Consider the following 57,671-nt stretch of genomic DNA (forward strand, 5'->3'; position numbering starts at 1 on the left):
TTTTTAGAAAGGCCTTGGCCTCTCGCTTTTTCATCAACCGCGACCTGCCACACAAACAATACATCCGTGCGATCAGGAATAAGGTAGCCAGATACAAAGCCAACCAACTCGCCATTCATTTCAGCTGCAATGCCCGTTTCGGCAAAATGACTACACTGCAACAAATTACAGTAAGCCGAGTTTTGGTCCAGAGGTGAACATCGCTTAACCAAATCAAAAAGGGCTACGCCATCTTCAGTTACTGGCTTACGAAGCTTAATGTTACTTTCAACCATAAATTTTACATCTCTAATAACTAAGAATTAAAAAAAAGCAATAAAATCCGTTAGGTTGCTTAAATTCACTATAAAAATGATTACATGTCTAAATATTTATATCAACATATACTGACAACTCTTTCTCAATTAATGCCCATTCACAAAACTTATACCAATTGCTAAACCTATGTTTTATGGTCTGTTTTTGACCAAAGTGGCAGAATTAACTTGAAAAAGGTGAACAAAATTTGCAGAATCGCCCGCCAAATCAGAGAACTTTATGATGCACACAAGCATGTATTGTTGAGCGACCTTCTGTGGGAGGATCAATAATCTAGTTCCTGAGAAAAGCAGTTCTACCATTAACAAAAAGCAAGAGAGCCGAGATAGCAGTACGGACAGTCACCCACCCGTGACCTCTCAAACACTCCCCAAAAGGCGAGCGTTATTTGCTGAAAAGAAAGAGAGTTTTATGCAAGAAAAAAAGTCCATCCACGGCTCTTGGGCTAGCCGCTGGGTATTCATCCTCGCGGCAACCGGATCTGCTGTAGGTTTAGGGAATATCTGGAAGTTTCCATACATTACTGGAGAAAATGGCGGCGGAGCGTTCGTTTTAGTTTATCTGCTATGTATCGCCCTAGTGGGTATTCCAATTATGATCGCAGAGGTATTTGTTGGTCGTCGAGCTCGCCAAAGCCCTATTAATGCGCTCATGGATCTTGCCGAAGAATCTGGCAAAAGTAAGTCATGGGGTGCCATTGGCTTTATGGGAATGTTAGCCGGTGTGCTAATTTTTTCTTTTTACTCTGTGGTTGCAGGCTGGGTTTTACAATACATTTTCTCAAGCGCCAGCGGCGCTCTAAATGGTGTTTCCTCAGAACAAGCTGGCGAACTGTTTAACAATTTGCTAGCAGACCCAACAACACTGTTAATGTGGCATACGATTTTCACAATTATGGTTGTCATTGTCGTTATCGGTGGAGTTAATGCAGGGTTAGAGCGAGCAACTCGCATCATGATGCCAGCATTATTTGTTCTGTTATTTGTACTGTTCGGCTATGGCATGAGTACTGATGGCTTCGCCCAAGGGTGGAGCTTCATGTTTGACTTTGACTTTGATAAGTTAACATGGGATGCAGTTCTTGTTGCTGTAGGGCATTCATTTTTTACTCTGTCTTTAGGCATGGGCAGTATTATGGCTTACGGGTCATATATGCCTAAACGCGCTTCTATCGGCTCAACAGTACTGGCGATTGGCTTCCTAGACACCCTAGTTGCTTTGGTTGCAGGCCTTGCGATTTTCCCAATCATTTTTGCTAACGGAATGGATCCTGCGGCAGGCCCAGGATTGATGTTTATTTCATTACCTGTCGCGTTTGGTCAAATGGCTGGTGGTCAATTCTTTGGAACCTTATTCTTCGTATTGATCGGTGTTGCAGCATGGACTTCGGCAATTTCCCTGCTAGAGCCAACAGTTGCTTACCTTGTCGAACGAGTTGGCTTAAAGCGTTCTTCAGCGACTATTGCTCTCGGTGTTGTTGTCTGGGCGATCGGCATTCTTTGCCTAGGTTCCTTTAACTTTATGTCAGATGTCACCTTGTTCGGTAAAAATGTATTCGACTTCCTTGATTACATCACAGCTAACATCATGTTGCCTCTTGGCGGTATTTTGATCGCTCTATTTGCTGGCTGGGTAGTTAAGAAAAAGCATGCGTCAGATGAGATCAATCTAAAATCTGAAGGCTTGTTCAACCTTTGGTTGTTCGTAGTGAAATTTATCGCTCCGGCCGCAGTGGGTGTAGTATTTATCTTAAACCTTTAATTCAAAGAAGGTTTCTATGCTCAAAGCCCTGCATATATGCAGGGCTTTTTCGTTTATGACTTCATTGCATAACTTTCTATGGGGCTTTTCAAAACTTCTATTAGTGCTGAAAATCGATCTGAACTGGCTTTTTGCCAAAGTTTTTCATGGAAGTAGTAAGCAACAGTATTAATCGCAGGCTCTATTGTCGCCACCAGGCCACCTACTAAAAAACTGCCCGATATTAAGTATGCAACTGTAAATGCGACACTGAAGTGCATAACCGCAAATGTCATTGTTTTAACCATGATAAGCACCTCTAATTAATTCTGAAGACAAATCAAAGATTAAATCAAACTATCTATTTTTATAAATCAATAAATTATATCGCTCCAATAGCATCGCGCTAATCTAAAAATGCCTGTAAATCAGCAAAAAGATGCTTATCTTCTTCAACCATTTGAGTCGCTCGATTTGCCAGCCAAAAACTGGCTCCTACAAAATAGCTATCAACATTATAGGATGGCCAACTTTGTAACCACCTTGCCGCCTCTATCTGACCAATATCTTGAGCCATAACAACCACCAGTTTTGGTGACATATCTCGATATAGTGCGTCTACATCAGCAATTGTGCGAACACCATCAATACAAATATATCGTTCTTTAGAGTCCAATTTAGACCAACAATAAAGCCTTGATATCAAAGCACAGTTATCTAAATTAATAATAATCAAAGGCTGCTCAGAAGGTATGCCGCCTTTGAAATTAACAATCATCGAAGCGGCCAAATCCGTCAAATAACTTTGTAGCGCTAAACGTGCACATAATGCATTGGGTAATTCTCTTAGTTGCCCTAAAACTGGAAGCAATCCTTTTTTCAAGAGCACTTGAATCGGATATTGCTTGCTTGCCTCACGCAACTTTGACTCCCATTGTTGATATTTCATAGCCAACACTAATTCAATGAATTCATGTTGCCATATCAACCAACCATCATCAGCCTGCTTTAACTCTTCTACTTCAGAAACTGATTCTGATGATAAAACCGCCCTTACTTTTCCCACAGGTACACCTAGTTGCACCCAATATAAGACTTTCCTGACTCGCTCGATATCACTTGCTTGATAAAGTCTGTGCCCTTTTTCTGTCCGGTATGGTTTTAGTAGACCATAACGGCGCTCCCAAGCCCTGAGTGTCACAGAGTTCACCCCTGTTTTTTCAGATAAAATTCTTATAGGGAAGTAATCCATTTGTTTAAGGTCATTCGTAGTAGCCATTCGTATCTCTCAAACTTGTACAATTACAGTTTATGTACAAGAATGATCTTATACAAACTTTTTAAATGATTTATAAAACGACCTAATTATGGATACGCGTAATGAATGACATTCCACATACACGTTTTGCTGTCATTGGTGCTGGGCTAGCAGGTGCAACATTTGCCTACTATGCGAATAGACATCAACAACCTTGTCTTGTCATTGATAAATCACGGGGTACAGGCGGACGCGCAGGCAGTAAACGACTCGCACATGGCAGTGCTGACCTTGGTGCGAGCCTCATCAGCTTTAGCGATGAAGATCTAACAGACATTAGAGAAATTTTGCTCGAGCAACAAGTCATTGAACGTTGGCAAAGCGCGTATGTTGGTGTACCAAGAATGTCTTCCATCACACGATACCTAACCAAAGACATAGAATTAGTCACAGAAACGAAAGTTCATCATATCGAGCGCAGACAAGGTAATTGGCTATTAAGAAATGAAAAATATCAGCCAATTTGTACTGCAGAAAACCTTGTCATTGGAGCCCCAGCAGTTCAAGCCGCAATGTTACTTGCGACGATTCCAAACTCCGGAGCCTTATTACAATTCGCCAATCAAGCAGGCAGCCAGACTCAACCTCAATGGTCAATGTGGGTCACTACTGAGAAACTGGATACAGCTGGTCTTATGCCCTGCGACCACCCCGTCTTAGAAACATTAATCAAAGACTCAGATAAACCCGACCGTAATTCTGAAGAAGTTGATACATGGGTGATTCAGGCTTCACCAGAATGGAGTAAGACCCATTTAGATACCCCGAAATCGGAAGTGCTATCTCATTTGATACAAGCATTTGAGGGAGTCACAGATACTAAGGTGTTAGATGCAGGTGAACCCCATAGATGGCTACTTGGGCGACAAGCTATGGCATTATCACCCAAGCCATTTCTTTGGGATGACACCCTTAAAATTTGTTTAATTGGTGACTGGTTATGCCAAGGAGATGCTGAGGGCGCCATGCTCAGCGCTAAATACGCATTTGCAACAATTCGAAATACATACCAATTCAATGAGGTTTAGGAGGTTCTTACAATGACTGTAAATACATGCCACCCGAATCAGATCACTCAGAAAGTTCCTGTCGGAATAAGCTCTTGCTTGTTGGGTGAAAATGTTCGCTTTAACGGAGGACACAGCCGTTCACTCTACTGTTTAGGACCTTTAGCAGAATACTTCGACTACAAGCAGTTTTGCCCTGAAATGGCCGCCGGTTTTGGCACCCCAAGGCCTACAATGCGGCTAGAAGGTAATCCCGATGAGCCAAGGTTAGTTTTCTCAAATCAGCGTGATATGATAATCACCGATAAGTTAGTCAACTCAAACAATCGTTATTTAGACAAGCTGCCTGAACTAGACGGCTATATTGTGATGAAAAACTCGCCTTCATGTGGATTCGAACGTATTAAGGTATATCAAGAAAACGGTCATCCACACATGAAGCGAGTAAGAGGCTTGTTCACTCAATCGTTAATGGACCGTTTCCCACAATTACCAATTGAAGAAGATGGCCGCTTAAATGACCCAATTCTTCGTGAAAACTTTTTGCTTCGTGTGTTCGCGCATCATGAATTTCGCAATACGGTTTTAAATGATCTTTCGATGAAAAACCTTATCGACTTCCATAGTCGCTATAAATACATCGTTATGGCCCACTCACAACCCTATTACAAATCCCTTGGCCGCTTACTTTCAGGCCAAGAGAAACACTCAATTGAAGATCTTTCTGAAGAATACTTTAAGCAGTTCATGCAAGCTTTATCACGTCCGGCAAAACGCAAAAACCACTGTAATGTGTTAATGCATTTAGTCGGCTATTTAAAACGCGAAGTAGATTCAAAAGTACGCCAAGATATTCTTGATGTGGTCGAACAATATCGTCGTGGTGAAGTAAATCTCACGACACCGACCACCCTTCTTTACCACTATTTAAAATTGTACGGTAGCGAATATGTAAAAGAACAACGCTACTTTGCCCCGTACCCGCAAGCTCTTGGTATTAGGAATACTGTTTAATTATGGCTATTTCACAATTAGTTTGGCTACGTAATGACATTCGTCTCAACGATCATCCTGCTATCAACCTTGCACAGCAGGATGATGACATTGCTCTGGTCGTTTGCTTAACACCTGAGCAGTGGCAGGAGCATAATGAATCTCCCGCGAAAAATGCGCTTCGCTTTGAGCTCATCACAGAGCTGCAACAACAAGCTCATAAATTGGGCATTCCTTGTCATATACTTAAGCTAAAACGCTTTTCTGATTGTCCTAAAGCCATTGCTGACTTGTGTCTTGAGCACCACTACACGACTGTTTGGTGGCAAAATGAGCTACCGATACATGAAGCACAACGGGATGAGCGTACCGCGCAATATCTCGATAAGGTTGGTGTTACAACACGACGTTTTGCACCAGATCTTATTGTCTCAGAGCCTGTACTCAATCAGCAGGGGCAGCCATTTAAAGTGTTTACGCCCTTTTATAAACGCTGGTTAAGCACGCTAAGCGCAAACATTACGCCTCCTTATGAATGCCCTAATAACCAAGAGAACTCCAAATCATTACCCAGTGAGCTCAAGCTCTACGACAAGGAAGACTCTTATCGCCAAGACTTGTGGCCAGCAGACTATCAGATTATTAAAGAAAAGCTCTGGCATTTCTGTCACCACAAAGAAGCCGATTACGATGAACTACGAGACTTTCCAGCAAAACCAAATACCAGCACACTGTCGCCCTATTTAGCATTAGGGGCAATCGGCCCAAGAGAATGCTTAGAGGCTATAATCCACACCTCAGGTGACAATGAACGGGATTGGCATGGGAGTGTTTGGTTAAAAGAGCTTGCCTGGCGAGATTTCTATAAACAGCTTATGGGGCACTTTCCTGACTTATCAAAGTCTTTGCCATTTAAGCCTGAAACTCAGCACATAGTCTGGAATCACAACGACAAGGCTTTTAAAGATTGGTGCGAAGGTAATACCGGTTTTCCTATTGTGGACGCCGCTATGCGCCAGCTAAATCAGACAGGCTGGATGCACAATCGATTAAGGATGATCACTGCAAGTTTTCTCACTAAACTGCTGTTTATCGATTGGCGTGAAGGTGAGAAATACTTTATGGAAAAGCTAATTGATGGGGAATTTTCAGCAAACAATGGCGGCTGGCAATGGAGTGCATCCACCGGGTGTGATGCCGCACCTTACTTTCGCGTTTTTAACCCTACGAGACAGTCGGAGCGCTTTGACCCAGAAGGAGAGTTTATCAAACGTTTTGTCCCTGAACTAAGCAGCCTAACTGCTAAGCAAATCCATGATCCAAGTGATCTACATAGGCGACAATATCAATACCCGAGACCGATTATCGATTACAAGAAAGCAAGGCAGTACGCTATTTCAGCTTTTGACGATCTCAAAGGGCAATAGCTAAATTCGTTAGATTGACATTTCAAATCAATGGCATTATTTTGAAGTCTAAATAATAAATTTTGTGTAGATTGGTGTTAGGGGCTTCATCCGCTCCTAACTTCTGCCTATAATGCGCGCTCAAAACGATACCTTTAGACCTTAACGATTTCTATGCCAGACCAACAAAACTTACATGACGTCTTAGTCCACTTACGCCGTATTATTCGTGCAACAGACCTACAATCGAAGCGTATTGTTAAAGCTTGTGGACTTACTATTCCACAAATCATGGTGCTTCGAGCAATTGAAGAGCTTGGCGATGTAACTGTGAGAAAGATTTCTGACAACGTATCTCTAAGTCAGGCAACGGTAACAACTATTTTAAATCGCTTAGAAGAACGTAAATTAGTAGAACGTGTTCGCGCGCAAAAAGACAAACGTATTGTAAATGCTCGACTTACTGAAGAAGGTAGAAACGTCCTACTGACTTCACCACCATTGCTTCATGAAAAATTCATTTCCGAGTTCAGCTCACTAGAAAGTTGGGAGCAAACACAAATTCTTTCATCGTTACAGCGCGTTGCATTGATGATGGATGCTGAGCATATTGATGCGGCACCACTTCTAGACATCAATTTTCCTGCATCACACTAACAATATTTGTATTCAAATATTGTTAAGTCCAAACAAAAAAGCTGCCTTTGGCAGCTTTTTTGTTAGAAACCAACCTAAATTGAATTACTTAAGGTTTAGTACATCCTGCATATCATATAAGCCTGCTGGCTGACTTTCTAACCATGCCGCAGCACGCACAGCACCTTTTGCGAAGGTCATACGGCTACTTGCTTTGTGAACAATTTCAATGCGCTCACCTTCCGTCGCGAACCAAACACTATGCTCGCCAACAACATCACCAGCACGGATGGTTTCAAAACCAATTTCTTTTTGCGTACGCGGGCCTATCTGTCCTTCTCGCCCATATACTGCACATTCTTTTAAATCACGACCTAGCGCTTCAGCAACAACCTCGCCCATTCGAAGAGCCGTACCGGATGGTGAGTCAACTTTATGACGGTGATGAGCTTCAACAACCTCAACATCGTAATCATCACCAAGAATCTGAGCCGCTAAGGACAAAAGCTTCAAAGTCAAATTAACGCCCACACTCATGTTAGGAGCAAATACAACCTGAGTGGTTTCCCCAGCTTTAGCTAAAGCCGCTTTCTGATCATCATCTAGGCCTGTCGTACCAATTATGATCGCTTTACCATTTGCAGCACAAAAAGCAGCATTTGCAACCGTTAGGGCTGGCGTAGTAAAGTCAATTAAGGCATCGAAGTCAGCCACACATTCAGATAAATCACCTGTCATCGTAACGTTTAGTTTACCAACACCAGCGACTTCACCTGCATCTGCACCAATTAGAGAACTACTAGGCTCTACAACCGCTGCACCAAGCTCTACACCGTTCGCATCCTGAATGGCTTGAATTAGGGTTTTCCCCATGCGACCAGCGGCGCCGATAACTGCAATACGCATCTTACTCTTCCTCAAATTAATTTGTCCGAAAGATACCAAAAATCCGAATCCTTCGCATTATTAGAACGCAAAAAGCGGCGTAATACGCCGCTTTTGTTAGCAAATTAAGTTCGCCTAGAAAATTTCATTTGGATTTAGCTCAAAACCACTATCACCTTCGGTAAACAGATCATTTGTATCTGGGTCACCATTTAAACCAGGCGGGTATTCAGGCTCAATCACATTGGGCCTTGCTAAGTCGTTCTGGCGAATGACGATTTCTACACGTCTGTTAGTCGCACGATTCTGCGGAGTATCATTAGGAACTAATGGTCTGGTGTCGGCAAAGCCAGTCACGGCAAACCTATTTTGCTCCAACTGCCCGGTGGAAAAAAGCTCCTCGGCGACAGCAATTGCCCGAGCAGAAGAAAGCTGCCAATTCGAGCGAAAACGAGGACTATCAATTGGAATGTTATCGGTATGCCCTTCTACTGCAATACTACCTTCGAGGCCAACCAGCACATCCCTAACCATATCGATAACAGGAATAAAGTCATAATTCAGCTCTGCCGAACCTGACTCAAAAGATCCCCTATCCTTCAGACGTATCGTGATAGTATTTTCCTGAGTTTCAACCTCTACTGTACCTTTTGATATTTCTTCACGCATAACGGACGCCACTTGCTGGGCAGTCTCCTCCGTTTGCTGAATTTGTTGCTCACGCTGCATATCTGCTTGAGACATGTCCACTGTCGTATTTGGAGAGGGTTGACCAGCCCCATCTTGCTCATTTAGTTGAGCCGAATCAGGCTTACACATCACTTCCAATGTATTTTCTGGAACATCATCTGCTTTTTGGCGCACCTCATTAATAGGCGTTGGCTCAGGGCGACCTGGGCTAAACTCTTGGGCAATAATAGAAGTACCCATTGGGATAGACTCAGCTTCTATCTGCTTTTGTACACCAAAGGCTTCTCGCATCGAACCTGCTAGCTGCTTAAATTTCAAAACATCCATTTCGGCAAAAGACAGAAGCAATACGAAGAAACACATCAGCAGCGACATCAAGTCGGCAAAGGTACCCATGTAGGCCGGGAGGCCTTCTATACATTCGGGGCAATCGTTTTCGTCTTCTTCATCACTCATGACATACTATCCAATTACAACTGACAAAAGCGTTATTCACGCTCAGTTCGTTTGCCTTCCGCAATGTAGGTTTTCAGAGCCCCATCTAATACTCGTGGGTTCTGACCAGCTTGAATCGCTAACAATGCATCCAAAATCAGCTGCTGGCACAACAATTCTTCGTTTGCACGATTTGAAAGCTTTGCCTGAATCGGCAGACAAACCATGTTCGCTAACACGGCACCATAAAGAGTGGTTAGCAGTGCTACCGCCATCGCAGGGCCGATCGCTTTCGGGTCATCCATGTTTGCCAACATTTGCACCAGACCGACTAGCGTACCGATCATTCCCATTGCCGGGCCCGTGTCACCAAAGGCTTTAAATACTTTGGCTCCGTTATCATGGCGGGTAAACGCTTGATTCATGTCCTTTGACAGTTGTGCTCTAACCACAGAGCCATCATGGCCATCCACCAGCATTTGAATGCCCTTCGACAAGAAAGGATGACTCACTTCTTTACCTTCTAAGGAAAGCAGCCCGCCCTTACGAGCTTCGTCTGCTAACCCATAGATTTCGTCAATCAAAGTGTCTAGCGGGACACTTTTAAACATGAATGCCTTCGCAGCAGATTTACCGGCCCCAAGGAATTGCCCTAAGGGGTATTGCATCAGCACAACAAAGGTAGAACCAATCAATACAATCAGAACCGAGGCAGGGTCGAGAAACATCCCTGCGGAACCGCCCAATAAGATGGCCATCAGAACGATTACGAAGGCTCCAATTAGACCTAATAACGTTGCGATATCCACACACGTCTCCTACGAATAAAGCTATAATGCGACTCAATTTCTTCCATTTTAAACAAATAGTAGCGACACGTCTTACTTAACCGTTACTATTTTGTAACTTTAGAGTGACATCACTCGTGAATAATGCGGAATTCTGTTACAAATTGTAGGTTATCAAAAGAGAAGTCATTATGTCTCGAAAAACTAGCGTGCGCCACTTCGAAGAAAATCTCTCTGAGTTAGAAACGATTGTTGCGCAACTTGAATCCAACCAGTTATCTCTTGAAGACGCTCTTAAAGCTTTTGAAAAAGGCGTCAAACTGAGTCAAGACTGCCAATCTGTTCTTACTCAAGCAGAACAAAAAGTTCAAATACTTCTTGAAAAGCATGATGGAGAGCGCCTTGAAACTTTTGACCCGGAATCCGACCAGTGAATCTTGAGCAATTTTCGCAGTATGCTTGTGAACGTGTAAATCGTTATTTAGATCAGAGTTTGTCTACCTATACACCAGCCAAAGCGTTACATGAGGCTATGCGTTACAGCCTTTTTAATGGCGGCAAACGTGTTCGGCCGATGTTAACTTACGCAGTAGCAGAACTCTTTTCAGCGGCAAATGAATTAACCGATGCCAGTGCTGCAGCAGTCGAATCCATTCATGCGTATTCTTTAATTCATGATGATTTACCAGCTATGGATGACGACAATCTGCGTCGAGGTAAACCGACTTGCCATATTCAATATGATGAAGCGACAGCGATCTTAGCAGGCGATGCGTTACAAACTTTTGCCTTCGAGCTTTTAAGCCAACCTAAATTTAATCAAGCTTCTGTGCAGCTTTCACTGATTCAAACTCTTCAATCAGCTAGTGGCAGACATGGCATGGTAACAGGACAAATGATTGACCTATCGAATGTCAATAAAGCAATGTCATTACAAGATTTAGAATTAATGCATCGCCATAAAACGGGTGCAATCATAAAAGCAGCCGTAAAAATGGGCGCTCAGAGTGTGGGGGTTGATGATGAAGAAGTGTACCGCTCTTTAGATGCCTATGCTTCTGCCATCGGATTAGCCTTCCAAGTCCAAGACGACATCATTGATATTACCAGTGATACGCAAACCCTTGGTAAAACACAATTTTCTGATGAGGATGCCAATAAACCGACTTACCCTAAGCTATTGGGTTTGGACGGTGCAAAAGTACTTGCAAAGCAACTTCATGATGAAGCAGTCGCTCAAGTTACTCCATTTGGAGCAAAATCGGTCCCATTAGTGGAGCTAGCAAACTATATTATTGCCCGTAACCACTGATATAATGCCTCGCTATTTTAAGACAGAATAAGTGACCATCCGGTGCCCATGTTCGAAACGATTCCAACATCGCGTCCTTTGACGCCATTACTCGACAAAATTGACAGCCCAGACGACCTGCGCCAGTTGACAAAAAAAGAGCTCCCAAATCTCGTAAGAGAATTGCGAGAATATATGCTTTACAGCGTAGGCCAAACGGGTGGTCATTTCGGCGCAGGACTAGGCGTCATCGAGTTAACCGTGGCACTTCATTATGTATTTAATACGCCTGAAGATCGTCTTGTATGGGATGTAGGTCACCAAGCCTACCCACATAAGATTCTAACAGGGCGTCGTGATGCTCTGCTTAGTATTCGACAGGAAGGTGGCATTTCTGGCTTCCCCAAACGCGAAGAAAGTGAGTTCGATACATTTGGTGTTGGCCATTCGAGCACTTCAATTGGCGCAGCATTAGGTATGGCATTGGCTTCACGTCAACTCGATAAGTCACGCAAGTCTGTAGCGATCATTGGCGATGGCGCGATGTCTGCAGGTATGGCCTTTGAAGCATTAAATCATGCCGGTGATGTAAAAGCCGATATGTTGGTTGTACTTAATGATAATGAGATGTCTATTTCTAAGCCTGCTGGCGCACTTTCTAGCTCTTTGGCACGAATTTGGGCTAGCAAAACTTACGAAAATATCAGAGAAAGTGGGCGTAAAGTTTTCTCTGGATTGCCCACTGCACTTGAGCTTGCTCGCAAAGCAGAAGAACACATGAAGGGCATGGTCGCTCCAGGGACGATTTTTGAAGAGCTTGGCTTTAATTATATTGGCCCAATCGACGGTCATGACATTGAGTTGTTAACCCAAACCCTGAGTAACCTAAAAGATCGCAAAGGACCACAGTTTCTTCATGTAATCACCAAAAAAGGCAAAGGATTTGAACCCGCTGAAGGCGATCCTATTGGCTACCATGCTATCAACAAAGTTGAGCCTGACGATAAGCCTATTACCGAATCAACGAAACCATCACTGCCTAAGTACAGCAACATATTTGGTAAGTGGGTATGTGACGCCGCTGCAGAAGATAAACGTCTCGTGGCCATTACGCCTGCAATGAAAGAAGGATCAGACTTAATTGCATTTGCAGAGCTCTACCCTGATCGTTATTTCGATGTTGCCATTGCAGAACAACATGCAGTAACACTTGCTGCTGGAATGGCTTGTGACGGTCTAAAGCCCGTTGTTGCCATTTACTCTACATTCTTACAACGCGCCTACGATCAATTAATTCATGATGTAGCACTGCAAAACCTTGACGTTTTATTCGCCATAGACCGAGCAGGCTTAGTAGGAGAAGACGGCCCAACTCATGCGGGAGCATACGATCTAAGCTACCTCCGTTGCGTCCCTAACATGGTCATTATGGCACCTTCGGATGAAGACGAATGTCGAAAAATGCTTCATACAGGCTATAAGCACTCAGGCCCTGCAGCAGTTCGCTACCCGAGGGGCACAGGTCGAGGGATTACTGTAAACGATGAGCTGGAGTGCATCGAGTTAGGGCAATCCCGTGCGTTACACCAAGGGCAATCAGGTATCGTTATTTGCGGTTTTGGTCGTCCAACTTATGATGCGTTGCTCGCCGCTAAAAAGCTCGATGCGACACTGTTAGACATGCGCTTTGTGAAGCCTCTGGATGAACAAGCGCTGCTCTCACATAAGGCTGCCAAGCTGATTGTTACAATAGAAGAAAATGCTGTCATGGGTGGAGCAGGTTCAGCGGTCAGCGAATTCCTCAATGACAACAATATTCATGTACCTGTTTTGCATTTGGGTCTGCCTGACCGATACGAAGAGCATGCCAGCCATTCAGCGATGCTTAAACGAGTGGGCATTGATGAACAAGGCATACTCAAAGCGATTGAGCACAAACTCGAATCACTTTAAACCTAGATATGAAAGGCGGCTCCATGACCGCCTTTATTTCATTCTTAAACCTTCAAAAACTCCACGGAAAACTGTTATTTATTCATATTAACTGCGAACTTGTAACATATGATTAAGTAAATTCTCAATCAAAGGCCCATAACCATGAGTACTGTTTTGGTAATCGGCGCAAGCGGTCAAATTGGCCAAAAAGTCTGTCATTCATTACTGCAAAAAGGCTATACCGTTCGCGCACTTGTTCGAGATACTCACCGTACGGAGGAGTTGAAACACCCTGCACTTCAGATCTTTCAGATCGATCTTGAGGAAGATTTTAGCCAAGCCTTTGAGGGTGTGAAAAAAGTCGTCTTTGTTGCTGGCTCTGGCGGCCATACTGGCTGCGACAAAACCCTATTAGTTGACTTGTGGGCTGCCAAACGCGCGATGGACTTTGCAGAAGAAGAACCAAGTGTTGAACACTTTATCCAGCTTAGTTCTTTCGGTGCGGATGACCCAGAAGAGATTCAATCGTGCTTGAAGCCTTACATCGTAGCGAAACACATCACCGATGAGTATTTAACGATCACCAGCCTCCCCTACACCATTCTGCGCCCTTGCAAGCTTACTAACAAAGAACGAACTGGCGGTTTTAGCAACCAACGACCTGAATCAACTGCAGAGGCAACCATTTCAAGAGCAGATGTTGCGGATGCTATCTGCTACTGCATCGAAAACGACTCAACGAAAGTAAAAGTTGTTGAACTATTCCAAGGTAGCGCTTCTCTTGAGTCCATTTTTAACTAACGACCAAAGAATCGACCATCCTAAACAGAGCGAGCCAAGACTTTTCACATCGCTCTGTTTAGGTTTAACAATTCGCTGTTGAAGTTGCTTCAGACAGCTTAGTGACTTTTCTGTTAATACAAACCAGTCCACACAAAACCAATGCAGCCCCCACTAAAAAGTTCATCTCAAGAGGCTCCCCCAATAACACCACTCCAAACATCACACCGAACATTGGCGTAATAAAAGATAGCCCCGATATTTGCGCAGCGACATAATGGTTCAATAACCAAAACCAAATCAAAAATGCGGCAAATGAAACCACCACGGTTTGGAATACCATATTCCATATCAGAGATGAGTGAACGTGAACAACCAATGGCTCCATGAGTATGGCATATACAAACAGAACAACCGAGCAAGCCAAGAGTTGAAAGAATAGCGTTTGCTTTACTGAGATGTGGGCTAACACACTGCCTCTAATCGTAACCGTAGATAAGGACCAAACTAAAGCAGCGGCAATAGCTAAAGCGTCACCGACCCAGACATCGCCACTTGCACTGGCTGTCAATGAGCTCCCACCCAGAAACGCCAATGCAAGCCCGACAAAGGCCGACAGGATCCCTAGCCACTGAACCAGTTGCAAACGCTCTTCTTTCACTTTGAAATGTAGTAGCAATGCAGTAAAGATTGGCGCACTGTATAGAAAAACCACGGAGTGAGCAGCACTGGTATACAGGAGAGCTTTTCCTAGAAGCAAAAACTCCACCCCCATAAAGCTTCCCGCCAACAAGGCAAACTTGAGCGCCCCTGGACGCCAGTTAAACGACTCATTTTTTGCAAACATAATGCACCAGATCATGCACGCAGCTAGACTAGAGCGTATAGCAACCTGTAAAGTGGGAGACAAGTCAAAAGCAATGTCTTTCATTGCGGTTTGCTGCGCTCCCATAATTAGACAAAAAATTATCATTGCTGTAAATGCGAGTAGATCTAACGACTTTCTTTGAGTCATAAACTGCCTATTTTTCCCAGAAAAATCAGTGATCTTCATAGAGCACTGATAATATAATACTGTGAATTGTATCAGAGCATCATACTAAGAAGCATGTAAAAGGAGTTTGGCTTGCAAAGCTTTGAAGCATTAAATCTTACCAATCTAGAGCAACCAGTTTGGATATACGATGTGATCGATTTCCAGATTTTTTGGGCTAATGATGCCGCACTCAGACTTTGGGAAGCTGATAGTGTTACAGAGCTACAGCAGCGAGATTTTAAGACAAACACATCGGAAGCAGTACAACAGAAATTGCTTGGCTTTTTAAAGGACTGTGAAGCCAACCGGACGATCGAATGTTGGTGGCGCTTATCACCAAAAGAAATAAACAAACAAGTTTTCTTAAAGTTTAGCGGCATTAAAATAAAGGAGGCCCGCACTGCTCTTCTTGTTACAGGCCTCCACTCAGAGCTTTTAAGCCGCTCTTTGGGTGAGATAGGAAAGAGCTTACTCTTAGCTTTGTTCCATATTGATGGCTCTTTGATAAGCTTTAACCCCCCCTTTAAAGATCAGTTTAGTTTGCAAAGTTGTTGCTTTGAAGACTTAATAAAGCCTCCAACTTCGTTACAGCAACTGCTCCCCTCAGATGAAGTTCATTATGAAAACGATCATTTACTGTTTACTCGTGATGGCGAACGCTGGCACCACTTAGAGCTTGATAGAGAACCTAACTCAGAACGCATTATCGCCACTTTAACGGACATTCATGATAGAAAACTAAACGAGCTGAAACATGAATATGATTCCATAACCGACTCTTTAACAGGGTTGCTAAATCGGCGAGGAATCCTTGAAAAACTTCGCTCGATCAACCACCTTGAGCACACTGTCTTTTACATTGATCTAGATGGTTTCAAACCCGTAAATGACAGCTATGGTCATGCTGTCGGGGATGCAGTACTCAAGAAAGTTGCTCTATTACTCGAGCAAAATATTAGTAGTAACGTAGTCTGTGCTCGACTCGGTGGGGACGAATTCATTGTTGTATCTATCGGAGCACTGAGCGTCGAAGAAATGAGCAGCGTAGCGAAAAGCTTAGTACAACAACTTTCTACTCCCATACAGATTGACCGTAGTCATCGCACGCTAATTTCAGCCAGCATAGGTGTTGTCTCTAATTTACCCATTGTCAGAAGCCCCGAGCGCCTGATCACTTGCGCTGATGCAGCCATGTATGAAGCCAAACATAATGGCCGCAACCGCTTCGTCATTTACTCATCAGGCATGGAAGATCGACTACTAAGACGCTCAACCATTATTCAAGGCCTCGAATCCGCCATAGAGCAAAATCAACTTAAGCTTTATTACCAAATATTATTTAAAAAACACTCACACGAAACAGTAGGCGCTGAGGCATTACTTCGCTGGGAGCACCCTACGTTAGGAAACATTCCACCACTCGATATTATCTCTGCTGCAGAAGAAACAGGTCGCATATCTGTTCTGGAAAACTGGATCTTTCGACGCGCTTGCCTAGACCTACCCAAACTAAAACAGCTTTATGGGGATTCTTTTACCATCGGCATCAATATCTCAGGAGCTCACCTCTCCCAAATCAATTTTATTGATGACATTAAAGCTGTCTTAAATGAAACTCAGTGTAAGCCTCAAGACATTGTTATTGAGTTAACGGAAAGCATTCTAGTCAGTACTATTGAGCGTCAACAGCACGTACTACAAACGATGTGTGATTTAGGATTCACCTTTGCCATCGACGACTTTGGTACAGGCTACTCTTCCCTAGCATACCTTGGACAGATTCCAGCTAAGTTCGTAAAGGTTGATAAAGCTTTTATAGATAATATCGATAAAGATCCCTACACGCTTAAATTCATTCGAGATTTGTGTGAAAGCTTAAACATGTACTGTCTAGTGGAAGGTGTGGAAACCTCTAAGCAAGCAGCACATTTAGATCAAATTGGGATAAATTATCGACAAGGCTTTTTTTATAATTACCCTGTGCCGCTAGAAGAACTAAAGACAAAAATGAATCAATCGGCTAATCACTTGAGTTTCAGTGACTAGCCGCTACTATCAGCGTTTCATTGTCCCACTCTGTTCGAGAGCAACATGCCAGCTAAATGCCTCTTCCATTAAATGTGGCGTATGGCCCCCTCGTGCACAGGCTCGCTCAAAGTAATCCATCAACTGATGGCGATAATCAGGATGTGCACAATTCTGAATAACACGTACAGCACGCTCTCGAGGTGCGAGACCGCGTAAATCCGCTAGACCTTGATCAGTCACCAGAATATCTACATCGTGCTCCGTGTGATCTACATGACTTACCATCGGCACAACGCTTGAGATAGCGCCATCTTTGGCAATTGATTTCGTTACAAAGATCGACATATTGGCATTACGGGCAAAATCGCCTGATCCACCGATACCGTTCATCATTTTTGTGCCGCAGACGTGGGTTGAATTTACATTGCCATATAGATCAAATTCCAATGCCGTGTTAACGGCAATAATACCTAAACGACGCACAAGCTCTGGATGGTTAGACATCTCTTGTGGACGCAGCACCAACTTGTCTTTGTACGCCTCAATATTATCAAATACCTTTGAGTTCATACGCTCAGACAAGATGACTGAACAACCTGACGCAAATTTCATTTTACCCGCATCGATCAGATCAAAAGTCGAATCCTGTAGCACTTCAGAGTACATTGTCAGATCTTCAAAATCAGAATCTAACAAGCCCATCATCACCGCATTGGCAATATTACCGATCCCCGCTTGCAGTGGACCAAGGTTATTTGGCAAACGACCTTCGGCAACTTCTTCTTTTAAAAAGCTGACTAAGTGACGAGCGATAGACGCCGTTTCTTCATCTGGATCAGAAACGGTTGAATAAGAGTCAGGCGTACTAGTGAAGACAATACCTGCGATCTTTTCTGGTGGAATAGGAATCGCCGTACTGCCAATGCGATCATCTACTTTAACAAGTGGTAATGGTGTACGCGTAGGACGATAAGTCGGTATATAAACATCATGTAGACCTTCCAGCTTTTCACTGTGTAAAGTATTAATTTCTACAATCACTTTCTCAGCAAAGACAGCAAAGCTTGCCGAGTTACCGACAGAAGTCGTTGGCACAATATGGCCTTCTTCTGTGATCGCAACCGCTTCAATAATCGCCACATCTGGGCGAGTTAATTGATGACTGCGTAATTGCTCCACCATTTCAGAAAGATGCTGATCAATAAACATTACCTCACCATTATTAATGGCTTTTCGTAATGTCGTATCCACTTGAAAAGGCATACGGCGGGCAAGACTACCAGACTCGGTTAGGATCTTATCTAAATCATTCCCTAATGACGCACCAGTCATTAAGTTAATTTTGATTGGGTGTTGTTTACAGCGTTCAGCAAGTGCTTTTGGCACGGCTTTGGCTTCCCCTGCGCGGGTAAAGCCACTCATACCAACGGTCATACCATCTTTAATAAACTCACTGGCTTGTTCAGCAGACATGATTTTTTCATGAAGACTACTGTTTCTTATTCTCTCTAAACTCATCTAAGAACCTTTATTTTAATTTTAACTGGCAAACGTCAGCTGAACTTTTTATAGCAGCCACTAATGTGAGCACGCACGAAAGCTCTGCACAGGATAAGAGGTGCTGACGCCAAAGATTAAAGTGCGCACAGTATAAAAATTACTAAGGGAAGCGTAATCTGGACCAAAGTATTAGATGAATTAGGTGATCTTTGTGAGCTTAAAATAAGCCTCCAGAAAGAGTAAATACAATGCATTTGAGTGTTTTTAATAATAGCCAAAAGGTACAGATATAAATAGAAAACCCACTCTAATGATATTTTTACAAAGATTGGAAATCTTAATGTGATTACTAAGAGAAAATAATCACACTGTGCATACGATGAATAAGGCAGTTTTGTGATAAAAAAGATCAATTAAAAGGAGGTAAAAGCCGTAAGCTCACCTCCTTTTTACACACTCAGTTTAATAATTAAGCCGACAAAGCATCGATCAATGCCTGCATTTCGGCATCGGTGCCTATCGTAATACGTAGGTATTCACCAATGCGTGGCTTCTTACCAAAGTAACGAACTAAGATGCCCTGTTCTTTTAAGCTCAAGTACAAAGTCTCAGCGTCTTTCTCAGGGTGCGTAACAAAGACAAAGTTCGTCGCCGATGGCAACACCTCAAAACCAAGCTTTTCAAGCTCTGTAACGGCCCACTCACGTGTAGCGATGGTTTTGTCACAGATCTCTTGCAAGTATTCCGCATCCTCTACCGCCGCCGTTGCACCTGCTAGCGCAATGCGGTCAATTGGGTATGAGTTGAACGAGTTCTTCAAGCGCTCAAGTCCATCAATCAACTCAGGCTGTGCAATGGCGTAGCCCACACGAATACCCGCTAGTGCACGAGATTTCGAAAAGGTTTGAACGACCATTAGGTTCGGATATTGATTCACCAATGACACAGCGCTTTGCGCACCGAAATCAACATAGGCTTCATCCACCAACACAACCACATCTGGGTTTGCCTTTAGAACTTTCTCAATGTCTGAAAGTGGTAAAGCTTTACCCGTCGGTGCGTTTGGATTAGTTATCACAACACCTGAGACATCCAGATTTTCGTAATCCGTAGGATCAATATCAAAGCTTTCCGTCAACGGAATAATTTTAGGCTCAATTCCGTAAAGGTTCGCATAAACTTTGTAGAAGCTGTAAGTGATGTCAGCAAACGCTAAAGGCTTATCCCCCGCGAAGTAGCCCATAAACGCAAGCGCTAGCACTTCGTCTGAACCATTACCGACAAATACTTGGTTCGCATTAACGCCATAATTTTTCGCTAAGGCGTTCTTCAACGTTTGGCAGTTTGGATCTGGGTACAAGCGCAGCTTTTCGCTCACTTGCTCGTGCATTGCAGCCAATGCCTTAGATGACGGGCTGTAAGGGCTTTCGTTGGTATTAAGCTTAATGTATTGCTTATCTTGCGGTTGCTCCCCAGGTACATATGGGTCAAGAGAAGCGATTTTGTCAGTCCAAAAACGGCTCATATTACTCTCTCTGTTTTAAATCAAATCAAATAAGGCCTCATAAAGAGGCCTTATAATTCATCAAGCGTGTAATACGCGATAACGCCTCAATTAGTCTTGTGGACGCATGTGAGGGAATAGCAACACATCACGAATCGATGGAGAATCCGTGAACAACATAACTAGACGGTCGATACCGATACCTTGTCCCGCAGTAGGAGGAAGGCCGTATTCTAGAGCGTTGATGTAATCCGCATCGTAGTGCATCGCTTCGTCATCACCTGCGTCTTTCTCTTCAACCTGACGACGGAAACGTGCCGCTTGGTCTTCCGCATCGTTAAGCTCCGAGAAACCATTGGCGATCTCACGACCACCGACGAAAAACTCGAAACGGTCTGTGATGAACTCGTTGTCATCGTTACGACGCGCTAGTGGCGATACTTCAGCTGGGTATTCCGTGATGAACGTTGGTTGAATAAGCTTACTCTCCGCTGTTTCTTCAAAGATCTCAGTCCAAAGCTTACCTAGGCCCCATATTGGCTGAACGTCGATGTGAAGTTTCTTAGCAACAGCTGTTGCTTTCTCAACTGTATCTAGGTCTTCAGCGGTTAGCTCAGGGTTGTAGTGCAGGATCGCTTCAAGCATGGTCATACGAACAAACGGTGCACCGAAATCAAACTCTTCGCCTTGGTAAGGTACTTTTGCTGTACCAAGCACTTGCTCAGATACAGTGCGAAGCATCTCTTCAGTAAGATCCATAAGGTCTTTGTAATCAGCGTACGCTTGGTAGAATTCGATCATCGTGAATTCTGGGTTGTGACGCGTCGATACACCTTCGTTACGGAAGTTACGGTTGATTTCGAAAACTCGTTCAAAACCACCTACTACCAAACGCTTCAAGTAAAGCTCAGGTGCGATACGTAGGAACATGTCCATATCCATCGCATTGTGATGCGTTACGAAAGGACGCGCTGATGCACCACCTGGGATGGTTTGTAGCATTGGCGTTTCTACTTCCATAAAACGGCGATCTTCAAGGAAGCGACGAATGGTAGAAATCACTTTTGAGCGAATTTCGAATGTCTTACGTGACTCTTGGTTTACGATTAGGTCAACATAACGCTGACGGTAACGCATTTCCATGTCTGCTAAGCCGTGGTGCTTATCAGGCAGAGGACGAAGAGACTTCGTTAGCAGCTCAACTGACTGCATATCCACGTAAAGGTCGCCTTTACCAGATTTGTGTACAGGGCCTGTCACACCGATGATGTCGCCTAGGTCCCAAGTTTTGATGTCCTTCAGCAACTCAGGATCAAGCGCTTTACGGTTTACGTAAGCCTGAATTTGACCCGACATATCTTGTAGCAACATGAAGGCACCGCGGTTACGCACGATACGACCAGCAATGCTCACTACATGGTTTTTCTCTTCTAGCTCTGCTTTTTCAAGCTCACCAAATTGCTCTTGTAGATCCGCTGCGTAAGCATCACGGCGGAACGTATTAGGAAACGCAACACCTTGCTCACGAATGGCATCCAACTTAGCGCGGCGCTCTGCAACTAAACGGTTATCGTCAGAATTTACGCTGGTCTCGTTTTGAGTTTCGTTAGACATGATTTTGTAAGTTACTCTTGTCAAAAGGTTTTAGTGCATTAAAGGCCTTGTTTAAGGCTCGCCACAATAAATTGGTCTAGGTTGCCATCAAGCACCGCGCCGGTGTTGGAACTTTCCACACCAGTACGCAAGTCCTTAATACGAGAAGCATCCAATACATAAGAACGGATCTGGCTTCCCCAACCGATATCAGACTTAGTGTCTTCTAAAGCTTGAGCTGCTTCCGTACGCTTCTGCATTTCCATTTCGTATAACTTGGCACGTAACTGTTTCATGGCAAAGTCACGGTTCGCGTGCTGTGAACGCTGGCTTTGACACTGAACCACGATACCAGAAGGTACGTGGGTAATACGTACCGCGGAATCGGTGGTGTTTACGTGCTGACCACCAGCACCGGATGAACGGTATGTATCCGTGCGAAGGTCGGCTGGATTGATATCGATTTCAACGTTGTCATCGATTTCAGGAGAAACAAATACTGACGCAAATGACGTATGACGACGGTTACCCGAATCAAATGGAGATTTACGAACAAGACGGTGCACTCCTGTCTCTGTACGTAACCAACCGAAAGCGTACTCACCTTCAAAGCGCACTGTCGCAGATTTAATACCCGCCACATCACCCGCTGATACTTCGACCAGCTCCACTTTGAAGCCTTTGTCTTCCCCCCAGCGTAGGTACATACGTAACAAAATGTTGGCCCAGTCTTGTGCTTCTGTACCGCCTGAACCAGATTGGATATCCAAGAAAGCACAGTTAGGGTCCATTTCACCCGAGAACATACGACGAAACTCAAGTTCGCCCAGTTGCTTTTCAAGCTCATCAAGCTCTAGCTGCACGGCTTCGACAGAGTCTTCATCATTCTCTTCTACCGCCATATCCAATAGAACTTGAGCGTCTTCAACACCTGATTCCATGTTATCAATGGTCGATACCACCGCTTCAAGAGAAGAACGTTCACGACCTAATTTCTGAGCATAGTCAGGGTCATTCCAAACGTTTGGATCTTCTAATTCGCGGTTAACTTCTTCTAGTCTTTCACTCTTTGACTCGTAGTCAAAGATACCCCCGAAGCACTTGGGTACGTTCGGAAAGGTCTTTTATCTTCGAAATGATCGGATTAATTTCCATTTTTACGTCAATTTGCTATAAATTTATGTGGATTTAACGAATCGCCAATTGTAACGAATTTACCTGCGGCATAAAATGTTATTCGTTGCGAAAATAATGGAAATTCACCTTACTTAACGCTTATCTAGCTGTCGGAGATACTATGGAAAAGCCAACTGTTGCTGTCGACATTCTGGGCAAGTCTTTCAATATCAACTGCCCGAAAGGTCATGAGGCAGAATTAAAAGAAGCCGCAGAATATCTTAACAATCAAATGCGCGAACTTCGTGCAAGCGGTAAGGCGGTCGGACTTGAAAAAATTGCCATTATTACCGCTTTAAACATCACCCATGATTTGCTATCGAGCCGACGCTATGCACGCTCAAATGAGCAGCAGCTACGTGAGCTAACCTCTCAGCTGGACTCAGCTCTAGGGCAGCAAAGCAAAGTTGGTTAGTCATTGTTTAGATAGACTTCGCGGCGTTTAGCAAGAGTTTTAGTCACGAAAATTCTTCAAGTAGCCCGATACTCCCCAAGATTTCTAGGGTGATTTTTCTCATCTTCTCCCCTATACTGGCGGTGTTTCCTGGGTTGTTCGAAGCGGCTTAACGCCCTTGAGCCTATGAGCAAATACCCGGAAAGATGCTGCAAGTTTGGTGTGCATGTCCGTGCGACGGAAAGCCTAAAGAACTTCAGCTATTTCCACCTTGAACCACTGGGTTCAAGGCCAATAGCCGAAACGGCAACTTGGGAAACACTTTTTATGTCTTTAGATCGTCTAAGCTTACGTCAAGCACTGCGTGCAGAACGCAATCAACTCTCCGACTCCGAGCAGCAAAACGCTGCAACAAAATTGCTTGAGCAATTTAAATCTGCTTTAGTGTCATTACTTGCTCCTGAATCGAATCTAGCCCTATACCTTACCAATGATGGTGAAATTTCGCCTAAAGCCATCTGCGAATGGTGTTGGCAAAACAGTATCAATGTTTACCTCCCTGTCTTAGACGGCAAAGCACTTGTCTTTGCTCGCTATACACGCGACTGTGAATGGCAAAAAAACAGTTTCAATATCTTAGAGCCTGTTGACCCTACCCCGTTAAAAGGTGCTGATATGGATATGGTGCTGATGCCGTTAGTAGGCTTTGATGCTCAAGGCGGGCGACTAGGTATGGGCGGCGGTTTTTACGATCGTACATTTGAGAACAAAGCTGAACGAACACACTTAATTGGCTTAGCGCATGATTGCCAAGAAGTAGACAGCTTACCGATCGAATCATGGGACGTACCATTGAGCGGTATGCTAACGCCAAGTCGCTATATCAAATGTTTATAAACCATTCAGTCTAATGTGATTCGAAGATTTACTCGCCCTTCGTCTACTCGTTCAAGTTGAAGATTATTAATACCTACTTGCTGTTCGGCTAGACGGTTCAACCACTTTGATACAACAACAAATGCTACGTCGGATGCCCAAACCTGTAAGTGACTATCACCTTCAACTTGGACTCGATCCGCACTAAATTGTATTTCGGTCGCAGTCTGACCCAATACTCGCCTTAGTTCACTAGCGTTTCGATCTTTAAATAACGATAGTATTCGACCCTCTACGAGCTTTTGCGCATTCATTTGTAACAATTGGTATTGCCGCTGAGCAGTATCCAGACGCCTTTGCGCCTCCAATTTTTGCTGTTCAAGCGGCTTCAAAATCAACAAGTAAGCTGCAATGGAAAAGAACATAACGGCCGCTATTTTTAGCAGAATTCGCTCTCGCATTGTTCGCGATCGATACTGCGTTAACATTCGCTTGAGGCTCGTACTGTCTCGATACTGACGCTTAAACCAAGTCTTCATCATTGCTTCCTAGTCGTACTCTTTTGTGTAGAGCGGAATACCCCTAAGTAGGTTTTATCTTGCTTAATGGTTTGCTCTAACTCAACAGACAAGCCTTCACTCTCAAATGCTTGCTGAATACGCTCAAAGTTTGAAATCGATGACGTAAGCCATTCAAAACGATACTCTTTAGGCAGCCAAGTAATACCTTGAAGCCCAAGAGTCTCATTTGTTTGCTCCCTAACAGAGTCTAACATCGCTAACACTTCATAGGCCGTCATCATTTCTGGCTCAGCCTTTTCATTCGACTTAAGTCGAGCTGAGACCTGACGCTCTAGATGAATCACTTTTTCTTCTTCTGGAACTAACTCTAAAAAGGCTTGCTTAGCTATGTTTTCTACATTAACAGCCTGTCTAGAAAGTGACTGGGTTTCTAAAAACACATTGATACTGTGTACAGAAAACGCCAAAACAACCAGACAAATCACTCCCACCCAAGAATAGTGTTTCACTGCTTGCTGATGGTTGACATCGAATTTACCTTGCAACAAATTATCGCGTCGCCAATCTTTCGACTGCTCTAATATATGGTTAATTTCTTCAATCGTTAACAGCTTAATAGCCTGCTGTTTCGCCATATTCTTAGGTAGCCAACACCATTGTTGTTCAGTGTATTGAAACGTCTGACCTAGCACATCAAAAAGAGAGTCTTCTGGGAAGGGCTTAAGGACATTTGGAAGCGCTAGTAGGTAAACTTGGCGAGATACAATATGGTTAACCCACTCCAACCAAATAGCCATAACATTCTCTTCAGTAGCATAGCACCAAGCACTCTCTTTTGAGGCTAATGAAGTGGTGAAGTGAATCATTTCAATATTTTGCCCTAGATGAGGTTCCATCAAATGAGGCACCACTTTATTGCGGTATCGATATTGAGTTTTGGAGAGTGCTAATCGCCGCATATGCACTCGTTGGGCAGGTGCAAATACAACTACTTCCCCTGTAAAACTTGAGAAGTCGAACTTAGCAATGTCTTCAGGGGATGTAAAAAAACCCTGATTTAGCAGTGTTTGATTATCAAAAAGCCACCAACAACATTTCAATTGATCGTATGAATGGGTCTCTTGTAATTGAAGAATCAATCGCTGCACAGGCATCCTTCTTATTGAGTCGACGTCGTTGTTTCAGGTGACATTAATATTTGAGATAGTACGTGAAAGGGAGCAAAGGAGCGAGAAAAAGCCACCACTTGTCCATTTTCTAGCCTTTTAATACGACTATGTAAATAGCGCATGTGTCCCTCTTGAGAAAGGCTTACAAAGACATCAAAGAATTGGCTTTCCACAGACCATTCATCCTCCTCTAATACGACATCATGAGTCTGAGCCCATGCTAAAAAGTCGTCTTTGTGACTAAAGCCCGATGACGATAAACGGGCAATTAAAGCTGTTTCGGCCTGATCATTTAAATCCGGTAAAAATCCAGTAATCAATGGTTCTGTTAATTGATTAACATTTATCGTACTGACTTCTGGCAACCAACAGATATAAGGTGCCAAAGAGGTAAGCGTGCTAGTAGAAATAGGTAATAACGCCAGCTCGCTAACATCAACGATGGCGCTGTCGGAAGTTCTAAACGGAATATCTAAGCCAAGATAAAATTCATCTTCATGACTATTTAAAGCACTTAAACTTTGATCATCATCCAACCAGTCTTTCATCAAAGAAATCCAATCATTGGGCAATGACAAGAATTGCGACAACCTCATCAAACGAGCTTCTGTCTTCGCAACATTTTTAGAGTCAGCCAACAAGTTTATATTGATACAGGCTTGTCGCTCGATTACATCTATTTTCAAATGAGCATTCGCTTCTTCCAAAGAAAAGAACACCTGCTTTAAGTGCCATGGGCGCTCCAAGTCTAATAATTCACTTTTATCTGCTGTTTTATCATTCTGAGATACCCACGCAGAGGCCCATGCTTCACCACCTAATAATTGCTGACGTTGCTGCGCAGTCATCTCACTAAAAGTAACCATAGAGACTGAGCGATCAACATGCTTTAAGGTATAGACAGACAATGTTGCCACAACGGCTAGCACCATAAGCGCTATGACTAAGACAACACCATTTTGTCGAAAGTATCTCATTGGTTAGTCTCAATTGTTATGCTAGGCAACTCGAATACGCGCTCAATCGTCCCTAACTGCTGACTTGTTAATCGAACACGTAAAGCAATTGCCTGAGCATGATGTTGATCGCCAGGTAAATGTGAGCTTTTTGGTGGCCACTCCGTTTGCCAATGTGGTTTGCCGTTGCTGTAAGAGAGCACGGAAAACTCTATCGTTTCAATATCTAAATTGCCTTGTCCAGAAAGCTTCTGAGTCACGCTTTTTGAGTCTTGGGCACGGTCTAAAACCTGCCAACTCAAACGATGTAATTCGTTATTAATGAAATGATATGACACCCGTTGCGCGTTTGATCGCTGCACTTGTAATGGGTTTGCCCATCCCAGATGCGTCAAACTTAATCGTCCATGTTGCACTATCAAACTTGGCAATCGTTCTCCTAGTTCACCACGGATGGGTCGGTCAACAAACTGTTCAGCATCTTGCTGTAACCAGCTTAACACTCCCGTCATTTGCTCTATAGCATTTGCATGCTCTGCAGTACGAGACTCTAACTGAATAGCAGTCCCCAACATGTCATAAGCCACTTTCCCCATGAAGCTGATAATAAGAACAACGACTAACAACTCAACCAGCGTAAAGCCTTTCCTTTTTGACATAACAGCCGAGGTCTTAACGAACATCATTCCCCCGCGTTATTAGGTAAGTATAAAGTGTGTTGATAAATTGGGCTTTGCGACAACTCTTGATCATCTAAAAATGTATACACTTTAATTTCAAGCCTATTGAGTAAGTCAGTATGCTTTACTTGCAGGACACGACTGCTAAATTGAGCTCGCCCTTGCTTCACTCGCTGCTCTTCAAGCTCCAGGGGGTGCCCAACTCTCTGAGCAATGCGGAGTTCGCTGGCACGGTTTTCGGCTACCCAACTGGCTATTAACTTTTGCTCAAGATAACTACCATGATCCGTACCTGTTTCACTGGTTTGTAATAACATTACGCCAATAGCTGATAACACCACTAAAGCAACCAGTACTTCGATCAAAGTAAACCCTTGCTTAAGGCTCAATCCGAATACCATTGATGCCATCCCCGACTAAAGTGTATGTGCTGCTTGGGCTTTTAATTTGCAAACGAAATGGAAGGTATTCCCCATTTGAAAACACCACCCAGCGGCTATTTTGAACGGCAGACAAGCTTTGTTTTGCCTGATTTAAAGCACTAGATGATGTCTCTAGTTGGTAGGTAAGCTCTGAATCTAGCGTATAAATTGACGTTTGAATTTGCCAATGATCATTTTGACGCTGCCAAAGCACCAACTGAGTTTCTTTAGCACTGACATCTCTAAACTCAATAAAGTGGTTACGCTGTTCAAGCCAACTTTCATCAACCAGTTTTTGTAGTGATTGTTGCAGAATGAAGGCCTCGTGCTGAGCAGAATCCTTAATAAAAAAGCTTGAAAGGTTTGGTGTAACAATGCTCACCATTACACCAAGAATACTCAACACGACTAATAGCTCTAGAAATGTAAATCCAGCACTGGATTTGGACGACAGTTTACAGCGCACGACTGACAATATCGCTGGCATCCCCTTCACCGCCCTCTCGGCCATCAGAGCCTAAAGAAAGGAGATCGTATGCACCCTGCGCACCTGGACTTATATATAGGAAATCGGCTCCCCAAGGGTCTTTTGGTAAGGAAGGCAGGTAACCTCCTTGCTTCCAATTACGTGCTTCGGGGTAGCCCGTTGGTCGAGTCACCAGCGCCTGTAGACCTTGACTGGTAGATGGATAATTTCCGTTATCGAGTTTATAAAGATCTAAAGCAGATACAATATTGCGCAACTGTGTTTTGGCCACAGCGACTTTAGCATCATCTGAGCGGCTTAAAATATTGGGCGCAACTAGCGCTACCAACATAGCCAAAATAGCCATCACAACCATAATCTCTAATAAAGTAAACCCCATTTTTCGGCGCTTAAATGGCTTAAATCTTGATACTTTAAAAGAGTTTCCCATAAATAAAATCCTTGGTCGCATAATCATCACTACGAAGATATCAGCGTAGTAATTGATTCATATTCATAATTGGTAGCAGGATAGCCATCACGATCATCATAACCACTCCCCCCATCACTAACAGCATCAGTGGCTCAAATAAAGTAAGAAAGTTTGCCATACGATGCTGGCTATATTCCATTTGCTGACGAGCCGCTTTATCAAGCATTTTATCGAGCTCTCCAATACGCTCACCACCACTAATCAGTTGCAACATCATTGGTGGCACATATCGAATGTCAGCGAGAGACTTTGACAAAGAGGCACCTTCACGAACCTGTTTCTGGGCCATCAAAAAGCGTTGCTTTAATGCTAAGTTGTTAATCACTTTAGATGAAATATCCATCGCCAAAACAAGCGGTACACCACTTTTTGTTAACATTGCCAAAGTCGCGATATAGCGAGTAGTAGCTAATGTCCCAAGCCAACGTCCGAGGACTGGCATCGACAGTACCATTTGATCTTGCCGCAGACACATTGTCTTACTGCGACGAGAGAGACGCAGCAACATAACGACAACACCTATCGCTAATAAGAACCAAATTCCCCAGTTAGACAAACCAAGACTGATGGCGATTAATACTTCTGTTAGAGAGGGTAGCTGAGCTTGTTGCCGCTCAAAGACAGACACAATGTCTGGCATAACAGACCCCAATAAGAAGCTCACAATCCCTATCGCAACAATGGTTAACAACGTGGGATAAAGCAAAGCTGATTGTAGCTTTTGTTGTGTGGTTTGCTCTTGCTCTGAGTGTTCAGCCAGTTCTAAAAGTACGGTGGCTAATTTACCGGACTCTTCTCCCGCCTGAACACTCGCTTGAAATAGCATTGGAAATGCTTTGGGATAGGCGCCCAGAGCTTGAGCAAAAGAGTAACCTTCCAAGACACGAGCTCGAATAGCTAGCAGCATCGAACGAACTCGCCCTTTACTCGATTGCGAAGCCACGCCTGACAACGCTTCTTCAACGGGTACTCCCGCATCAATCAGTGTAGCGAGCTGACGAATCAATACCGCTCGAAGACGCACCGACACCCTGATTTGAAAGAAGTGTTTTGATCCAGATTTTGTGCGTCTAAGCTCCAAAAGCACTAACCCACGTTCACGCAGCATCTGTCGAGCATGGCGTTCGTTGTCAGCTTCTAAAATACCTTTTCGTTTGCTTCCTGAATCATTGAGTGCCCGATATTCAAAGACTGCCATTACACATCCTCATCCACCTTAGAAAAGGCCAAGGAAGAATCTGGAGAAGCCAAACTTGACGTCACTCGTAGAACTTCTTCAATTGAAGTAATGCCAAGGGCAACTTTTTGAAAACCATCGTTGCGCAGACTTGGACTGATCGGACGAACATATTGTTCCATCTGATACTCTGACGCATTATCGTGAATAAGCTTTTGTAACACCGTATCCATTTCGATGATTTCATAAACACCTAAACGTCCACGGTAGCCCTGATGACAATGTTCACAGCCCGGCTCATAAGCTTGATAAATATGAGTAACCGAAGAGTCTATCTCGCTGAACCACTGTTGGTGACTTTGATCTACTTCAAGAGAAGTCTTGCAATGCTCGCAGAGTCTACGCACTAAACGCTGAGCGACAATACCCACCAAAGAAGAAGATAATAAAAAAGGCTCAACACCCATATCTTTTAAGCGTGTTACTGCTGATATGGCACTGTTCGTATGTAAAGTTGAAAGCACTAAGTGACCCGTTAAAGAGGCTTGCACCGCGATCTCGGCAGTTTCCAAATCACGTATCTCGCCAACCATAACAACGTCTGGATCTTGACGCAGGATCGCACGCAATCCTTTGGCAAATGTCATGCCCGCTTTAAGGTTTACCTGCGTTTGAGCAACGCCATCAATGTGATATTCAACTGGGTCCTCAACGGTCATGATATTACTACGACCATGATTTAAATGATTCAAGGCCGCATACAGAGATGAAGTCTTACCAGAGCCTGTAGGTCCCGTAACTAATACAATTCCATTAGGTTTCTCTATCAAGGCAGACAATTTTTGTTGATCATGAGTATTCATCCCTAAATACCCAAAATCCATACGCGCCATGGACTTACTTAACAAACGCATGACCACTCTCTCACCATAAGTCGAAGGCAATGTGGAAACACGTACATCAGTATCTTGTCCTGATACACGAAGTAAAATTCGCCCATCTTGGGGTAAACGTTTTTCAGCGATGTCTAGCTTCGCCATCACTTTAATTCGAGAAATTAACATGGGAGCCAACACACGCTTCGGTGAGATCACTTCACGCAATAAACCGTCGACACGAAAGCGAATTTTCAGTTGCCGTTCGTATGTCTCAATATGAATATCCGAGGCGCCATCTTTTAGTGCTTCGCTTAATATGGCATTGATGAGCCGAATAACCGGGGCATCGCCATCACGCTCTAATAGGTCTTCATTCTCAGGAATGGCATCGACAATACTCTCTAAGTCAAATGCATCCAGATAGAAATCATCGTCTAACCCATTTACTTGGGCTAGGGTTTGTTGCCCTTCTTGCTGATAGAAGCGAACCACTTGAGCCTCAAATTCTTGCTCAGATAAGGGCTTTAATTCAGGCATTTCTGGACATATACGAAACGCTTCATTCAATGCAGAAAGACTGGCTGTAGTTTTATGCGCTAATATCCATCCTACTTCTGATGGATACAATAACACGCCTGACTCTTTCACATAGGAATACGCTAAAGCTGACAATTAACTGCCCACATTCAAATGATGTTCTGCCAATACCTCAGCATTTTTATTAATGCTTGCTGCAATCTTTTCACTTAAAGACTTTAAGGTTGCTGACATGATCGAGACCGCGTACTCATAACCAGAATTGTTCAGAGGATGGCGCAAAGCAAAGTGATCTTTCAGCGTCACTCTCCCTTGCTCATCAAAAACTGAAAAATCACCTGAAAGAATCACTGAGTCTTGATCAATTATATGAAAGTAGTCGACGTTTAAGTCCAGCTGAAAGGAAGCATCTTGTAAATTTCCAGCTGCTGATAAATTGTTCTCAAGCGCCTTTTTAATGCCCACCTGAAGCGGCTCAGCCCAGAGATTGTTTGCCGAAAAAAATAGCTCATGATCAGAAACTTGCAGCACGATATTAGAACTTTGCAAGTATTCAGATAAAATGACCGAACGTACAGTCAAAGGTACTTGATTCAAAGCACTCGCAGACAGATGTGCGGGAGCCCCATTCAGTACATAGTATTTTGGAGGCTGTAACGTCTGTGAAGAACACCCTGCTAAAATCGCGATACCAATCAAAACTAATAACACTCTCATCGCTTCGCTCCTCTTGGTTCAATATCTGGAGCGACTTGGCTCTTGAAGATCAAGCTATTTGGTGAAGTGTTCATTTTTTGAAGCAATGGAGTAAGCTCTCTCATAGCATTTTGAATTTCAACCATAGTCTGATTTATCGATGACACTCCGTTATCCTCGGTCGCAAACTTCGCAAGTAGTTCATTTAAATTCCCTAACGTCTCGTTCATTTGTGCCATATCGAACTCAGTTAACTTAGAGCTGATTGAGGCACTAGCATCATTGAATGCGTTCGCACTTTTGGAAAGGTCTTGCAGTAAAACCCTCAAATCCTGAGCCACACCTTGCAGCGGCAAATCATTGATCTTATCTAAGGTTGTGCTTAATTGATCTGTAAACTGTACAATCTCATCTGGTACAGCAGGAATCACGGGGTAACCAGAAACATAGGCAATTTTAGAGCCTTTGGCTTTATCGTCATGTTTCAAGTCGACAAATACCGCCCCCGTCAATAAGCTGCCTGTTTTTAGGGAAGCCTTTAGACCATTCTTTAACCATAGTTCAAACTGCTGGGTAACAAAGTTTCGTCCAGCTGTATCATCCGTTAAATTTGCACGCCCCGGTTGAATAGATATGAGCACGGGTATTTTATATGAGTCTGCATCCACTTCTAATTTGTGATCATCAAGCTTGATATTGATTTTTTCCACTTGGCCAATTTGTAATCCTCGATATTCTACTGGAGCACCTTCTTTAAGGCCGCGAACAGAACTTTCAATTAAAACCAAAAAGTAAACCTTCTCAACAAATCGGTGAGACATGGCACTTTTGTAAGAAGGATAAATCTGAAAAACCTTATCATGATTGAATTCATGGCTAGGAGGCATACCTTCAGGTTCGTCAAAGGTAATACCGCCTGCTAATAAAGACTCGAAATTAGGCGTCGAAACGCCTACACCATCAGCACCAAGCTCCAGTTCTAAACCGCTCGTATTCCAAAAACGCGTATTTGAGGTCACTAACTGGTCAAATGGCGCTTCTATAAAAGCACTGTAGCGAGCTACGCGTTTTTCTAGGTCATACTCAACGGTTTCAATACGCCCGACAGCTAAACCACGGTACACAACTTGATCTCCAACCTTAGCAGTAAATGACTTCTCACTATTTAAAAAGACGCGTATTCCAGGAGTCCCAATCGGAGTCACTGGGGGATCATTTAACGCTATGAAGCGTCGTGATGTTTCTGCTCGAATGCCTGGTGCCATATCGATATATGAACCAGAGAGTAAAGTCTGCAACCCAGAAATCCCTTCCAGAGAGATACGTGGTGAAACGACCCAAAAGCGTGAATCAGAGCGCAAAAACTGTTCAGCTTTTTTATCCATAGAGGCGGTCACTAAAACCCCTGTTGAATCATCTTTAAGTTCAATCGTTTCAACATGTCCAATGACTACATCACGAATTTTAATCTGAGTTTTTCCTGCTTCTAATCCTGAAGCGGTTTCAAACTCTATTTCAATTTCAAGACCTTTCTTGCTGAGCTCTTGATAAACAAACCAAGCGCTAATTAGCAGAGTAATAAGCGGAATTATCCAAATTTTGGATATCCCTTTATTTGATTTAATCACTGCGGGTGAAACCGTTTTATCATCCTTTGAACTCACTAGCGATTCACTCATCTTAGTGCTTATGCTCCCAAATCATTCTGCTATCAAATGACATTGCTGCTAACATCGTCAAGACCACCACTGCACAAAAAGCTATAACAGCTGACCCAGGATAGACGCTCATCGTACTGCCTAATTGGACTAATCCAGCTAAAATGGCTACCACAAAAACATCTATCATAGACCAGCGCCCCATAATTTCGGTAATACGATACAAGATGTAGCGTTGTTTAATACTGGCTTTACTCTTCGTTTGCACAGAGTAATTCAAATAGCCAATTGCCAACATTTTAAAGACAGGAACCAAAATACTGGCAACGAAAATTACCGTGGCGATGAAATATGAACCGTGATCCCAAAGGGTAATGACACCACCCACAATCGTAGAGGGCGAATCCGCTCCGAGAAACCGCGTGGTCATAATGGGTAACAAGTTTGCAGGGAGATACAGTAGCACTGCTGTCAACAACAGAGCCCAAGTCCACTGCACTCGCTTCCTAGTATCTGTTTCTAACTCTTGCAGACTTTCGTCTTTCGTCAACTCTAGCTCGACTTGATAGCGATCTAGATACATAAGAGTAAGGATATACAAAACCATAAAACCAATATAAAAGTAAAAACCTAGACCGAAGGTAACCTCTGCCATCGCCGTGATTTTTACCATACTCACCAACACACCGACCATAAACACTTCGGGCATGCACCAAACAATAAAATTAAAGCAAAGAGAAATTTGCGCTTGCGTCGCCCGAAGACCAATCCCCAGTTTTATCGAAATCATCCAAGCACACAGTAGGACTAAAACCACGGCAGGTAAGAGAATGCATACAAACAATATAACACCAGCAAGCCCTAAATAACTTTGGTTGATCAATGTCTCAACCTCTGTCACTAAACTGATAGAAGTTTCGAGACCATTTGTCGCAAATGACAAGAAATCTGCTGAGATAGAAAGCACTAGCAGAATTAGACCTGACATGCTTAATGCCAACACTTTATCCACCCAGTTATGCTTAAGCCTTGTAAGCTTATGACCGCAGCGAGAACAGTAGGCGGTTTGATTAGGTGCGAGTGTGGGAACTTGAGTTTTAAGTCCACACCCCTTACAAGCAATGATACGCCCGCCTTCAGAACTGGAAGATTCCATCTACTATGTATCCCGTACTCTAACCACTAAAAATAAAAAACGCGCTACTGTTATAGCGCGTTTTTAAGTTGCCCCACAATCTTTAAGATCAAAGTGCCCCGTTAGAATGCACTTTCAATGCCTGCACTGAAGTACAAGCTACGAGGCTGCTCATCACCATCAATCTCGACTTTGTCTAAGCCATATGCCAAATCAAGGTTTAAGCGTTTAAATAAAGTGGCACCAAACATGGCATAACTCAATTCAGATCCCGCCATATTTTTCTTATACCCCACTCGTACAGCGGGAATAAAAGAGCTACTACTGTAGTATGCACTTGATAGAGTGGCCCATTGATAGTCATCCCCCACTAAGTCAGCGACTTCATTTAATTCATAGCTTGCAGCCAGCGAAAGCTGACGATCAAATACAAAGGTGGAGGCTTCTAAAGCGAATTGACGCTCCATTGTATAATCTTCTTTCAACTCAATATCACCGGCACTTGCGAATGCTAACGCCGCTTCACAGCTCTGCTGGTTTAAAGGGGTGGCGGAGGTGCAATCACTGGGAAGCTCACCATATGCAAACGAAGGCTCATTGAGGTTCGTGCCTTGAATCCCAATTTGATAATGGTCGGCAGCCCAAATCGCACCGAGATCAAGGCCAAAACCGGTCGTTGTTTCTTGTTGATCAGAAAAGGCATCAGAGAATGCGTCTTCTGTATCCTCATCAGAGGATTCCAAATGCAATAGTGCTTTACCTAATGTAACACTATGAAAATTTAGTTTTGTACCCAGAACCAAGGTTCCAGAATCACTATTAAACACCTCGCTCGAATAACCTAATCCAATGTTTAGATCAACGCCTGCTTTTGCGTAGAGTGAGGAGTTTGTCTCCAAAGCATAATTTCCAGAATCATCAATCACGACATCAATATCATCATCTAGAAAATTACCTTTTGCGATCGACGAGACTGACACATCCAGCATAAATGTATTACCGTTATTGGCTTTGTAGATAACCGGAAAAATTGGTACTGGCATGCCTAACATAACTTTTAGATTGGCATCTTGGCCCATTTGCGCAATGAGGTCATTAGCTTGATTCTGAATCTCAAGAGCTTGAGTCACAGTGGTAACTTCTTGGTCTAAAAGATCATCTAACTCATCAATTTTATCTTCAAGTGAATCTACTTCCCCCACTTCATAACCTACACTGACTGGCCCTAGTATTCCTGTACGAAAACTATCTCCTTCATCACTGTTGACCATGAAGTAAGGCGCAGCTGGGTTGCTGAGAGAAGTCATTAAGGATGCTGGGTTGGCACTTGAACCTAAGGTAAAACTTGATCCTAATGATTGAGAAGCTTGAACAGTGGCAGAAAAGCCTAAAACAAGACCACCTGCTAAAAGAAGTTTTTGTTTCATAAGATCACCCTAAGTTAAATGATTGATAAGTCAGTCACAGGGAATGACGAATTTTTATAGCCCTTAAATATCAATATTATGCAAAATCTGTACAAGGCAAAGTCAAATACAGTATTTGTTTGCCACTTTTACACAGTTACATGAGATTAAGCATAGTTCTAATTATTAGAGTCCTTCGGTATTGCAAAAGGGTTGTCAAAGCGATCTGCTAGATTCTCCGCACGTTTAAATGGGAAATCTTGTGACAACTCAATACTTCGAAACGCCTTGAACTTCGCATCTGTGACCTCGTCTACCTGCTGCTGCGACCGCAAAATGGTAGGACGAATAAAGACAAGTAGGTTTTTCTTTTGGGCTTCATGAGAAGTGCTTCTAAACAAACCACCAATCACAGGTAAATCACCAAGCAAAGGCACTTTTTGTTGTACCTCTACTAGATTATCTTCTATTAGCCCACCAAGTACGATTGTACGACGGTTCCCTGCGATCACCGTCGTAGAGATTTCTCTCTTAGTGGTAATGGTCCCCAATGAGCTTGGCTCAGCTGAAGCTGCCTCAACTATTTGCAACACCTCCATGCGTACATCATCCCCAGCATTAATGTGTGGCGTGACCTCAAGGGTTAAACCGATATCTTCCCGAGTAGTGGTAACAAAAGCATTACTACTGCTGTCTGCATACCCTCCCGTCTGAAATGGGCGGGTTTCACCCACTAAAATTTTTGATGTTTGATTATCAAGTGTCATAATTTTCGGTGTAGAGAGCAAATTCGCATTAGCATTACTTTCAATTGCTTGCAAAATACCAGCGAGATTTAGGTCACCATTACTGTTAAAGCGAATGCCCGCCGCAGTCAGACCGTTACTTAAGGACGGCTGTCCAGTTGAAATCCCTGTTGCAATTTCTGTCAAGCTACTGCCTGCTGCCGTAAAGTTAGTACCAAAAACAGGCGCTGAAGAGTCTGAAAGATCGCCAAATAACCACTGAAAGCCAAATGCTTCCGCATCGTCCATCGTAACTTCAGCAATAATCGCTTCGACTAGCACCTGAGCTCTTGGTACATCCAATTCCCCCAAGACGGTCTGAATATCAATCATAACAGCAGGTTCTGCTCTTACGACTAGTGCGTTTAAATCCTCATCCGCTTTCACAAATGCAGACTGTGCCGAAGGAACATTATTGTCTGCATCATAAGATCCAACTAAGCCACTGATTAATTCTGCTGTTTTAGGCGCATCCGCATAACGAAGAGGAATGACGGCCAAGCGGCTGGAAACCTTAGACGGCACATCTAAGTCATCAATCAACAATTCTAACGCCTCAACTTCCTCGTTCTCACCTTTTAAAATGATACGATTTGTTCGTTCGTCTGCTATGACCCTAGTCTTCGACAAACTGGCTGATACTGAATTAGAAACTGCTTGAGAGCCTTCGCCTTGCATGATTTTCAAAAGCTCTAAAAGGTCACCTGCCCAAGCGTGCTGCAAGGTTACAATTTTGACCACACCTTTATTTGAATTGTCTAAACGAGCGATCAGCGACTCCAACTCGTTAATGTTTTCTGCATGATCACTAATAATCAAAGCATTCACACTATCGACAGCCGCAAGATGACCATACTGAGGGATTAGTGGTCGCAATATCGGCACGAGCTCTGATGCTTGAGCTTGTTTTACCGGTACCATCCGGGTGACTAACAAGCCTCCAGCTGCTACACCATCTGAGTCAAAATCAACGCCACTTTGTTTAGCAATATTTTGCGGAACGATTTTAATGCCATCCGCCGTTTCGAGTGCAGCATAACCATGAACCGTCAGTACTGAGAGCAATAAGTGATATACAGCCTCTTCTGTCAGCGTTTGTTGCGAAACAACATTAACCTTACCTTTAACTCTTGGGTCGACAATAAAGCTTTTCCCTGTCATTTTGGCAACTTGCTGAATAAACACGTTGATATCTGCTTGCTGCAAATTGACTTTCCAAGTTTCTGCTAAGCTAGACGTAGCGCATGCAAAAAAACATAGAACGCTAATTAGGCACTTTCTGAGCAACAGCATGGAAAGGTATCCTTTATTTTAAAGAGAAGTTAATTTGAAGACGTTTACCACCACGCACAATGATCGCCTGAATCGAAGGGGAACCTCGTAGTTCAGCTTGTAACGCGGTATCGGATCTCAGTGTCTCTACATCGAAACCATTTACAGAAATTACTTGATCCCCCTCTTGAAGCCCAAATTGTGACAGAGGACTGTGAGCACCAAGCTGAAAAGTATTTCCTTTTTTACTAATTCCCATCTGCTCTAGGACTTGGTCTGAATCCAACGCCAACATATCCTGACGGTTTCCTAAACTATCTCTGTTAACCGTTTTAAACATCACCGACTCATCGGTTCGATTATTCTGCGGTAGGACTTCAGCCTCTAGATTTGAATCGAATTGAGAGGCTGCTATAAACATGTTCGACACGGTTGTTTCATTAGACTGGCTAAAATGTAAAGACTCCGATGCGCCCGCCCGCTCCAAAATAACATGATCATCAAACACAGCTTGTAGCGTTACCCCTTCCATTGGACTTTCACCAATATGGTAAGCACCTTCCTGATTAGACGGTGTGTGCAGAATTGCCAGACCCTGCCCTTTCTCTTCACTTGGCATAACACCCAATAATAAAAGTTTAAGTGATGTTTCTTGTAGAGGTTTTGCGCTCACGATTTGGTTACCAAACAAATCAGCGGAAATGGCATATGAGCTTATAGAACCATGGCTAGAGATAGGATACACAAATGCATCGGAAGCTGGACCTGAACGATTCCAAAGCTTAGAAACAACGCTACTAGACGCCATGGCAAGCCAAGTAATGGCAACAAAAGAAATGACGACTAATGCGATATTGTCTAGAGTTTTCCAGTTCAAAGGCTAAATCCAATAAATAAATCGGTTTCATTGACTCAGTATCTTCAACAAACCGATTAAATAATGCAAGAAAATTGCACCTCAACCGAGTTTAAATTGTTTTACTTTAGCCAATGAGTTGTAAACGGCTGAACCATCACAAAAGCTGGATAAGCGTCTTCACCAGGCCAGTACTGACCGAATAATTCAATGAGTTTTGGCATGACCGTGATTTCAAGCTTTTGATCAGCTAGCAGCTTAACATCAAGCAAAGAATTTTGTTGATTAGAGCGAAGTTCAATGACGGGAAAGCTTTCTTGCAAAGATCCAGTAAACTGCCAATTATCAATATTCGCAATGTGGCTTTGCCCACTCTGTTGATACCGCACCCGCCCATTTAGCCAGTCAGCATTCACTTGAAATGCATCAAAGCGTTGATCATGCAGGTCAAAGTGACTGTACCAACGAGTTATCTCGATCGCTTGCCCTTGTAACGAGATACCATTCGAACTAAGAACATCATTGAACATGATTGGTTCAATAATTAAGTCATCAATCCATGTTGAAACAGACATGAAGCCCATACTAAATTGTCCATGACCTATCACATGTGGATGCTGAATCATCCAGTTAATGGGCTGAAAGAATGAGCTTTTAGACCAAGAAATATGGACCGCATCCGAAACATTATGTACTGAAAGTTCAGCAGTACCAGACCACCAATGCCCCGTCAATTGAGTCAGGGTTACATGTCTAGGTAAACGACTTTGTAACGGCTGATGCCACACCTGAAGCGGTAATGAAACAACCCAGACTATGATAAAAACTATTACAAACCAAATAGTTAAGCCTAAGTATGCTTTCCGCCTCATACTAGCCTCTACTGAACCGAAAGCTTCTTCGTCAAAGCTTCAAGGTCTTCTGGCGTATCGACACCGTGTGGAGGCAGCTCTTTGGTGAGTGCCACCTGCACCTTGATACCTTGGTGAAGGAAACGCAGCTGCTCCAGTTTTTCCCACTTTTCTAGTGGTGACATGGGCATTTGCGCATAGCGCCCCAACAAAGACACGCGGTAAACATACAGCCCAACATGACGAAGTGCAGGATAATCTTCAGCAATTTGCTTTGGTGTTTGCGCGAAGCCGTCACGATCCCATGGCATGGTGGCGCGACTGAAGTACAGTGCACGACCTTTGGCATCACATACCACTTTCACCACACTTGGGTTAAAGATGTCTTCTTCACGATGGATTGGACACGCAACTGTCGCCATCTCAGACTCTTTGTCGTCTGCTAAGGCTTGTACGGCGTTATGAATTAAGCCAATTGGCAGCAAAGGCTCATCCCCCTGCACATTAACCACGATCTCATCGCCCGACCAACCTTTAATGGTCGCCACTTCTGCTAGACGCTCCGTGCCATTTTCATGATCTGTACGAGTCATCACCACATCAGCACCAAACTCTTCTGCGGCGTTGAAAATATCTTCGTGATCAGTGGCGATGGTGACTGACTCAGCACCCGCTTTTAGTGCCAATTCGTAGACCCATTGCACCACCGGCTTGCCAGCGAGATTGGCCAGCATTTTCTGGGGGAAACGCTGGGAAGCAAAGCGCGCCGGAATCACAATATGAAACGCAGGTAAATTACTCATGATCAATCTTTCTTCTCAAATTCTGGGCGCTTAGCCAGTTCATACGCCTTTTCTAACGGCATTCTCGTAGCAAGCACCAAATCAGCCACTTCACGAGCGACACCTTGTCCTGCCGAGCGTTTCAAAGTGATATCACAGTGACGTAGCAACAAAGTATGAGCATCCGCAGGACACAGTGAAATACCGACTTTTGGCATCACTTGTAGATCGATTACATCATCGCCCACATAAGCAACCTGCTCAGGCTCAAGCATCAGTGTTTGCATCAATTCATCAAACGCCGCCGCCTTATCATGACAACCGTAATAGACATGCTTCACACCAAGGTCTTCCATGCGCTTACGTAGTGGTGCAGAATCTTTCGCGGTGATAACCGCTACATCGACTCCCCACTTTGGTAATAGCTTCAACGCTACGCCATCTTTGACATTGAAACGTTTCACCGCTTCGCCATCCGCACCGTAGTAAAGGCCGCCGTCGGTGAGTACGCCGTCCACATCAAATATAACCAATTTCAAAAACGGCAACTTCTTCATCAGAAGGTTGCCGTTCACAAGCTCTCGGTAGTGTTCTAAGAAAGCAACGTCCATTAGGCACTCGTATCTAGAGTTTCAAAGGTTTTAACCAGCTCATCCAGCTGCTTAATTTGCTTTAGGAATGGCTCAAGTTTGTTCAAAGGCAAAGCACACGGCCCATCACATTTTGCATTGTTTGGATCAGGGTGCGTTTCCAAGAACATACTAGAAAGGCCTAAAGACATACCTGCACGAGCAAGCTCTGTGACTTGTGCTCGACGGCCATCCGCAGAGTCTGAACGACCACCTGGGCGCTGTAGTGCGTGAGTCACATCAAACATCACTGGGTAGTCGAATTTCTTCATTTCACCAAAGCCTAGCATGTCGACCACTAGGTTGTTGTAACCAAACATAGTGCCACGCTCACACAACATTAAGTTGCTGTTGCCAGCTTCTTCACATTTGGTCAGGATGTGTTTCATTTCATGGGGTGCTAAGAACTGAGCTTTTTTGATGTTGATCACAGCTCCCGTTTTTGCCATTTCCACCACAAGATCCGTTTGACGTGACAAGAACGCAGGCAATTGAATCACATCTGCGACTTCAGCTACCGGTGCACATTGATCATTTTCATGCACATCTGTGATCACAGGAATATTAAAGGTGTCTTTGATTTCCTGAAGGATCTTTAGACCGCCCTCTAAGCCGGGACCACGGAAAGAATTGATTGAAGAGCGGTTGGCTTTATCAAATGAGCCTTTGAAAACGTAAGGGATACCCAGTTTCTCAGTAATCTTCACGTGCTCTTCTGCAACTTTCATTGCCAGATCTCGTGATTCCAGTACGTTTACACCACTGAACAAGACAAACGGAAGGTGGTTAGCCACCTCAATAGAGTTACCAATACGGATGATTTTGCTGGTTTCTGACATAGTCGTGTCTGTCCTATTAATCTTAACGGTCGTAAATTTCTAGTAAGCCGACTACATTTTTGTTGTCGTCTACTGCTACGAGTAAAGTAATTTTGTCGCGCAGCATACGTTCTTCTGCTTCGACAATCATAGTATCTTGGGAAATCGTTTTCGGGTTAGCCGTCATCAGCTCTGACATGGTTTTACTGAGCATTCCAGCGGCATCTTTAAGCATGGCACGACGTAAGTCACCATCCGTAAAAATGCCTGCCAAGCGTTCACCCTCTTTGATCAACACCACCCCTTTACGGCCTTGAGTCATTACCGCAATGGCATCTTGTAGTGAGGTTTCTGGCGAGCAGAACGGCAAGTTGTCCTTGTGCATTAGGTCACGTACACGCGTCAGCAACTTACGGCCTAAACTGCCACCTGGGTGGAAGCGTGCAAAGTCTTGCGGTTGAAAATCACGGCATTGCATCAACGCGACAGCTAAGGCATCCCCCATGGCAATGGTCATGGTTGTAGAAGTCGTTGGTGCTAAATTGTTCGGACACACTTCACGATCAATAGCGATATCCAGCACACAGTCACAATGCTGCCCCAAAGTAGAAGTTGGATTACCGACGATCGCAATCGACTGATTACCGAAATTTTGCAGTGATGGTAATAAGCGAATGACCTCCTCGGTTTCACCTGAATAACTAATTAAGATTAGTAAATCATCTCGTTGCACCATCCCTAGGTCACCATGAAACGCTTCACCTGGGTGCATAAAGAAAGACGGCGTGCCAGTCGAAGCTAGCGTCGCAGCAATCTTTTTGCCAACGATGCCAGACTTGCCCATACCACAGATGATCACACGACCTTTGGTGTTTAGCATCATGGTCACGGCTTGGGAGAATTGCGTATCCACTCGATCGGCCAAGCCCATCAGAGCCTGTGCTTGAGTGGTAAGAGTGGTTTTAGCGCTGGTGATCAGTGTTTGTGAATCACAAGACAAAGTAGACTGGGTTTCGCTCATGGGCCAACTCGAATTCGTAAATAGTGGCGCCATTATACAGAGGCAAAAGCAGAACGCCTACCAAAGCAAGGTAGGCGTTCCATTTTGTTTTACTTAAGACAAGTCGCGTATTGACCCGCTAACGCTTCAAGGAAAGCAGGGTAGCTATCATTTGACAGCTTCAATGATACGCCAAGTGGATCAAGAACAGCCGTTTTTACATCTGTTCCATCAATCAAGGTTTCAACAATAGCTGGGCTGAATTGCGGCTCACTGAAGACACAAGCCACATTGTGTTCTTCGATTTCTGTACGGATATTCGCAACAGTTTTTGCCCCAGGCTTACGCTCCGGACTGAGTGTCACTGCACCCTTGTTATTCAGACCATAATGACCTTCGAAATAGCCATACGCCTCATGGAACACAAAGTATGGCACATCTTTAATAGAGGCCAGTGTGGCTTCCACATTATTATCCGCAGTTTCTAGAGCCTCAACAAAGTCTTGATAGTTAGCAGCGAATTCTTGCTTATGTTCAGGATCAAGTTTGCTTAACTGCTCCATTACATTGTGCGCTAGAACTTTAGCATTAGCAGGATCTAACCAAACATGTGGGTCTGTGCCAGTGTGATCATGACCTTCATGCCCATGTTCTTCATGGTCGTGATCTTCATGGTCGTGATCTTCATGCTCATCATGATGTGCTTCATGATCATGTTCTTCGTGGTCATGATCATGGCCTTCTTCACCAAATTCACGAAGGTAAGTACCGCTCAAAGCCATCCATTCGATGTCTTTTTTGCTGGAAAGATTTGCTAATGGTTTTTCTAGGAAGGTTTCAAGTGACTCCCCCACCCAAACAACCAAATCCGCTTGATCCAATTTACGCAGGTCCGATGGACGCATAGCGTAATCATGTGGCGATGCTTGGTTATTCACTAACTGCTCAACCTTGACTTCATCACCACCAATGGCCGTGACGATCATTGAGACAGGCTTAATAGAGGTAACAACTTGAGTTTGAGCAAATGCAGAAACAGACAAAAGTAAAGAGGCAGGTAAAGCGTACTTCAACATGAGATCGGGTCCAACCATAAAAGATGTTATAACATAACAATAACAACTTTCCAGATAAGACTCAATCCCATCAACACAAATTCTTCGCTGACTTATTAAAATTCAGACCAGTCTTTTACCCTAACTACTAATCCCGCACGCTGGCCCACAGGAAGTTGAGTATTGGGAAAGACAATGGCATCCCCTTCTTGCTCGATCATATATTGTCCTAGGCTCGACTCAGCTAACACAAACCCCGCCTCAAAGCCTGTGAAGTTTTTCAAATCACTGGGGATATTTAGCTGATAGTCCTCACTGTCTTTCGTTAACACATCAATGACTTCAAATAGCTTCATATCTTTTACTGGCTTTTCGGCCAGTTCAGCTTTATTTAGTAAAGCCACTAATGAATCATGAATAGCACTCAGTCTAGTTAAATCATTTTCCCCGAAAGGCTTAACCTGGCCTAACTCAACCGTCGCTGCATGGGCGCCATGAGTCGCATAGGAGTGATAAGAGAATGTCGTTGCAGGCTGGTGCGATAACAGTACGGCTTCAATGTCACAAGCTGCATGAAAAGCAAATTGAGCTAGGCTGTAAGATTTGCCATTCGTAAAAGGATGCACTGCAAACTTTTCATATTGTGATCCTCTAATTGCGGTATGAAGATCGTAATGAAATTTCTCACCGACGTGATGATCATCAAAAAAGCGCTTTACTGACGCCTCCAAATGCTTCGCTCGCTCCACTTCCATGCCTTCATAGCGCTGCCAAGCACCGCAAAATAAACGATTTAGATTTACATCACAGAAACGAGTACCTTCGAGCATGGCTTTGGGGTGACCCAAAACCACCAGCAAGCGAGTATTTAGCTCCAGTTCACCTGCTAAAATTTGCTGCACTAGAGCGTTCACTAATTCTATTGGGGCCGTTTCATTTCCATGTATCCCGGCAGAAAGAACCACACTGTGTCTGGGGGCTTGCTCAGGCTCAATATGTAAAACCCCTGGATGTTCTAGATAAGCATCCCCTCCTGCGAAAGACCAAGTCATAGTCTCTTCAAAAAATGGATGAGCTAAAGTAAAAGCAAGTAGGTCATTATTCGGGATCGACATATCACACTCCAAATCAGAAAACTCTGCTATGCTAGCGCAATTATCGAAGCAACATTTAAATCATTATGCATATGATTTTCTCTTCCAAACAAAATGTCGCATACAGAAAACTCAAGGTCCTAACATACGCCTAGATTAGCCCTTTCAAAAGCACTTACAAATCGTTACCCTTCCTACTCAGTTAGATAGAAGATTATCCATATGTCAGAGTCCGATGAAATCATTACCCTTGTGAATCGCAATAACCAAATCATCGGTGATATCCCTCGCCGAAAGATGAATTTTAAGGACGATATTCATCGAGTTACCTTTATCCTTGTGTTTACCGGCCCGGACACTTTGCTGTTGCAAAAACGTACAGACAACAAAGCCTTTTGCCCCGGATATTATGGTGTGACAACAGGTGGTGTCGTTGCCAAAGGCGAAAGCTATGATTTGTGTGCTCAAAGAGAGCTTGAAGAAGAGCTGGGGTTAATCCTTCCTTTGAACGTGGAAGGTATGTTTTTTACAGAAGGAGATGGCTTTAGAATTTGGGGTAAAGTGTATACATGTCATTACGATAAATCACTGCATGGAAAATTAGCGCTTCAAGCAAAAGAAGTGGCAGAAGTCATCGAAATGCCGATCAATGAGATCATTAGAAACCCTCGAAACCTTCCGTTTACCCCAGATTCCTACGATGCCCTTTGTCATTATTTAGAAAACCGTTTACAGGTCAGTAACAATGTCCCTTAAACAGATCACTCATGGATTCATTGCTCTATCAGTCGCCTTGGTATCTTGCTTAAGTGCACCAACCTACGCCAAGGAAAAGGCTCATTGGCAGCAGTATCAGTATATCTATGACAGTTTTTTAAGAATTGCCTTACAACGTGAGTACGATCAATCACAGACTCCTCGTCTTGTCCGTTGGGAACAACCCATTAAAATATATTTTGAAAGTGATATTGGAGATAGCTATTTACAAGGTCAATTACTGAGCGTTCATACAAAACATCTGACCAGCATCACTGGCGTACCTATTTACTATACTCAAGATATCAAGCAGGCCAATATCATTGCCTCTTTTACTAGCAAGGATCAGATAGAAGACAAAGTGTGGCGTTATATTGGCAATCCAGAAAATATTCGCCAAGCACTTGATGAAGCAATTTGTCTTGGGAACTTTGGTGTAAGCCAAGCAGGAGAAATTCAACGTGGTGTCATCCTCATACCGGTTAACTACGCAAGGCAAAATGCACGTTTTTTAGACTGCATTGTTGAGGAGATCACTCAACTCCTTGGACTCCCTAATGACTCAGACGAGGTATACCCCTCTATCTTCAACGATGTTAGTTCGGATATTTACTTATCTCCTTTAGACTATATTCTGCTAAAGATACTTTATTCGCCTCGATTAAAGGCAGGGATGACAGCCAAACAAGTAGATCAAGTTCTTCCTGATGTACTAAATGATTTGTATTACCTAAAAATCATCGATAACGCAGCTTCTCTGGTTCAGCAAGGTAGTCTCAAAAATTTTCTGGGTGATTAAAGCCTAAGTTGCATGTATTAAGTACGTTTTTATTAACCAGAGTCATAAATTCTGGTTATTACATCTTTTTTTTCTCTCAAGTTAGGTAAAATGCCCATCAACTTGAACACTCACTCGGAGAAATTGAATGTTTCCAGAACTCAAGAACGACCGTTTTCTGCGTGCACTACTGAAACAACCCGTCGACGCGACTCCCGTTTGGATGATGCGCCAAGCTGGCCGCTATCTTCCAGAGTACCGTCAAAGCCGTGCTCACGCTGGCGACTTTTTGAGCCTTTGTAAAAACGATGCGTTTGCTTGTGAAGTAACACTTCAACCTCTAGAGCGTTACGACCTAGACGCTGCGATTCTCTTTTCAGACATCCTAACTGTTCCCGATGCGATGGGCTTAGGTCTGTATTTTGAAACCGGTGAAGGCCCTAAATTCAAGCATGTGATTCGATCCGCAGCTGACGTGGAAGCGTTGCCAATCGCAAAAGCATCAGATCTTGATTATGTCATGAAAGCAGTAACGACCATTCGTCACGCTTTAAATGGTCGCGTTCCTTTAATCGGATTTTCAGGTAGCCCTTGGACACTCGCAACCTATATGGTCGAAGGAGGCTCTAGCAAAGACTTCCGTCATATTAAGGGGATGATGTATTCCGATCCAGACACCCTCCATGCTTTGCTAAACAAGCTAGCAATTTCTGTTACCGATTATTTAAACGGTCAAATTAAAGCTGGCGCACAAGCGGTTCAAATTTTTGATACGTGGGGCGGTGTCTTAAGCGGTCCTATGTACCAGCAATTTTCGCTAATGTACATGCGTCAAATTATGGACGGTTTGATTCGTGAACATGAAGGGCGCAAGATCCCTGTCATTCTGTTCACAAAGAACGGTGGTCAATGGCTTGAAAACATGGCTGCAACGGGCCCTGATGCATTGGGCTTAGACTGGACGACTGATATGGCGGAAGCTCGTGCACGTGTTGGCGATAAAGTAGCGTTACAAGGTAACTTAGACCCTTGCGTTTTATACGCAGGTAAAGACGTTATTGAACGAGAAGTAGCCAATGTGCTGGAAGGATTTGGGCAAGGTACAGGCCATGTATTCAACTTAGGGCATGGCATTCATCAGTTCGTGGATCCAGAACGTCCTAAGTATTTAATTGATGCAGTTCATGAGTTAAGTCGCCCATACCATGAACCTAAGTTTGATGATTTAGACGCGTTAAACGACCAATAACACAGACGTAAACTCAGGTGCTCTTACTCTTAAAATGGAGAGCGAAGAGCACCTAGTTTTTGTAAGCAAATCTCTTCTGGCTGATGCCTATCTCTAACCCACAGACCATTTTTTTTCCTTTGAACAGATTGAAAATCTCCATTCAGATAACAACAGATGTGATCTATACCATACTCATCTAACCAAGATAAACGCGCCAATACCGTCGTTTCGTCAAAACCAATAATCACCAGCCTTAAAAAGCGCTCACTCTGATCATCTATGACTTTTAAGCTTTGTAGACACTGAGGCATTGATTGGTATGAAACACTAATGTCCTCATTATGGTTTAGACGACTTTTCAAACTACTTAAAAACTCGTCCACCCCTTTTTCAAAAAGCATCAAGCTCTGTTGGTCCACAATTTTCTCCAAGATAAACTTAAACTTATTTTTTGCTATTAACTGTAGAACAATTTTCTTCATTTAGTAGCGAGTGGCGCATTTGAATGGTAATTTATAGCAAAACAATGCCTTCAATGGAGAAACTCTATGAAATTAGTAACAGCCATAGTTAAGCCCTTTAAACTCGATGAAGTGCGCGAAGCACTTTCGGAAATTGGCATTAACGGCATCACTGTTACAGAAGTAAAAGGCTTTGGCCGTCAACGAGGACACACGGAGCTGTACCGTGGTGCTGAGTATGTTGTTGATTTTCTTCCAAAAGTAAAACTGGAATTAGCGATCGATGATGACCAAGTAGATGTTGCTATTGAAGCGATTCAGAAAAGCGCTAATACCGGTAAAATTGGTGACGGCAAGATATTTGTTACAGCTTTAGAACAGGTAATTCGTATTCGTACAGGCGAAACGGGTGCAGAAGCTATTTAAGCTGTTCTCATTCTAATATAGAAATTTAAAAGAGGTGCTATCCATTGAAAGCACCTCTTTTTTTAGGCCCTTAGCCTGATAAAGAGTAAGTTATCCTTTATCAGGTACCTTAATAGATAAGGTGCCTAAGTAGCGGTTTTGACGTTTTTCTACAAGCTTAAAGATATAAATAACACCAATACTGATCACCAAATAGATGGCGCCTGCTGCCAAGAAAATCTCGATTGGAGTATATGTACGGGCAATAATCGTTCTTGCCATACCCGTCAAATCTAGCAATGTAATCGTACTTGCCAAGGCACTCGCCTTAAGCATCAAAATTATTTCATTACCGTATGCAGGTAACACAATACCAAAGGCCCTCGGCAACAGTATCCGACGATACATCTGAGCCTTAGTCATACCAACAACCTTACATGCCTCGACTTCACCTTCTGGTATCGCTTGAATTGCACCACGAAATATTTCAGCGGTATAAGCCGAAGTATTCAGCGTGAAAGCAATGATTGCACACCAAAAAGGTTCTTTGAGTACAGGCCACAAGAAACTTTCTCGAACCGCCTCAAATTGCGATGCACCGTAGTACACCAAAAATATCTGAACTAATAATGGCGTTCCGCGAAAGAAAAAGATGAACGCAAACGGTCCAGTACTAATAAGAGGGTTCTTCGAAATTCGCGCTAATGCGATGGGTAAAGCAACAATCGCCCCCAACACAATCGACAAAATCACTAATTTTATTGTCATCCACGTGCCACTTAGCAAACGTGGAAAGTATTCAATGACGACAGAAAAATCTAATTCCACGTATTTATCCTCGAGTTAAACCACGGCTTGCACGCTTCTCTAAATAGTAAACAACCATCATCGAGACAATGGTAAGTGCTAAGTACATAAATGCGGCGACGAGATAAAAAAGGAACGGCTCTTTGGTATTACTTACTGCCACATTGGCTTTTCGCATGATGTCTTCTAATCCGACAACCGAAACCAGCGCGGTATCTTTAAGTAATACCAAAAACAAGTTACCAATACCTGGTAAAGCAACACGCCACACCTGCGGTAAAATAATGCGGAAGAACTTACGTCGAGGATGCATACCAAGGACAATAGCCGCCTCATGCTGCCCCTTTGGGATCGCCTGTAATGCACCTCGAAAGACTTCTGTAGCATAAGCCCCGAAGGTTAATCCCAGTGCGGTAACACCAGCCGCAAAAGGCCCTATTTCAATGTACTCTTCGTAGCCAAAAAGACTTGCTATCGACATCAGAACAGTGGTTGCTCCGAAGTAAATAATCAATACCGTTAGTAGCTCTGGAACACCACGAATAATTGTCGTATAAAAATTAGCGATCCATTGTAAAGGCTTGATATTTGATAATTTTGCAGAGGCACCTAATAGTCCAAGTATTAACCCGACCACTAACGATGACAACGCCAACTGAATTGTGATGCTGGCTCCTTGAAGAAGCTGATCACCAAAACCATGAAGATCTAACATAAAGCTATCTCAGTCTTAGTATTAACAATACGCCAGTAAAACTGGCGTATTGTTATGTGACATCTTAGTAGATGGAGAATGGGAAGTACTTAGCATTGATTTTTTGATAAGTACCATCAGCCATGATCTCATCTAATGCTTTGTTGAACTTATCTTTCAGGTCATCGCCTTTACGAACAGCAATACCGATTTCATCCTCTTTCTTGAAGGATTTACCTTTGAATTCGAATTTGCTGCCATCGTCTGATGTTTTCAACCAATCGTAAGTTGGTAGCTCATCAGAAAGTACGATATCAAGACGGCCTGCCACTAGATCTAGGTAAACACTGTCTTGTGTATCGTAGAATTTCAGTGTGGATTTGCCAGTAAAGTTATCTTCTAGATACTGTGCGGCCAATGTTGCACGCTGAGCACCAATCACCTTGCCATCAAGTTTTTCAAGATCAAACTCTTTGCCTTTAGGTGCAAGGAAACGTAGGCCACCAGAATAGTATTTATTCGTGAAGTCTACTTGCTTAAGGCGCTCTTCAGTGATCGACATAGATGCAATGATCGCATCGAACTTACGCACTTTAAGACCAGGAATTAGACCATCCCAATCTTGGGTAACGACTTTACAGTCAGCTTCCATTTTTTCACATAGTGCCCAAGCGATGTCCACATCAAAACCTTGTGGCTTGCCGTTGTCATCAATGTAGTTAAATGGTGCCCAAGCGCCCTCTGTCGCTATACGGATTGTATCTGCAGCATTAACAGAAAGAGAAGAAGCGGCAGCCGTGATCATCACAGCAGAACTGATTGCTAATTTCTTAAAATTCATTAGTCGGTCCTTTTGTTGGATTGTTGATTTTTTATAGTACGTCTTATTGCATTACACCAGCCAGATTAGACTGTATTTCAAAACACACCCGTCATTAGAATGCTGTCGACAAGAAAGCCTTACAACGCTCTGAGTCTGGCGAACCAAACACTTTTTGAGGTGTGCCTTTTTCCTCTACTAATCCTTGGTGCAAAAACACTACTTCACTAGAAACTTCGCGAGCAAAATTCATTTCATGGGTTACGATGAGCATGGTCCGGCCTTCTTCCGCTAATCCACGCATAACCCCCAGAACTTCACCCACTAACTCAGGATCTAGTGCTGAAGTTGGCTCATCAAACAGTAGAATCTGTGGGTCCATCGCAAGTGTACGAGCAATTGCAACACGTTGCTGTTGACCACCAGATAATTGGTTTGGGTACATATGCTTTTTATCCGCAATACCTACCTTGTTCAGTAGGTATTCAGCGTATTCGAGAACTTCCTGTTTCGGACGCTTTAAAACATGCAGCGGCCCTTCCATGACATTCTGCAAAATAGTCATATGTGGCCACAAATTAAAGCTCTGAAAAACAAAGCCTATTTTTTGGCGCATACGCGTCAGCTGCTTCATGTCCGATGCGTACAAATCTGTAGCGCCTGGTTTCAACTGAAGCGCTTCACCATTGAAGCGGATACTTCCTTGGGTCGGGTTCTCAAGTAAGTTTATGCAACGCAAAAACGTACTTTTTCCGGAACCACTCGAACCAAGAATAGAGATCACATCCCCATCATGCGCTTCCAGTGAAATTCCCTTTAATACTTCATGGTCCCCAAAGGTTTTATGGATATCCTTTAGTTCTAAAGCAGGGTCTTTAGACATTCTGATTACCTTTTTTTATGACTCTGTTTGCGCAAAGGATAAACGTGATAGCTCAAAATTTACGCAGCAATATTAGGTTCAGGTAGAACGCAACAAAAATCACGCCAACTACATTTCCCTATTCTAAAACTTTTTTCGCCAAAGTTGTCTTGTTTTCTTATCCGCATGGACAGGATTACTGTGTTTTATCGACAATTTTTTCCTTTCTTCTCTGGGAGAAACCCCAAAAAAACCCTTATAAGTCGTACTAAAATGCGGTGCAGACGTGAATCCGCAGGCATTACCGATCTCTAGAATACTTTTATCCGTTTGAGTAATAAGCTGCTTCGCATGCTTCAAGCGTAGCTCTAGATAATAACGCGATGGCACAGTATCTAGATTTTGCTTAAACAGGCGCTCCAAGTGGCGGCGAGAGACACCAACATGATAAGCAATATCATCAGACGACAAGGGCTCTCTTATGTTTGCTTCCATCAACTGAACCGCTTCAATTAACTTAGGTTGCCCTGTACCTATTCTTGCTTGAAGAGGGATCCTCTGTGGATCCTGGTTAGTACGTATTCGCTCACATACAAACTGCTCTGAAATATGGCTCGCCAAGGTCATGCCGTGTTGCTTACCAATCAAGAACAACATCATATCCATTGCCGCTGTGCCACCACTACAGGTAAACCGATCTCTGTCCACTTCAAACAACTGACTTGAAACAATCACAGCCGGAAAGGCTTCTCTCAAGCTGGCTAAATCTCCCCAATGAATGGTCGAACGATAACCATCTAACAGACCTGCACGCGCCAACACATAGCTACCAGTGCAAATTCCGCCTAAAGAAATGTTACGTTTTGAGCAAGTTAACAACCAAGCGTCTAAACTTACATCATCCTCTTGATTAACACTGGAGGCACCACAAATAATAATTGCATCTAAATCATTTGGGACTTCATCAGTAAGGTAGTTTGCGGTCGTCGCCACACCAGAATTCGAAAGTATAACTTTCGTTTTATGACCTATCGTACAAAATTGATATAAGTCCTTACCACTGACCCAATTCGCCATATGGATTGTTTCCATGGCGGATGAAAAAGCTAGCATAGAGAAGCTAGGCATTAATAAAAAGCCGTATTTTTGGACTTTTTTACTTGGTTGCATGATTTCACGTGATGCATATTCATTAATGTACAAATTATTATCCTGCGATAAGCACATTCAAAAGACTTTTATATCGTTTAGAATGAATAACAGAGACTTTTGAGACCGACATCAAGCTTTTTTTGATGGCGATATCGCCTTATGAAAAGCATACGTCGCATTTTGAAAAGTCGCCAGCTATCTTGCTCGTTAATTTTTCTTAATAATTAATCGTGCGGTGAGAAGATAGCGCAATAAAAACTATAAACAGATCTTCAACAGACACCACCACTCATAAGGATGAGTTACATGACGAATAGCAAAAAGAGTGAACTGATCACTCGCATTGAAGCAGAGATAAAAGATAACGTAGGTGGTACTACTGCTGCCGACGACATCATCAAACTAGCCCATATATACTTCCAAGATCTGTTGATCGAGGATATGGAGCAAGAGAACATCGATAACCTATACGGCACAGTCATCTGCCTATGGGATTTTATCCAGCAGCGCAACGCCAATACGCCAAAAGTGCGTGTTTACAACCCAAACTTTGAAGAGCATAGCTGGCAATCAACGCACACTGTCGTAGAAGTATTAACGGATGATATGCCATTCATCGTTTCTTCCTTCAACATGGCGCTGGTGCGTTTAAACCACACCATTCATTTTACTGCGCACCCTATCGTCGCTATCGACCGTGCAAAATCTGGCGAATTGACTTCAATCTCTGAGCGCCATGCTAATGGTGCAAACAATGAAGCACTGGTTCGCTTTGAAATCGATAGAATTTCAGACCTAAGCAAAATGGAAGAAATCAAAAGCGCCCTGCTAGATACATTGGAAGATGTAAAACAGTGCGTAAAAGATTGGCCAATTATGAAAGCCAAGCTTGCTGAAGTCATTAAGGCTTCTGAGCAAGTGGCCCACCTGAAAGACAACGATGTCCATCAAGAAAACTTAGACTTCCTACGCTGGGTTGAAAACAACCACTTCACATTTGTCGGGTTCAGAGAGTATGACCTTGTCAAAGAAGGCGAAGAAACACATCTAAAATTCGTTGAAGATTCAGCTCTAGGTACTTTCCGTAAGACGAAAAAAGAAAAGTACGACATTACTTTAAACGATCATTTGGCAAAACTCGCCTATGATCGCGATAATACTTTGGTGCTCACTAAGTCCACAGCCATTTCCACCGTTCACCGTCCAGTACACTTAGACTACCTTGGCATTAAACGTTTTGATAAGAAAGGTAATGTCATTGGTGAATGGCGCTTCTTTGGCTTGTACTCATCAGCAGCATACGTTGCACGCTTGCAAGATGTCCCACTACTTCGTAAGAAGCTTGAAGTACTTGTTGAGCGAATGGATGTTGACCCTAATAGCCATAAAGGTAAAACGCTTAAGCATATTCTTAACAGCTACCCACGTGATGAAATGCTACAAGCACCTGTCGATGAACTATTCCACAGCATCGAAGGCATCCTTGCGATTCAAGAACGTCGTCAGTTGCGCGTATTCTTACGCAAGGACATCTATGGTCGCTTTTTAAGTGCCTTGGTATACGTTCCGCGTGATCGTTATAACACAGAACTGCGTATCAAAATGCAAGACATCCTGATGCAGGCTTGCAACGGGACAAGTGCTGAATTCAACGTACAGTTCTCTCAGCAAGTATTGGCTCGTGTTAACTTCACGATTCAAATCGCTGACCCTGACAATAGCCCTCAAATCGACATGGATGACATCCAGCGTCGCATGCAAGAGGCCATGCTATCTTGGGATGACAAACTGCTTTCTGCACTTCATACCAGCCAGGGTGAAGAGAACGGTAACAAACTCTACAACGAATACGCGCCATACTTTCCAGCAGCCTACCGTGAGGACTTCTCTGCGAACACAGCTGTGTTAGACATTGAACGCCTAAGCGAATTGACTAACGATGGTGATATTTCCACTCATCTTTACCGTCAAGTTGGTCAGTCTAAAAACCATTACTTCTTTAAAGTGTATGGTGCTGGCACAACGTTGGTACTATCAGACGTATTGCCAATCCTTGAATGCATGGGCTTACGTGTACTTGAAGCGCGACCATACGAACTAGATCAGAACGGTGATGGTCAAGCCAACACTTGGGTTGTTGAATTCGCAATTAGCATCAACCCAAGCGTGAACCTTGATAAGAAAGCCTACCGCGATGACTTCCAAGATGCGTTTAACGCTGTCTTCAAACGTCGTATCGAAAACGACCGTTTCAACGCACTAGTATTGGATGCTTCTCTAACGTGGCGTCAAGTGACTATGCTTCGTGCTATTACGAAGTACTTAGTACAACTTCAAGTACCGTTCTCATTGCAGTACATGCAGCAAACATTGGAGAAAAATGCTCCGATTGCTCGCCTGTTGGTGCAATTGTTCGAACAACGCTTTGATCCCGCTCTTGAAGCGAAACGTGAAGATAAAGTGGCGAAGCTTCTAGAAAAAATCGAAGCAGCATTGGACCAAGTGGCTAACTTGGACGAAGACCGCATTTTGAAACACTACCTATCAGTGATTCAAGCCATGCTTCGTACCAACTTCTACCAACCTTCTCCAGAAGGCGAAATCAAAGATTACGTGTCCTTCAAGCTTGACCCTAGCCTGATCCCAGCGGTACCACTACCACGCCCGAAATTCGAAATTTTCGTTTACGCACCATGGGTAGAAGGTGTGCACATGCGTGGCGGAAAAGTCGCTCGTGGTGGTCTACGTTGGTCAGACCGTATGGAAGACTTCCGTACAGAAGTACTTGGTCTTGTTAAAGCGCAAATGGTTAAAAACGCCGTTATCGTACCGGCGGGTGCGAAAGGTGGTTTCGTTGCTAAGCAACTTAAAAAATCCTCTTCTCGTGAGGAAACTCAAGCAGAAGTGGTTCGTTGTTACACCACGTTTATCTCTGGCTTGCTAGATATTACTGATAACTTGGTGAAACAAGAACTTGTACCACCAACTGCAGTAAAACGTTACGACGAAGACGATCCGTACCTAGTGGTTGCAGCCGATAAAGGGACCGCAACATTCTCTGACTTAGCCAACAGCATTTCTGAGAAATACGGTTTCTGGCTAGGAGACGCTTTTGCGTCAGGTGGTTCAAACGGTTACGACCACAAGAAAATGGGTATCACTGCACGTGGTGCTTGGGAGTCTGTTAAGCGTCAATTCCAAGAACTAGGCATTGATTGCCAATCTACAGACTTCACTGCTGTCGGTATTGGTGACATGGCTGGCGACGTATTTGGTAACGGTATGCTGTTATCGAAACACACTCGCCTAGTGGCTGCGTTTAACCACATGCATATTTTCATCGACCCAACACCTGATGCTGCGTCATCGTTTGAAGAGCGTCAACGCCTATTCAATCTGCCACGTTCATCTTGGGAAGATTATAATAAAGAACTGATTTCCAAAGGCGGCGGTATCTTTAGCCGAAGTGCGAAATCTATTCCAATTAACGCTGATATTCGCAAAGCTCTAGACATCGAAGGCAATGTAAAATCCTTAGCGCCAACGGACTTGATTTCCCATATTCTTAAGGCACCGGTTGATTTGCTTTGGAACGGTGGTATCGGTACCTACGTAAAAGCTGAATCAGAAACGCATGCTGATGTAGGCGATAACGGCAACAATGCATTGCGTATTAACGGTAAAGAGCTTCGCTGTAAGATCATTGGTGAAGGCGGTAACTTGGGCTTCACTCAGCGTGGTCGTATTGAGTTCGCTCAAAAAGGTGGCCTTGTTAGCACTGACGCCATCGATAACTCTGCCGGTGTAGACAGCTCTGACCACGAAGTAAACATCAAGATCCTGTTGAACCGTATCGTTGAAAACGGTGACATGACAGAGAAGCAGCGTAATAAGCTACTGGCAGAAATGACAGACGAAGTGGCGCACCTAGTACTGCGTCATAACGAAGGTCAAAGTCACTTGCTATCGCTGGTAAACTCTCGTGCACCAGAGCGTATTGCCGATCACTGGCGCTTAATGTTGTCTTTGGTTCGCGAAGG

Annotated in this window: 56 protein-coding genes and 1 other RNA gene (2 of these 57 running past the window's edge); 18 read left to right on the forward strand and 39 right to left on the reverse strand. The window is 43.5% G+C overall.

Annotation, left to right across the window (positions count from 1 at the left end):
• A protein-coding gene (gene ectA, locus JHD44_RS08925; RefSeq protein ID WP_199462411.1) for a diaminobutyrate acetyltransferase crosses the window boundary here: on the reverse strand, positions 1 to 275 show its 5' portion. 214 nt of this gene lie to the left of the window's left edge; 275 of the gene's 489 nt are visible here — the first part of the coding sequence; its start codon is at positions 273 to 275; its stop codon lies beyond the left edge, outside the window.
• Positions 276 to 729: 454 nt separating this feature from the next.
• On the opposite strand from ectA, the gene JHD44_RS08930 reads away from it, so the two are divergent.
• On the forward strand, positions 730 to 2,079 hold the full coding sequence (locus tag JHD44_RS08930) for a sodium-dependent transporter (protein ID WP_199462412.1): 1,350 nt from the start codon (positions 730 to 732) through the stop codon (positions 2,077 to 2,079).
• 53 nt (positions 2,080 to 2,132) lie between these two features.
• On the opposite strand, the gene JHD44_RS08935 is transcribed toward JHD44_RS08930, so the two are convergent.
• The gene (locus JHD44_RS08935) at positions 2,133 to 2,366 is read right to left on the reverse strand and encodes a DUF2061 domain-containing protein (RefSeq protein WP_199462413.1); all 234 of its coding nucleotides are present in this window, start codon (positions 2,364 to 2,366) and stop codon (positions 2,133 to 2,135) included.
• Between the two features lie 98 nt (positions 2,367 to 2,464).
• Positions 2,465 to 3,310: a MerR family transcriptional regulator gene (locus tag JHD44_RS08940; protein WP_233401935.1), complete on the reverse strand. Its 846-nt coding sequence runs from the start codon at positions 3,308 to 3,310 to the stop codon at positions 2,465 to 2,467.
• Positions 3,311 to 3,438: 128 nt separating this feature from the next.
• On the opposite strand from JHD44_RS08940, the gene JHD44_RS08945 reads away from it, so the two are divergent.
• The 4 genes from JHD44_RS08945 (at position 3,439) to JHD44_RS08960 (ending at position 7,439) form a co-directional block, all read left to right on the forward strand.
• Positions 3,439 to 4,404: an NAD(P)/FAD-dependent oxidoreductase gene (locus tag JHD44_RS08945; protein WP_199462415.1), complete on the forward strand. Its 966-nt coding sequence runs from the start codon at positions 3,439 to 3,441 to the stop codon at positions 4,402 to 4,404.
• A 12-nt stretch (positions 4,405 to 4,416) separates the two neighbouring features.
• Positions 4,417 to 5,397 carry a YbgA family protein gene (locus JHD44_RS08950; protein WP_199462416.1) on the forward strand — a complete coding sequence of 327 codons (981 nt, stop codon included), beginning with the start codon at positions 4,417 to 4,419 and terminating at the stop codon, positions 5,395 to 5,397.
• 2 nt (positions 5,398 to 5,399) lie between these two features.
• A complete protein-coding gene (locus tag JHD44_RS08955; protein ID WP_199462417.1) occupies positions 5,400 to 6,803 on the forward strand; it encodes a cryptochrome/photolyase family protein in 1,404 nt (467 codons plus the stop codon).
• Between the two features lie 153 nt (positions 6,804 to 6,956).
• Positions 6,957 to 7,439: a MarR family winged helix-turn-helix transcriptional regulator gene (locus JHD44_RS08960; protein WP_199462418.1), complete on the forward strand. Its 483-nt coding sequence runs from the start codon at positions 6,957 to 6,959 to the stop codon at positions 7,437 to 7,439.
• Positions 7,440 to 7,523: 84 nt separating this feature from the next.
• Here the strand turns inward: JHD44_RS08960 and dapB are convergent, their stop codons facing one another.
• The 3 genes from dapB to pomA form a co-directional block, all read right to left on the reverse strand.
• Positions 7,524 to 8,324 (reverse strand): 4-hydroxy-tetrahydrodipicolinate reductase, encoded by an 801-nt coding sequence (gene dapB, locus JHD44_RS08965; RefSeq protein WP_199462419.1) that lies wholly within the window; start codon positions 8,322 to 8,324, stop codon positions 7,524 to 7,526.
• A 114-nt stretch (positions 8,325 to 8,438) separates the two neighbouring features.
• Positions 8,439 to 9,449, reverse strand: a complete 1,011-nt coding sequence (locus tag JHD44_RS08970) for a flagellar motor protein MotB (protein WP_199462420.1) — start codon at positions 9,447 to 9,449, stop codon at positions 8,439 to 8,441.
• 32 nt (positions 9,450 to 9,481) lie between these two features.
• A complete protein-coding gene (gene pomA, locus JHD44_RS08975) occupies positions 9,482 to 10,237 on the reverse strand; it encodes a flagellar motor protein PomA (protein WP_199462421.1) in 756 nt (251 codons plus the stop codon).
• Between the two features lie 170 nt (positions 10,238 to 10,407).
• On the opposite strand from pomA, the gene JHD44_RS08980 reads away from it, so the two are divergent.
• From JHD44_RS08980 to JHD44_RS08995, 4 genes are all read left to right on the forward strand, one after another.
• A complete protein-coding gene (locus JHD44_RS08980) occupies positions 10,408 to 10,650 on the forward strand; it encodes an exodeoxyribonuclease VII small subunit (protein WP_199462422.1) in 243 nt (80 codons plus the stop codon).
• The gene (locus JHD44_RS08985; RefSeq protein WP_199462423.1) at positions 10,647 to 11,528 is read left to right on the forward strand and encodes a polyprenyl synthetase family protein; all 882 of its coding nucleotides are present in this window, start codon (positions 10,647 to 10,649) and stop codon (positions 11,526 to 11,528) included. The genes JHD44_RS08980 and JHD44_RS08985 overlap by 4 nt, the downstream gene beginning before the upstream one ends.
• A 48-nt stretch (positions 11,529 to 11,576) precedes the next feature.
• Positions 11,577 to 13,460, forward strand: coding sequence for a 1-deoxy-D-xylulose-5-phosphate synthase (gene dxs / locus JHD44_RS08990; protein ID WP_199462424.1), 1,884 nt, complete (start codon positions 11,577 to 11,579; stop codon positions 13,458 to 13,460).
• A gap of 144 nt (positions 13,461 to 13,604) precedes the next feature.
• Positions 13,605 to 14,243, forward strand: coding sequence for an SDR family oxidoreductase (locus tag JHD44_RS08995; protein WP_199462425.1), 639 nt, complete (start codon positions 13,605 to 13,607; stop codon positions 14,241 to 14,243).
• A 64-nt stretch (positions 14,244 to 14,307) separates the two neighbouring features.
• Here JHD44_RS08995 and JHD44_RS09000 read toward each other — a convergent pair whose 3' ends face one another.
• The gene (locus tag JHD44_RS09000; protein WP_325097074.1) at positions 14,308 to 15,276 is read right to left on the reverse strand and encodes a DMT family transporter; all 969 of its coding nucleotides are present in this window, start codon (positions 15,274 to 15,276) and stop codon (positions 14,308 to 14,310) included.
• Between the two features lie 72 nt (positions 15,277 to 15,348).
• Between JHD44_RS09000 and JHD44_RS09005 the strand changes: the two genes are divergently transcribed.
• Positions 15,349 to 17,304, forward strand: coding sequence for a putative bifunctional diguanylate cyclase/phosphodiesterase (locus tag JHD44_RS09005; RefSeq protein WP_199462427.1), 1,956 nt, complete (start codon positions 15,349 to 15,351; stop codon positions 17,302 to 17,304).
• Between the two features lie 9 nt (positions 17,305 to 17,313).
• Here JHD44_RS09005 and JHD44_RS09010 read toward each other — a convergent pair whose 3' ends face one another.
• From JHD44_RS09010 to prfB, 4 genes are all read right to left on the reverse strand, one after another.
• The gene (locus JHD44_RS09010; RefSeq protein WP_199462428.1) at positions 17,314 to 18,804 is read right to left on the reverse strand and encodes an acetyl-CoA hydrolase/transferase family protein; all 1,491 of its coding nucleotides are present in this window, start codon (positions 18,802 to 18,804) and stop codon (positions 17,314 to 17,316) included.
• Between the two features lie 451 nt (positions 18,805 to 19,255).
• Positions 19,256 to 20,311, reverse strand: coding sequence for a histidinol-phosphate transaminase (hisC, locus tag JHD44_RS09015; protein ID WP_199462429.1), 1,056 nt, complete (start codon positions 20,309 to 20,311; stop codon positions 19,256 to 19,258).
• Positions 20,312 to 20,401: 90 nt separating this feature from the next.
• Positions 20,402 to 21,904, reverse strand: coding sequence for a lysine--tRNA ligase (gene lysS, locus JHD44_RS09020; protein ID WP_199462430.1), 1,503 nt, complete (start codon positions 21,902 to 21,904; stop codon positions 20,402 to 20,404).
• A 38-nt stretch (positions 21,905 to 21,942) separates the two neighbouring features.
• Positions 21,943 to 23,038 (reverse strand): peptide chain release factor 2 gene (prfB, locus tag JHD44_RS09025; protein WP_133563065.1). Its coding sequence is split into 2 segments (ribosomal slippage): positions 21,943 to 22,965 and positions 22,967 to 23,038, totalling 1,095 coding nucleotides; the frame shifts between segments, so codons are not numbered across the junction.
• A 142-nt stretch (positions 23,039 to 23,180) separates the two neighbouring features.
• On the opposite strand from prfB, the gene JHD44_RS09030 reads away from it, so the two are divergent.
• From JHD44_RS09030 to JHD44_RS09040, 3 genes are all read left to right on the forward strand, one after another.
• Positions 23,181 to 23,474 (forward strand): cell division protein ZapA, encoded by a 294-nt coding sequence (locus JHD44_RS09030; protein WP_133563067.1) that lies wholly within the window; start codon positions 23,181 to 23,183, stop codon positions 23,472 to 23,474.
• Positions 23,475 to 23,597: 123 nt separating this feature from the next.
• A non-coding RNA gene (ssrS, locus tag JHD44_RS09035) (6S RNA) lies at positions 23,598 to 23,775 on the forward strand.
• A gap of 5 nt (positions 23,776 to 23,780) precedes the next feature.
• Positions 23,781 to 24,350, forward strand: a complete 570-nt coding sequence (locus JHD44_RS09040) for a 5-formyltetrahydrofolate cyclo-ligase (protein WP_199462431.1) — start codon at positions 23,781 to 23,783, stop codon at positions 24,348 to 24,350.
• A 5-nt stretch (positions 24,351 to 24,355) separates the two neighbouring features.
• Here the strand turns inward: JHD44_RS09040 and gspM are convergent, their stop codons facing one another.
• The 22 genes from gspM to astE all read right to left on the reverse strand — a co-directional run bounded on the left by gspM (position 24,356) and on the right by astE (position 45,686).
• Positions 24,356 to 24,868, reverse strand: a complete 513-nt coding sequence (gene gspM, locus JHD44_RS09045; RefSeq protein ID WP_199462432.1) for a type II secretion system protein GspM — start codon at positions 24,866 to 24,868, stop codon at positions 24,356 to 24,358.
• Positions 24,868 to 25,998, reverse strand: coding sequence for a type II secretion system protein GspL (gene gspL, locus JHD44_RS09050; protein WP_199462433.1), 1,131 nt, complete (start codon positions 25,996 to 25,998; stop codon positions 24,868 to 24,870). Before gspL ends, gspM begins: the two co-directional genes overlap by 1 nt.
• 11 nt (positions 25,999 to 26,009) lie before the next feature.
• On the reverse strand, positions 26,010 to 26,996 hold the full coding sequence (gspK, locus tag JHD44_RS09055; protein WP_199462434.1) for a type II secretion system minor pseudopilin GspK: 987 nt from the start codon (positions 26,994 to 26,996) through the stop codon (positions 26,010 to 26,012).
• Positions 26,993 to 27,634, reverse strand: a complete 642-nt coding sequence (gene gspJ, locus JHD44_RS09060; protein WP_199462435.1) for a type II secretion system minor pseudopilin GspJ — start codon at positions 27,632 to 27,634, stop codon at positions 26,993 to 26,995. Before gspJ ends, gspK begins: the two co-directional genes overlap by 4 nt.
• Before the next feature lie 23 nt (positions 27,635 to 27,657).
• On the reverse strand, positions 27,658 to 28,056 hold the full coding sequence (gspI, locus tag JHD44_RS09065) for a type II secretion system minor pseudopilin GspI (RefSeq protein ID WP_199462436.1): 399 nt from the start codon (positions 28,054 to 28,056) through the stop codon (positions 27,658 to 27,660).
• Complete coding sequence (locus JHD44_RS09070) at positions 28,034 to 28,564, reverse strand: pilus assembly FimT family protein (RefSeq protein WP_199462437.1); 531 nt, start codon at positions 28,562 to 28,564, stop codon at positions 28,034 to 28,036. The genes gspI and JHD44_RS09070 overlap by 23 nt, the downstream gene beginning before the upstream one ends.
• Complete coding sequence (gspG, locus tag JHD44_RS09075) at positions 28,533 to 28,994, reverse strand: type II secretion system major pseudopilin GspG (protein WP_199462438.1); 462 nt, start codon at positions 28,992 to 28,994, stop codon at positions 28,533 to 28,535. The genes JHD44_RS09070 and gspG overlap by 32 nt, the downstream gene beginning before the upstream one ends.
• 40 nt (positions 28,995 to 29,034) lie before the next feature.
• Positions 29,035 to 30,234 (reverse strand): type II secretion system F family protein, encoded by a 1,200-nt coding sequence (locus tag JHD44_RS09080; protein ID WP_199462439.1) that lies wholly within the window; start codon positions 30,232 to 30,234, stop codon positions 29,035 to 29,037.
• The gene (gene gspE / locus JHD44_RS09085; RefSeq protein WP_199462440.1) at positions 30,234 to 31,763 is read right to left on the reverse strand and encodes a type II secretion system ATPase GspE; all 1,530 of its coding nucleotides are present in this window, start codon (positions 31,761 to 31,763) and stop codon (positions 30,234 to 30,236) included. Before gspE ends, JHD44_RS09080 begins: the two co-directional genes overlap by 1 nt.
• Complete coding sequence (locus tag JHD44_RS09090) at positions 31,764 to 32,345, reverse strand: PqiC family protein (RefSeq protein ID WP_199462441.1); 582 nt, start codon at positions 32,343 to 32,345, stop codon at positions 31,764 to 31,766.
• On the reverse strand, positions 32,342 to 34,003 hold the full coding sequence (gene pqiB, locus JHD44_RS09095; protein WP_199462442.1) for an intermembrane transport protein PqiB: 1,662 nt from the start codon (positions 34,001 to 34,003) through the stop codon (positions 32,342 to 32,344). Before pqiB ends, JHD44_RS09090 begins: the two co-directional genes overlap by 4 nt.
• Position 34,004: 1 nt before the next feature.
• On the reverse strand, positions 34,005 to 35,138 hold the full coding sequence (locus JHD44_RS09100) for a paraquat-inducible protein A (RefSeq protein WP_199462443.1): 1,134 nt from the start codon (positions 35,136 to 35,138) through the stop codon (positions 34,005 to 34,007).
• 101 nt (positions 35,139 to 35,239) lie between these two features.
• Positions 35,240 to 36,544: a conjugal transfer protein TraF gene (traF, locus tag JHD44_RS09105; protein ID WP_199462444.1), complete on the reverse strand. Its 1,305-nt coding sequence runs from the start codon at positions 36,542 to 36,544 to the stop codon at positions 35,240 to 35,242.
• A gap of 158 nt (positions 36,545 to 36,702) precedes the next feature.
• Positions 36,703 to 38,514 (reverse strand): type II secretion system secretin GspD, encoded by a 1,812-nt coding sequence (gspD, locus tag JHD44_RS09110; RefSeq protein ID WP_233401941.1) that lies wholly within the window; start codon positions 38,512 to 38,514, stop codon positions 36,703 to 36,705.
• Between the two features lie 100 nt (positions 38,515 to 38,614).
• Positions 38,615 to 39,457, reverse strand: coding sequence for a type II secretion system protein N (locus JHD44_RS09115; protein WP_199462446.1), 843 nt, complete (start codon positions 39,455 to 39,457; stop codon positions 38,615 to 38,617).
• Positions 39,458 to 39,558: 101 nt separating this feature from the next.
• Positions 39,559 to 40,308 (reverse strand): hypothetical protein, encoded by a 750-nt coding sequence (locus JHD44_RS09120; protein ID WP_199462447.1) that lies wholly within the window; start codon positions 40,306 to 40,308, stop codon positions 39,559 to 39,561.
• Between the two features lie 8 nt (positions 40,309 to 40,316).
• Complete coding sequence (gene kdsB / locus JHD44_RS09125; protein WP_199462448.1) at positions 40,317 to 41,090, reverse strand: 3-deoxy-manno-octulosonate cytidylyltransferase; 774 nt, start codon at positions 41,088 to 41,090, stop codon at positions 40,317 to 40,319.
• A gap of 2 nt (positions 41,091 to 41,092) precedes the next feature.
• Positions 41,093 to 41,680 (reverse strand): KdsC family phosphatase, encoded by a 588-nt coding sequence (locus JHD44_RS09130; protein WP_199462449.1) that lies wholly within the window; start codon positions 41,678 to 41,680, stop codon positions 41,093 to 41,095.
• Complete coding sequence (gene kdsA / locus JHD44_RS09135) at positions 41,680 to 42,537, reverse strand: 3-deoxy-8-phosphooctulonate synthase (RefSeq protein ID WP_199462450.1); 858 nt, start codon at positions 42,535 to 42,537, stop codon at positions 41,680 to 41,682. Before kdsA ends, JHD44_RS09130 begins: the two co-directional genes overlap by 1 nt.
• Positions 42,538 to 42,559: 22 nt before the next feature.
• Positions 42,560 to 43,537 carry a KpsF/GutQ family sugar-phosphate isomerase gene (locus JHD44_RS09140; protein ID WP_199462451.1) on the reverse strand — a complete coding sequence of 326 codons (978 nt, stop codon included), beginning with the start codon at positions 43,535 to 43,537 and terminating at the stop codon, positions 42,560 to 42,562.
• Positions 43,538 to 43,626: 89 nt separating this feature from the next.
• Positions 43,627 to 44,592 (reverse strand): zinc ABC transporter substrate-binding protein ZnuA, encoded by a 966-nt coding sequence (gene znuA, locus JHD44_RS09145; protein WP_199462452.1) that lies wholly within the window; start codon positions 44,590 to 44,592, stop codon positions 43,627 to 43,629.
• 95 nt (positions 44,593 to 44,687) lie between these two features.
• On the reverse strand, positions 44,688 to 45,686 hold the full coding sequence (gene astE, locus JHD44_RS09150; protein WP_199462453.1) for a succinylglutamate desuccinylase: 999 nt from the start codon (positions 45,684 to 45,686) through the stop codon (positions 44,688 to 44,690).
• Between the two features lie 201 nt (positions 45,687 to 45,887).
• Here astE and JHD44_RS09155 point away from each other — a divergent pair, with 201 nt between their 5' ends.
• The 3 genes from JHD44_RS09155 to hemE all read left to right on the forward strand — a co-directional run bounded on the left by JHD44_RS09155 (position 45,888) and on the right by hemE (position 48,448).
• Positions 45,888 to 46,421: an NUDIX hydrolase gene (locus JHD44_RS09155; protein ID WP_199462454.1), complete on the forward strand. Its 534-nt coding sequence runs from the start codon at positions 45,888 to 45,890 to the stop codon at positions 46,419 to 46,421.
• Positions 46,411 to 47,220 carry a DUF2927 domain-containing protein gene (locus JHD44_RS09160; protein ID WP_199462455.1) on the forward strand — a complete coding sequence of 270 codons (810 nt, stop codon included), beginning with the start codon at positions 46,411 to 46,413 and terminating at the stop codon, positions 47,218 to 47,220. The genes JHD44_RS09155 and JHD44_RS09160 overlap by 11 nt, the downstream gene beginning before the upstream one ends.
• A 127-nt stretch (positions 47,221 to 47,347) precedes the next feature.
• On the forward strand, positions 47,348 to 48,448 hold the full coding sequence (gene hemE / locus JHD44_RS09165; protein ID WP_199462456.1) for a uroporphyrinogen decarboxylase: 1,101 nt from the start codon (positions 47,348 to 47,350) through the stop codon (positions 48,446 to 48,448).
• 29 nt (positions 48,449 to 48,477) lie between these two features.
• Here hemE and JHD44_RS09170 read toward each other — a convergent pair whose 3' ends face one another.
• Positions 48,478 to 48,912 (reverse strand): hypothetical protein, encoded by a 435-nt coding sequence (locus JHD44_RS09170; RefSeq protein ID WP_199462457.1) that lies wholly within the window; start codon positions 48,910 to 48,912, stop codon positions 48,478 to 48,480.
• A gap of 66 nt (positions 48,913 to 48,978) precedes the next feature.
• Between JHD44_RS09170 and glnK the strand changes: the two genes are divergently transcribed.
• Entirely contained in the window at positions 48,979 to 49,317 is a 339-nt protein-coding gene (gene glnK, locus JHD44_RS09175) for a P-II family nitrogen regulator (protein ID WP_067031797.1), read from the forward strand.
• Between the two features lie 90 nt (positions 49,318 to 49,407).
• On the opposite strand, the gene JHD44_RS09180 is transcribed toward glnK, so the two are convergent.
• From JHD44_RS09180 to JHD44_RS09200, 5 genes are all read right to left on the reverse strand, one after another.
• Positions 49,408 to 50,124, reverse strand: a complete 717-nt coding sequence (locus JHD44_RS09180; RefSeq protein ID WP_199462458.1) for an ABC transporter permease — start codon at positions 50,122 to 50,124, stop codon at positions 49,408 to 49,410.
• A 4-nt stretch (positions 50,125 to 50,128) separates the two neighbouring features.
• The gene (locus tag JHD44_RS09185; RefSeq protein WP_199462459.1) at positions 50,129 to 50,818 is read right to left on the reverse strand and encodes an ABC transporter permease; all 690 of its coding nucleotides are present in this window, start codon (positions 50,816 to 50,818) and stop codon (positions 50,129 to 50,131) included.
• A 64-nt stretch (positions 50,819 to 50,882) separates the two neighbouring features.
• The gene (locus tag JHD44_RS09190) at positions 50,883 to 51,638 is read right to left on the reverse strand and encodes a transporter substrate-binding domain-containing protein (RefSeq protein WP_199462460.1); all 756 of its coding nucleotides are present in this window, start codon (positions 51,636 to 51,638) and stop codon (positions 50,883 to 50,885) included.
• Between the two features lie 94 nt (positions 51,639 to 51,732).
• Positions 51,733 to 52,500: an ABC transporter ATP-binding protein gene (locus JHD44_RS09195; protein ID WP_199462461.1), complete on the reverse strand. Its 768-nt coding sequence runs from the start codon at positions 52,498 to 52,500 to the stop codon at positions 51,733 to 51,735.
• A 123-nt stretch (positions 52,501 to 52,623) separates the two neighbouring features.
• Positions 52,624 to 53,649 (reverse strand): GlxA family transcriptional regulator, encoded by a 1,026-nt coding sequence (locus JHD44_RS09200; protein ID WP_199462501.1) that lies wholly within the window; start codon positions 53,647 to 53,649, stop codon positions 52,624 to 52,626.
• A gap of 288 nt (positions 53,650 to 53,937) precedes the next feature.
• Here JHD44_RS09200 and JHD44_RS09205 point away from each other — a divergent pair, with 288 nt between their 5' ends.
• On the forward strand, positions 53,938 to 57,671 hold the 5' portion of the coding sequence (locus JHD44_RS09205; protein ID WP_199462462.1) for an NAD-glutamate dehydrogenase. 1,090 nt of this gene lie beyond the right edge of the window; only the first 3,734 of its 4,824 coding nucleotides appear in the window; the start codon lies at positions 53,938 to 53,940; its stop codon lies off the right edge, out of view.

The sequence above is a fragment of the Marinomonas ostreistagni genome (assembly GCF_016461785.1).
GTDB classification, from domain to species: Bacteria; Pseudomonadota; Gammaproteobacteria; order Pseudomonadales; family Marinomonadaceae; genus Marinomonas; species Marinomonas ostreistagni_A.

What these genes read in the sequence shown, in the direction of transcription:
- lysS (WP_199462430.1), bottom strand. Translation starts at nt 21,904, where the DNA reads ATGTCTAACGAAACTCAAAACGAGACCAGCGTAAATTCTGACGATAAC.
- JHD44_RS08995 (WP_199462425.1), top strand. Translation starts at nt 13,605, where the DNA reads ATGAGTACTGTTTTGGTAATCGGCGCAAGCGGTCAAATTGGCCAAAAA.
- hisC (WP_199462429.1), bottom strand. Translation starts at nt 20,311, where the DNA reads ATGAGCCGTTTTTGGACTGACAAAATCGCTTCTCTTGACCCATATGTA.
- gspJ (WP_199462435.1), bottom strand. Translation starts at nt 27,634, where the DNA reads ATGTCAAAAAGGAAAGGCTTTACGCTGGTTGAGTTGTTAGTCGTTGTT.
- glnK (WP_067031797.1), top strand. Translation starts at nt 48,979, where the DNA reads ATGAAATTAGTAACAGCCATAGTTAAGCCCTTTAAACTCGATGAAGTG.
- JHD44_RS09040 (WP_199462431.1), top strand. Translation starts at nt 23,781, where the DNA reads ATGTCTTTAGATCGTCTAAGCTTACGTCAAGCACTGCGTGCAGAACGC.
- JHD44_RS09090 (WP_199462441.1), bottom strand. Translation starts at nt 32,345, where the DNA reads ATGAGAGTGTTATTAGTTTTGATTGGTATCGCGATTTTAGCAGGGTGT.
- hemE (WP_199462456.1), top strand. Translation starts at nt 47,348, where the DNA reads ATGTTTCCAGAACTCAAGAACGACCGTTTTCTGCGTGCACTACTGAAA.
- gspG (WP_199462438.1), bottom strand. Translation starts at nt 28,994, where the DNA reads ATGGGAAACTCTTTTAAAGTATCAAGATTTAAGCCATTTAAGCGCCGA.
- JHD44_RS09000 (WP_325097074.1), bottom strand. Translation starts at nt 15,276, where the DNA reads ATGAAGATCACTGATTTTTCTGGGAAAAATAGGCAGTTTATGACTCAA.
- JHD44_RS08955 (WP_199462417.1), top strand. Translation starts at nt 5,400, where the DNA reads ATGGCTATTTCACAATTAGTTTGGCTACGTAATGACATTCGTCTCAAC.
- JHD44_RS08960 (WP_199462418.1), top strand. Translation starts at nt 6,957, where the DNA reads ATGCCAGACCAACAAAACTTACATGACGTCTTAGTCCACTTACGCCGT.
- JHD44_RS09120 (WP_199462447.1), bottom strand. Translation starts at nt 40,308, where the DNA reads ATGAGGCGGAAAGCATACTTAGGCTTAACTATTTGGTTTGTAATAGTT.
- pqiB (WP_199462442.1), bottom strand. Translation starts at nt 34,003, where the DNA reads ATGAGTGAATCGCTAGTGAGTTCAAAGGATGATAAAACGGTTTCACCC.
- dxs (WP_199462424.1), top strand. Translation starts at nt 11,577, where the DNA reads ATGTTCGAAACGATTCCAACATCGCGTCCTTTGACGCCATTACTCGAC.
- JHD44_RS09080 (WP_199462439.1), bottom strand. Translation starts at nt 30,234, where the DNA reads ATGGCAGTCTTTGAATATCGGGCACTCAATGATTCAGGAAGCAAACGA.
- JHD44_RS09195 (WP_199462461.1), bottom strand. Translation starts at nt 52,500, where the DNA reads ATGTCTAAAGACCCTGCTTTAGAACTAAAGGATATCCATAAAACCTTT.
- gspM (WP_199462432.1), bottom strand. Translation starts at nt 24,868, where the DNA reads ATGAAGACTTGGTTTAAGCGTCAGTATCGAGACAGTACGAGCCTCAAG.
- JHD44_RS09030 (WP_133563067.1), top strand. Translation starts at nt 23,181, where the DNA reads ATGGAAAAGCCAACTGTTGCTGTCGACATTCTGGGCAAGTCTTTCAAT.
- kdsA (WP_199462450.1), bottom strand. Translation starts at nt 42,537, where the DNA reads ATGTCAGAAACCAGCAAAATCATCCGTATTGGTAACTCTATTGAGGTG.
- JHD44_RS09190 (WP_199462460.1), bottom strand. Translation starts at nt 51,638, where the DNA reads ATGAATTTTAAGAAATTAGCAATCAGTTCTGCTGTGATGATCACGGCT.
- JHD44_RS09140 (WP_199462451.1), bottom strand. Translation starts at nt 43,537, where the DNA reads ATGAGCGAAACCCAGTCTACTTTGTCTTGTGATTCACAAACACTGATC.
- JHD44_RS08980 (WP_199462422.1), top strand. Translation starts at nt 10,408, where the DNA reads ATGTCTCGAAAAACTAGCGTGCGCCACTTCGAAGAAAATCTCTCTGAG.
- JHD44_RS09200 (WP_199462501.1), bottom strand. Translation starts at nt 53,649, where the DNA reads ATGCAACCAAGTAAAAAAGTCCAAAAATACGGCTTTTTATTAATGCCT.
- dapB (WP_199462419.1), bottom strand. Translation starts at nt 8,324, where the DNA reads ATGCGTATTGCAGTTATCGGCGCCGCTGGTCGCATGGGGAAAACCCTA.
- JHD44_RS09155 (WP_199462454.1), top strand. Translation starts at nt 45,888, where the DNA reads ATGTCAGAGTCCGATGAAATCATTACCCTTGTGAATCGCAATAACCAA.
- znuA (WP_199462452.1), bottom strand. Translation starts at nt 44,592, where the DNA reads ATGTTGAAGTACGCTTTACCTGCCTCTTTACTTTTGTCTGTTTCTGCA.
- gspI (WP_199462436.1), bottom strand. Translation starts at nt 28,056, where the DNA reads ATGGTATTCGGATTGAGCCTTAAGCAAGGGTTTACTTTGATCGAAGTA.
- JHD44_RS09130 (WP_199462449.1), bottom strand. Translation starts at nt 41,680, where the DNA reads ATGGACGTTGCTTTCTTAGAACACTACCGAGAGCTTGTGAACGGCAAC.
- traF (WP_199462444.1), bottom strand. Translation starts at nt 36,544, where the DNA reads ATGAAACAAAAACTTCTTTTAGCAGGTGGTCTTGTTTTAGGCTTTTCT.
- JHD44_RS08945 (WP_199462415.1), top strand. Translation starts at nt 3,439, where the DNA reads ATGAATGACATTCCACATACACGTTTTGCTGTCATTGGTGCTGGGCTA.
- JHD44_RS08935 (WP_199462413.1), bottom strand. Translation starts at nt 2,366, where the DNA reads ATGGTTAAAACAATGACATTTGCGGTTATGCACTTCAGTGTCGCATTT.
- JHD44_RS09010 (WP_199462428.1), bottom strand. Translation starts at nt 18,804, where the DNA reads ATGAGTTTAGAGAGAATAAGAAACAGTAGTCTTCATGAAAAAATCATG.
- JHD44_RS08940 (WP_233401935.1), bottom strand. Translation starts at nt 3,310, where the DNA reads ATGGATTACTTCCCTATAAGAATTTTATCTGAAAAAACAGGGGTGAAC.
- JHD44_RS09100 (WP_199462443.1), bottom strand. Translation starts at nt 35,138, where the DNA reads ATGGAATCTTCCAGTTCTGAAGGCGGGCGTATCATTGCTTGTAAGGGG.
- JHD44_RS09185 (WP_199462459.1), bottom strand. Translation starts at nt 50,818, where the DNA reads ATGTTAGATCTTCATGGTTTTGGTGATCAGCTTCTTCAAGGAGCCAGC.
- JHD44_RS09170 (WP_199462457.1), bottom strand. Translation starts at nt 48,912, where the DNA reads ATGAAGAAAATTGTTCTACAGTTAATAGCAAAAAATAAGTTTAAGTTT.
- JHD44_RS08950 (WP_199462416.1), top strand. Translation starts at nt 4,417, where the DNA reads ATGACTGTAAATACATGCCACCCGAATCAGATCACTCAGAAAGTTCCT.
- JHD44_RS09160 (WP_199462455.1), top strand. Translation starts at nt 46,411, where the DNA reads ATGTCCCTTAAACAGATCACTCATGGATTCATTGCTCTATCAGTCGCC.
- gspK (WP_199462434.1), bottom strand. Translation starts at nt 26,996, where the DNA reads ATGAGATACTTTCGACAAAATGGTGTTGTCTTAGTCATAGCGCTTATG.
- JHD44_RS09070 (WP_199462437.1), bottom strand. Translation starts at nt 28,564, where the DNA reads ATGCCAGCGATATTGTCAGTCGTGCGCTGTAAACTGTCGTCCAAATCC.
- JHD44_RS08970 (WP_199462420.1), bottom strand. Translation starts at nt 9,449, where the DNA reads ATGAGTGATGAAGAAGACGAAAACGATTGCCCCGAATGTATAGAAGGC.
- JHD44_RS08930 (WP_199462412.1), top strand. Translation starts at nt 730, where the DNA reads ATGCAAGAAAAAAAGTCCATCCACGGCTCTTGGGCTAGCCGCTGGGTA.
- astE (WP_199462453.1), bottom strand. Translation starts at nt 45,686, where the DNA reads ATGTCGATCCCGAATAATGACCTACTTGCTTTTACTTTAGCTCATCCA.
- kdsB (WP_199462448.1), bottom strand. Translation starts at nt 41,090, where the DNA reads ATGAGTAATTTACCTGCGTTTCATATTGTGATTCCGGCGCGCTTTGCT.